This is a genomic window from Comamonas sp. MYb396 (assembly GCF_037479555.1).
Classification (GTDB): domain Bacteria; phylum Pseudomonadota; class Gammaproteobacteria; order Burkholderiales; family Burkholderiaceae_C; genus Comamonas.
This window is the reverse complement of record NZ_JBBGYU010000006.1, coordinates 56,613-112,825: the sequence shown is the minus strand read 5'-3', so window position 1 is coordinate 112,825 and position 56,213 is coordinate 56,613. Positions and strand designations below refer to the sequence as shown.

Annotated in this window: 53 protein-coding genes (2 of these 53 cut by a window edge); 20 read left to right on the top strand and 33 right to left on the bottom strand. The window is 64.3% G+C overall.

The genetic code is table 11. From position 1 onward, the window contains the following. Positions 1-822 carry the 5' portion of a TauD/TfdA dioxygenase family protein gene (locus tag WH265_RS15085; RefSeq protein ID WP_021028516.1) on the bottom strand. Its footprint begins 147 nt before the window's first position, so only the first 822 of its 969 coding nucleotides appear in the window; it begins with the start codon at positions 820-822; its stop codon lies beyond the left edge, outside the window. Positions 823-1,333: 511 nt separating this feature from the next. Further along, positions 1,334-2,407: a class I SAM-dependent methyltransferase gene (locus WH265_RS15080; RefSeq protein ID WP_339558809.1), complete on the bottom strand. Its 1,074-nt coding sequence runs from the start codon at positions 2,405-2,407 to the stop codon at positions 1,334-1,336. A gap of 78 nt (positions 2,408-2,485) precedes the next feature. Here WH265_RS15080 and WH265_RS15075 point away from each other — a divergent pair, with 78 nt between their 5' ends. The 6 genes from WH265_RS15075 to WH265_RS15050 all read left to right on the top strand — a co-directional run bounded on the left by WH265_RS15075 (position 2,486) and on the right by WH265_RS15050 (position 7,483). Next, on the top strand, positions 2,486-3,262 hold the full coding sequence (locus WH265_RS15075; protein WP_339534820.1) for an SDR family oxidoreductase: 777 nt from the start codon (positions 2,486-2,488) through the stop codon (positions 3,260-3,262). 26 nt (positions 3,263-3,288) lie between these two features. Further along, positions 3,289-3,663 (top strand): dihydroneopterin aldolase, encoded by a 375-nt coding sequence (locus WH265_RS15070; RefSeq protein WP_116926667.1) that lies wholly within the window; start codon positions 3,289-3,291, stop codon positions 3,661-3,663. A 4-nt stretch (positions 3,664-3,667) separates the two neighbouring features. Next, positions 3,668-4,663, top strand: a complete 996-nt coding sequence (gene ttcA, locus WH265_RS15065) for a tRNA 2-thiocytidine(32) synthetase TtcA (RefSeq protein ID WP_445228533.1) — start codon at positions 3,668-3,670, stop codon at positions 4,661-4,663. A 132-nt stretch (positions 4,664-4,795) separates the two neighbouring features. After that, complete coding sequence (locus tag WH265_RS15060) at positions 4,796-5,521, top strand: hypothetical protein (RefSeq protein ID WP_339534817.1); 726 nt, start codon at positions 4,796-4,798, stop codon at positions 5,519-5,521. 10 nt (positions 5,522-5,531) lie between these two features. Continuing rightward, positions 5,532-6,170, top strand: coding sequence for a histidine phosphatase family protein (locus tag WH265_RS15055; RefSeq protein WP_021028522.1), 639 nt, complete (start codon positions 5,532-5,534; stop codon positions 6,168-6,170). 356 nt (positions 6,171-6,526) lie between these two features. Further along, a complete protein-coding gene (locus tag WH265_RS15050; RefSeq protein WP_339558808.1) occupies positions 6,527-7,483 on the top strand; it encodes a LysR family transcriptional regulator in 957 nt (318 codons plus the stop codon). Positions 7,484-7,568: 85 nt separating this feature from the next. Here the strand turns inward: WH265_RS15050 and ruvB are convergent, their stop codons facing one another. The 3 genes from ruvB to WH265_RS15035 form a co-directional block, all read right to left on the bottom strand. After that, entirely contained in the window at positions 7,569-8,636 is a 1,068-nt protein-coding gene (gene ruvB, locus WH265_RS15045) for a Holliday junction branch migration DNA helicase RuvB (RefSeq protein WP_116926672.1), read from the bottom strand. A 41-nt stretch (positions 8,637-8,677) separates the two neighbouring features. Next, the gene (locus WH265_RS15040) at positions 8,678-10,576 is read right to left on the bottom strand and encodes a trypsin-like serine protease (protein WP_339558807.1); all 1,899 of its coding nucleotides are present in this window, start codon (positions 10,574-10,576) and stop codon (positions 8,678-8,680) included. Positions 10,577-10,775: 199 nt separating this feature from the next. After that, positions 10,776-12,224 (bottom strand): trypsin-like serine peptidase, encoded by a 1,449-nt coding sequence (locus WH265_RS15035; RefSeq protein ID WP_339558806.1) that lies wholly within the window; start codon positions 12,222-12,224, stop codon positions 10,776-10,778. A 182-nt stretch (positions 12,225-12,406) separates the two neighbouring features. On the opposite strand from WH265_RS15035, the gene WH265_RS15030 reads away from it, so the two are divergent. After that, entirely contained in the window at positions 12,407-12,655 is a 249-nt protein-coding gene (locus WH265_RS15030) for a hypothetical protein (RefSeq protein ID WP_339558805.1), read from the top strand. A gap of 182 nt (positions 12,656-12,837) precedes the next feature. Here the strand turns inward: WH265_RS15030 and WH265_RS15025 are convergent, their stop codons facing one another. Beyond that, positions 12,838-14,310, bottom strand: a complete 1,473-nt coding sequence (locus WH265_RS15025) for a trypsin-like serine peptidase (RefSeq protein WP_339558804.1) — start codon at positions 14,308-14,310, stop codon at positions 12,838-12,840. Positions 14,311-14,386: 76 nt separating this feature from the next. Next, positions 14,387-14,959: a Holliday junction branch migration protein RuvA gene (gene ruvA, locus WH265_RS15020; protein ID WP_312987859.1), complete on the bottom strand. Its 573-nt coding sequence runs from the start codon at positions 14,957-14,959 to the stop codon at positions 14,387-14,389. A gap of 91 nt (positions 14,960-15,050) precedes the next feature. Here ruvA and WH265_RS15015 point away from each other — a divergent pair, with 91 nt between their 5' ends. The 3 genes from WH265_RS15015 to WH265_RS15005 all read left to right on the top strand — a co-directional run bounded on the left by WH265_RS15015 (position 15,051) and on the right by WH265_RS15005 (position 17,425). Continuing rightward, the gene (locus tag WH265_RS15015) at positions 15,051-15,998 is read left to right on the top strand and encodes a PhoH family protein (RefSeq protein WP_339558803.1); all 948 of its coding nucleotides are present in this window, start codon (positions 15,051-15,053) and stop codon (positions 15,996-15,998) included. 47 nt (positions 15,999-16,045) lie between these two features. Further along, positions 16,046-16,504, top strand: coding sequence for an rRNA maturation RNase YbeY (ybeY, locus tag WH265_RS15010; protein ID WP_339516400.1), 459 nt, complete (start codon positions 16,046-16,048; stop codon positions 16,502-16,504). A 168-nt stretch (positions 16,505-16,672) separates the two neighbouring features. Next, a complete protein-coding gene (locus tag WH265_RS15005) occupies positions 16,673-17,425 on the top strand; it encodes a sulfite exporter TauE/SafE family protein (RefSeq protein WP_339558802.1) in 753 nt (250 codons plus the stop codon). A 52-nt stretch (positions 17,426-17,477) separates the two neighbouring features. On the opposite strand, the gene WH265_RS15000 is transcribed toward WH265_RS15005, so the two are convergent. From WH265_RS15000 to WH265_RS14985, 4 genes are all read right to left on the bottom strand, one after another. Then, positions 17,478-18,380, bottom strand: coding sequence for a LysR family transcriptional regulator (locus WH265_RS15000; RefSeq protein ID WP_052330205.1), 903 nt, complete (start codon positions 18,378-18,380; stop codon positions 17,478-17,480). An 80-nt stretch (positions 18,381-18,460) separates the two neighbouring features. Beyond that, complete coding sequence (locus tag WH265_RS14995; RefSeq protein ID WP_027011285.1) at positions 18,461-19,624, bottom strand: acyl-CoA dehydrogenase family protein; 1,164 nt, start codon at positions 19,622-19,624, stop codon at positions 18,461-18,463. 67 nt (positions 19,625-19,691) lie between these two features. After that, a complete protein-coding gene (locus WH265_RS14990; protein ID WP_021028533.1) occupies positions 19,692-20,075 on the bottom strand; it encodes a cupin domain-containing protein in 384 nt (127 codons plus the stop codon). A 51-nt stretch (positions 20,076-20,126) separates the two neighbouring features. Then, positions 20,127-21,107: a Bug family tripartite tricarboxylate transporter substrate binding protein gene (locus WH265_RS14985; protein WP_339558801.1), complete on the bottom strand. Its 981-nt coding sequence runs from the start codon at positions 21,105-21,107 to the stop codon at positions 20,127-20,129. 222 nt (positions 21,108-21,329) lie between these two features. On the opposite strand from WH265_RS14985, the gene WH265_RS14980 reads away from it, so the two are divergent. After that, the gene (locus WH265_RS14980) at positions 21,330-21,917 is read left to right on the top strand and encodes a dihydrofolate reductase family protein (protein WP_339558800.1); all 588 of its coding nucleotides are present in this window, start codon (positions 21,330-21,332) and stop codon (positions 21,915-21,917) included. Here the strand turns inward: WH265_RS14980 and WH265_RS14975 are convergent. From WH265_RS14975 to WH265_RS14940, 8 genes are read right to left on the bottom strand one after another with little or no spacing between them, the layout of a single operon-like run. Beyond that, positions 21,914-23,395 carry an N-acyl-D-amino-acid deacylase family protein gene (locus tag WH265_RS14975; protein ID WP_339558799.1) on the bottom strand — a complete coding sequence of 494 codons (1,482 nt, stop codon included), beginning with the start codon at positions 23,393-23,395 and terminating at the stop codon, positions 21,914-21,916. The two genes, WH265_RS14980 and WH265_RS14975, sit on opposite strands and share 4 nt — an antisense overlap. Before the next feature lie 33 nt (positions 23,396-23,428). Further along, complete coding sequence (locus WH265_RS14970; RefSeq protein ID WP_339558798.1) at positions 23,429-24,391, bottom strand: MurR/RpiR family transcriptional regulator; 963 nt, start codon at positions 24,389-24,391, stop codon at positions 23,429-23,431. 1 nt (position 24,392) lies between these two features. Then, positions 24,393-25,664 carry an amino acid deaminase gene (locus tag WH265_RS14965; RefSeq protein ID WP_339558797.1) on the bottom strand — a complete coding sequence of 424 codons (1,272 nt, stop codon included), beginning with the start codon at positions 25,662-25,664 and terminating at the stop codon, positions 24,393-24,395. An 11-nt stretch (positions 25,665-25,675) separates the two neighbouring features. Next, positions 25,676-26,707, bottom strand: a complete 1,032-nt coding sequence (locus WH265_RS14960) for an ABC transporter ATP-binding protein (protein WP_339558796.1) — start codon at positions 26,705-26,707, stop codon at positions 25,676-25,678. After that, complete coding sequence (locus WH265_RS14955) at positions 26,704-27,807, bottom strand: ABC transporter ATP-binding protein (RefSeq protein WP_339558972.1); 1,104 nt, start codon at positions 27,805-27,807, stop codon at positions 26,704-26,706. Before WH265_RS14955 ends, WH265_RS14960 begins: the two co-directional genes overlap by 4 nt. After that, positions 27,807-28,700, bottom strand: a complete 894-nt coding sequence (locus WH265_RS14950; protein WP_339558795.1) for an ABC transporter permease — start codon at positions 28,698-28,700, stop codon at positions 27,807-27,809. Before WH265_RS14950 ends, WH265_RS14955 begins: the two co-directional genes overlap by 1 nt. Continuing rightward, positions 28,700-29,650, bottom strand: coding sequence for an ABC transporter permease (locus tag WH265_RS14945; protein ID WP_339558794.1), 951 nt, complete (start codon positions 29,648-29,650; stop codon positions 28,700-28,702). The genes WH265_RS14950 and WH265_RS14945 overlap by 1 nt, the downstream gene beginning before the upstream one ends. Before the next feature lie 25 nt (positions 29,651-29,675). After that, complete coding sequence (locus WH265_RS14940) at positions 29,676-31,250, bottom strand: ABC transporter substrate-binding protein (RefSeq protein ID WP_339558793.1); 1,575 nt, start codon at positions 31,248-31,250, stop codon at positions 29,676-29,678. Positions 31,251-31,381: 131 nt separating this feature from the next. On the opposite strand from WH265_RS14940, the gene WH265_RS14935 reads away from it, so the two are divergent. The 3 genes from WH265_RS14935 to WH265_RS14925 all read left to right on the top strand — a co-directional run bounded on the left by WH265_RS14935 (position 31,382) and on the right by WH265_RS14925 (position 33,552). Then, the gene (locus WH265_RS14935) at positions 31,382-31,768 is read left to right on the top strand and encodes a RidA family protein (RefSeq protein ID WP_021024851.1); all 387 of its coding nucleotides are present in this window, start codon (positions 31,382-31,384) and stop codon (positions 31,766-31,768) included. Between the two features lie 121 nt (positions 31,769-31,889). After that, entirely contained in the window at positions 31,890-32,852 is a 963-nt protein-coding gene (locus WH265_RS14930; protein ID WP_339558792.1) for a 2-dehydro-3-deoxygalactonokinase, read from the top strand. A 61-nt stretch (positions 32,853-32,913) separates the two neighbouring features. Next, the gene (locus tag WH265_RS14925) at positions 32,914-33,552 is read left to right on the top strand and encodes a 2-dehydro-3-deoxy-6-phosphogalactonate aldolase (protein ID WP_312987841.1); all 639 of its coding nucleotides are present in this window, start codon (positions 32,914-32,916) and stop codon (positions 33,550-33,552) included. Positions 33,553-33,633: 81 nt separating this feature from the next. Here WH265_RS14925 and WH265_RS14920 read toward each other — a convergent pair whose 3' ends face one another. The 3 genes from WH265_RS14920 to WH265_RS14910 form a co-directional block, all read right to left on the bottom strand. Beyond that, complete coding sequence (locus tag WH265_RS14920; RefSeq protein ID WP_339558791.1) at positions 33,634-35,376, bottom strand: dipeptidase; 1,743 nt, start codon at positions 35,374-35,376, stop codon at positions 33,634-33,636. 439 nt (positions 35,377-35,815) lie between these two features. Then, positions 35,816-36,676, bottom strand: coding sequence for a DMT family transporter (locus WH265_RS14915; protein WP_339558790.1), 861 nt, complete (start codon positions 36,674-36,676; stop codon positions 35,816-35,818). A gap of 137 nt (positions 36,677-36,813) precedes the next feature. Beyond that, entirely contained in the window at positions 36,814-38,220 is a 1,407-nt protein-coding gene (locus tag WH265_RS14910; RefSeq protein ID WP_339558789.1) for an aminotransferase-like domain-containing protein, read from the bottom strand. Positions 38,221-38,371: 151 nt separating this feature from the next. Here WH265_RS14910 and WH265_RS14905 point away from each other — a divergent pair, with 151 nt between their 5' ends. Continuing rightward, the gene (locus tag WH265_RS14905; protein ID WP_339558788.1) at positions 38,372-38,812 is read left to right on the top strand and encodes an acetyltransferase; all 441 of its coding nucleotides are present in this window, start codon (positions 38,372-38,374) and stop codon (positions 38,810-38,812) included. Between the two features lie 33 nt (positions 38,813-38,845). Here the strand turns inward: WH265_RS14905 and WH265_RS14900 are convergent, their stop codons facing one another. Continuing rightward, entirely contained in the window at positions 38,846-39,823 is a 978-nt protein-coding gene (locus WH265_RS14900) for a LysR family transcriptional regulator (protein WP_339558787.1), read from the bottom strand. Positions 39,824-39,972: 149 nt separating this feature from the next. Here WH265_RS14900 and WH265_RS14895 point away from each other — a divergent pair, with 149 nt between their 5' ends. Beyond that, complete coding sequence (locus WH265_RS14895) at positions 39,973-40,215, top strand: hypothetical protein (protein ID WP_339558786.1); 243 nt, start codon at positions 39,973-39,975, stop codon at positions 40,213-40,215. Between the two features lie 451 nt (positions 40,216-40,666). Here the strand turns inward: WH265_RS14895 and WH265_RS14890 are convergent, their stop codons facing one another. Continuing rightward, positions 40,667-41,272 carry a TetR/AcrR family transcriptional regulator gene (locus WH265_RS14890; protein ID WP_339558785.1) on the bottom strand — a complete coding sequence of 202 codons (606 nt, stop codon included), beginning with the start codon at positions 41,270-41,272 and terminating at the stop codon, positions 40,667-40,669. Between the two features lie 106 nt (positions 41,273-41,378). On the opposite strand from WH265_RS14890, the gene WH265_RS14885 reads away from it, so the two are divergent. Together WH265_RS14885 and WH265_RS14880 are read left to right on the top strand one after the other, a co-directional pair. Then, the gene (locus tag WH265_RS14885; RefSeq protein WP_339558784.1) at positions 41,379-42,653 is read left to right on the top strand and encodes a beta-ketoacyl-[acyl-carrier-protein] synthase II; all 1,275 of its coding nucleotides are present in this window, start codon (positions 41,379-41,381) and stop codon (positions 42,651-42,653) included. A 198-nt stretch (positions 42,654-42,851) separates the two neighbouring features. Continuing rightward, positions 42,852-43,361, top strand: coding sequence for a DUF1993 domain-containing protein (locus WH265_RS14880; protein ID WP_339558783.1), 510 nt, complete (start codon positions 42,852-42,854; stop codon positions 43,359-43,361). A 310-nt stretch (positions 43,362-43,671) separates the two neighbouring features. On the opposite strand, the gene WH265_RS14875 is transcribed toward WH265_RS14880, so the two are convergent. From WH265_RS14875 to WH265_RS14860, 4 genes are all read right to left on the bottom strand, one after another. Continuing rightward, positions 43,672-44,181 (bottom strand): DUF2199 domain-containing protein, encoded by a 510-nt coding sequence (locus tag WH265_RS14875; RefSeq protein ID WP_339558782.1) that lies wholly within the window; start codon positions 44,179-44,181, stop codon positions 43,672-43,674. Positions 44,182-44,278: 97 nt separating this feature from the next. Further along, positions 44,279-44,719, bottom strand: coding sequence for a hypothetical protein (locus tag WH265_RS14870; RefSeq protein WP_339516347.1), 441 nt, complete (start codon positions 44,717-44,719; stop codon positions 44,279-44,281). A 347-nt stretch (positions 44,720-45,066) separates the two neighbouring features. Next, positions 45,067-45,474 (bottom strand): hypothetical protein, encoded by a 408-nt coding sequence (locus WH265_RS14865; protein WP_339534764.1) that lies wholly within the window; start codon positions 45,472-45,474, stop codon positions 45,067-45,069. Between the two features lie 87 nt (positions 45,475-45,561). Beyond that, complete coding sequence (locus WH265_RS14860; RefSeq protein WP_339558781.1) at positions 45,562-46,356, bottom strand: class I SAM-dependent methyltransferase; 795 nt, start codon at positions 46,354-46,356, stop codon at positions 45,562-45,564. 215 nt (positions 46,357-46,571) lie between these two features. Between WH265_RS14860 and WH265_RS14855 the strand changes: the two genes are divergently transcribed. Continuing rightward, complete coding sequence (locus WH265_RS14855) at positions 46,572-47,642, top strand: tetratricopeptide repeat protein (protein WP_339558780.1); 1,071 nt, start codon at positions 46,572-46,574, stop codon at positions 47,640-47,642. Positions 47,643-47,753: 111 nt separating this feature from the next. Here WH265_RS14855 and WH265_RS14850 read toward each other — a convergent pair whose 3' ends face one another. Then, the gene (locus WH265_RS14850) at positions 47,754-50,186 is read right to left on the bottom strand and encodes a heavy metal translocating P-type ATPase (RefSeq protein WP_445228532.1); all 2,433 of its coding nucleotides are present in this window, start codon (positions 50,184-50,186) and stop codon (positions 47,754-47,756) included. Between the two features lie 95 nt (positions 50,187-50,281). Between WH265_RS14850 and cadR the strand changes: the two genes are divergently transcribed. Continuing rightward, a complete protein-coding gene (cadR, locus tag WH265_RS14845; RefSeq protein ID WP_339558779.1) occupies positions 50,282-50,716 on the top strand; it encodes a Cd(II)/Pb(II)-responsive transcriptional regulator in 435 nt (144 codons plus the stop codon). A 74-nt stretch (positions 50,717-50,790) separates the two neighbouring features. Here the strand turns inward: cadR and WH265_RS14840 are convergent, their stop codons facing one another. The 4 genes from WH265_RS14840 to WH265_RS14825 form a co-directional block, all read right to left on the bottom strand. Further along, positions 50,791-51,135, bottom strand: coding sequence for a DUF4148 domain-containing protein (locus tag WH265_RS14840; protein WP_312987821.1), 345 nt, complete (start codon positions 51,133-51,135; stop codon positions 50,791-50,793). A 197-nt stretch (positions 51,136-51,332) separates the two neighbouring features. After that, a complete protein-coding gene (locus WH265_RS14835; RefSeq protein ID WP_339558778.1) occupies positions 51,333-54,512 on the bottom strand; it encodes an efflux RND transporter permease subunit in 3,180 nt (1,059 codons plus the stop codon). Between the two features lie 12 nt (positions 54,513-54,524). Beyond that, the gene (locus WH265_RS14830; protein WP_339558777.1) at positions 54,525-55,904 is read right to left on the bottom strand and encodes an efflux RND transporter periplasmic adaptor subunit; all 1,380 of its coding nucleotides are present in this window, start codon (positions 55,902-55,904) and stop codon (positions 54,525-54,527) included. A 4-nt stretch (positions 55,905-55,908) separates the two neighbouring features. Next, positions 55,909-56,213, bottom strand: the final stretch of a protein-coding gene (locus WH265_RS14825; protein ID WP_339558776.1) for a TolC family protein. Its footprint extends 1,054 nt past the window's final position; the window shows 305 of its 1,359 coding nt (coding positions 1,055-1,359); its start codon lies off the right edge, out of view; its stop codon occupies positions 55,909-55,911.

Genomic DNA, 56,213 nt, shown 5'->3' with positions numbered 1-56,213 from the left:
CTGGGTGCTGTGGGCAAACAGCTCGGCCAGCAGCGCGGCCGAGCGGCCCTCGGGCAGGCCCAGGATGCGGGTGGTGAAATGTTCGCTGACAAACAAGGACTTGCGGCCGGTCTGCGGATCGGTGCGCACCACCGGGTGCACGGCGGGCTTGACCTCGGCCACCTGCGCAGCAGTGAGCGCAGGGCGGAAGGCATTGCGCTCGCGCAGTGCCTCATATTTGAGCAAATAGCTGTGTTCGGCCAGCAAACCGACCAGCTGCTGCTTGAGGGTGTAGGGCAGCGCCTCGTAGGCCGCGACCTGGTCGGCAAACAAGGTGTCCCCACCGACCTCGGGCAGCTCTTGCGCATGCAACAGCGAGCCCATCGCAGGCTGGGGCTTGTAGGACAGGTCGGAGTGCCAGTAGGCCCCGGCATCGCCCAGGCCCACGGGCTGGCCGTTTTCAATGATGTTGGAGACGATCAGAATCTCATCATGGCCCGGCAGCTGGTAGTTGCGCAGCACATGGCGCTGCAGCGGCCCAAAGCGGCGGCTGAAGGCAATCTGCTCGGCCGGGCTGATGCGCTGGTTGCGGTAGACCACCACACTGTGGTCCTGGTGCGCCTGCTGCAGCCGGGCAAAGTCGTCCGGGCCCAGCGGGCGGGACAGGTCCAGGCCTACCACCTCCACCCCCAGGCGGGTCTGGGCGCCCGCGGGCTGCTGGATGGGGCGCAGGCTGAAGGCCTGCGTGGTGCCAGCGGCGCTGCCCGCCTGGCTGGCGCTGTCGGGCACCGGGCGGCGGAAGAAAAACGGATGGGCAGTCAGAACATCAAACAGCGCGGACATGGCAGCTTTCCTTGGCGGACCAGTGATAGGCCCACTGTAGAAGGCGCGCTGCAATCAGAAAACGAATGAAAACGCGTATCTTTATGCGCAAACCGATGAAGGGTGCTGCTGCGCTGCTGTTTTGTCTGCTGTCATCAGGCCGTCATGCAGCGCCGCCATGATCGCAGTCTGTCGGTGCAGCACAAGCCAGCCTGCATGCCCCGTGCCGGGCGCGACCAGATCGGACGCACCGGGCGGCGGGCATGTGTCAGGGCTTGGCACCGGCAGCCATCTTTTAGCGACCCGCCTCTGCGGGGCCGACCTCACCCAGTCCCACCCTGCCCCCTCTCTGCCCTGGTGCCAGCGGCTAGGGATGCTCTGCAAAACCCTCGCCAAGCGGGATGGACGCGGATCGGGATGAGGCGCAAGGCGTCTTTTGCAGTCAATAGCTGTAGCTATTGACAAGGAAGACAACGCAGTGGATCGCCAGAGACCGCGTTCAGACCACGGCAGGGATTTTTGCAGAGGGTCCCTAGAGCCGGTGCATGCGGTCGCCCTGCACAAAGCCCGCTGGCTCCCAGACGGCCACACCCTTGCTCAGCATGATGGCCTTGAAGAACTCGCCCATCTCGTGCTCCATCATCAGCTTGGCTGCCTTGCTGCGGGCAATCACTTCGAGCTGGTCCAGCTTGGCAGCCAGACCGCAGTTGATCAGGAAGTGGGCCTGGCTGGTGTAGCCCAGCACATCCATGCCGGCATCCTGGGCGGCCACCGCAATGCCGGTGAAGTTCACATGGGCGGTGATGTCTTTCAGCCCCACCAGCACCAGCGGGTCACTGTCGACCTGGTGCAGATGGTGGCAGACCAGGGTGCCCATGTGGCGCTGCGGGTGGTAGTACTCCGATTCGCCAAAGCCATAGTCGATCAGCAGCACCGCGCCGCGCGTGATGCGGTCGGCCAGCGTCGCGACAAAGGCTTCGCCCTGCGGGTGGATCTCGGTCAGGTACTCGGCCTCCAGCGGCAGCTCCGGCTCCACCGGCGGGCGCAGGTGGGTGGGGCGCTGGCCCCAGCCAAAGCGCAGATCGTCGCCCTCGGCGCTCGCCACGACCACGCCGCGCTCCTGCCACACACCCTGCTGGCGCAGCAAAAGCTTGACTGGCATCGCATCGAGCACCTCGTTGCCGACGACCACGCCCTGCATCTGCGCGGGCAGGCTGTCGGCCCACTGCACCTGGTCGCCAAAGCGGGCCAGGCGCTCTTGCTGGCGCAGGCGCAGGCTGCCCGAGACATCGACAATCGTGTAGCGCGTGCAGGCGGGGCCCAGGGTGGACAGCAGCTGCTCGGCCAGCGCACCGGTGCCGGCGCCAAACTCCCAGACCTCGCTGGTCTGGGTATGGGCAAAGGCATCCTGCACCTGGGCGGCCACCAGCTCGCCAAACACCGGCGAGAGCTCGGGCGCGGTGACAAAGTCGCTGCCCTCCTCGGGCATGACGCCAAACTTGCTGCGGTCATTGGCGTAGTAGCCCAGGCCGGGCTCGTACAGCGCCATGCGCATGAAGTCATCAAACGGGATCCAACCGCCGGCCTGGGCAATAGCCTCAGCCATGCGCTTGGCCAGCACAGTCGTTAAACTAGAGGGTTCTGTATTCACCCCCCTATTGTCGCCGCTTGCTGAGCGCTTGCCATGCCCATGCCTTCTTCGACCCCACGCACCGTACTGGTCACTGGCGCTGCCAAGCGCCTGGGCCGGGTGATTGCGCTCGGGCTGGCCCGCCATGGCTGGCAGGTGGCGGTGCACTACCGGGGATCGGCCGCCGAGGCCGCGCAGACCGCTGCCGAGTGCGCCGCGCTGTCGGGCCTGAGCGGCCATTTTGACGCCGATTTCGACGATGAGGCCGCGGTGCGCGGCCTGCTGCCCCGGGTGGTAGCCCATTTCGGCCAGGTCGATGCGGTGGTCAACAGCGCCTCGCTGTTCGAGCATGATGGCGCCGCCGACTTTGGCTATGCCGGGCTGGAGCGCCATCTGCGCAGCAACACGGCCGCGCCCATCGTGCTGGCCCAGCTGCTGCACCAGCATATCTGCCAGCGGGGCGATGAGGCCCAGGGTGTGGTGGTGAACCTGCTCGACCAGAAGCTCTGGAACATGAACCCCGACTTTGTCAGCTACACCTTGAGCAAGGCGGCGCTGGAAGCGGCCAACACCTTGCTGGCCCAGGCGCTGGCGCCGCGCCTGCGGGTAGTCGGTGTGGCCCCGGGCTTGACCTTGACCAGCGACTACCTGAGCGCCGAGAAGTTCGAGGCCCTGCACCGCATGAGCCCGCTGGGGCGCTCATCCACGGCAGACGATGTGGCCGCCACCGTGCGCTTTGCGCTGGACAACAGCTCCATCACCGGCACCAGCCTGCTGGTGGACGGCGGCCAGCACCTGATGCGGTTTGACCGCGATTTTTCGATGATGTAGCGATTCTTCGCTGCCTTGCTGTTTTTATGACGACATTTGACACCGGGTTGCAAACCCTGAGCTTGACGGGCCTGCGTTTTGATGCCAATTTAGGCATCCTCGCCCACGAGAAGACTGCGCCGCAACCCATCTTGGTGGATGCGGAAATCAACATGGGCCAGCAGCCGCTGGCGCCCAGTGATGACGACATCATGCATGTGCTGGACTACCGCAAGGTGCGCCAGATCATCATCGATGAATGCACGGCCGAGCATGTCAACCTGCTCGAGACCCTGATCGGCAAGGTCGCCCAGCGGCTGATGCAGTTGCCCAATGTGCGTGGCGTTCGCGTGAAGATCGCCAAGCTAGAGATTTTTGACGATTGCGAAGTTGCAATCCGCACCGAAACCGGACAATGGTGAACCTATGAACGCCCCCACCGATACCGCACTCCTCCAGCCCCAACCCACCGCCGCGACCGGTTGGGACTTTGACGACGCCGCCAGCGACGATGCGCAGGCATCGGCTAACAACGAAAAGCGGGTGAAGATCCAGCGCGAGAACCACAAGCTGGAAAAGCGCCTGTGCCGTGAGGTGGCGCGCGCCATTGGCGACTACAACATGATCGAGGACGGCGACAAGGTGATGGTCTGCATGTCCGGCGGCAAGGACAGCTACACCCTGCTCGACATCCTGATGAAGCTGCGCGCCCGCGCTCCCATCAAGTTCGACCTGGTGGCCGTGAACCTGGACCAGAAGCAGCCCGGCTTTCCCGAGCATGTGCTGCCCGAGTACCTCAAAAGCGTGGGGGTCGATTTCCACATCGAGAACCAGGACACCTACAGCGTCGTCAAGCGTGTGGTGCCCGAGGGCAAGACCACCTGCGGTCTGTGCTCGCGCCTGCGCCGCGCCATTTTGTACAAGGTGGCCGACCAGCTGGGCTGCAACAAGGTGGCCCTGGGCCACCACCGCGACGACATCGTGCAGACCTTGATGCTCAATATGTTCCACGGCGGCATCATGAAGGCCATGCCCCCGAAGCTGGTGAGCGACGACGGCAAGCATGTGGTGATCCGCCCGCTGGCCTATGTGCCCGAGAAGGACACCGAACGCTGGGCCCAGTACCGCGACTTCCCCATCATCCCCTGCAACCTCTGCGGCAGCCAGGAAAACCTGCAGCGCCAGATGATTGGCGACATGCTGCGCGAGTGGGACCGCAAGCACCCCGGCCGTGTGAACAACATGTTCCGCGCGCTGCAGCATGTGGTGCCCACCCACCTGGCCGACCCCAAGCTGTTCGATTTCCAGAACGCCAAGCCCACCGGCATCGCCGATGAAAACGGCGACAAGGCCTTCGACCACGACGACCTGCCCAGCAACCCCTCGCTGCCTGCCGGCATGCAGGTGGTGCAATTGGGCTGATCCACGTTTGCTTGAGCCATGCAGCCCTGCTTGTCGCCCCTGACTGACAGCCGCTGCCGCTCCAAGCGTTTATCGTTGAGCGCATGCGCTGTGTCCTTATGGCGCAGCGCTTTTTTTTCGGGAGACGGCACCATGTTCCTATCTTTTGACCGGGCGGCCCTGCCAGGCATGCCCCAGTGGCGTCGTATCGCCGGTATCGCAGCGATGGCCTGCGCCAGCCTCTGGCTGGCCGGTTGCGCCGGCGTGCGCACCATCGACAGCGATGTGCAAAGCTACTCCACGTTGCAGCAAGTGCCCGCGCCGCCGACCTACCGGCTGCAGTTGCTGCCGTCCCAGGTTGCACTGGGGCCACAATTTGATACCGTCGTGCAACAGGCCGAGGCTTCTTTGGCCGGAGTGGGCCTGCGCCGCGACGACCGCCAGGGCAGCGTGATCGCGCAGATCGACGTACAAGCTCGTTACATTCCCGACAGCTGGCTGCTGCCCGGCAGCCCCTATAACCCCTATGGCGGTTTGGGCTGGGGCCCCGGCTGGGGTTGGGGCTGGCGCGGTGGCATCGCCTGGCGCGACACCGGCCCCTCGCTGCACTACCGCGCCGTGCAGCTGACCTTGCGCGATGTCCAGACCCAGCAGGTGGTCTATGAGACCTCGGCCCGCTACGAGGATGTCTGGGTCGATGACCAGGTGATCTACCGCATCTTGTTCGACTCGGCACTCAACGGCTTTCCCAAGCCACCGCAAGGCCCGCGCCGCGTCAGCACCACGGTCGGCGCGCCCGCCGCCGCCCAGCCCGCATCCACTCCAGCTGCAGCCGCTGCACCTGCCACTCCCGCTAAGCCCGCTGCCAAACCCCAATAACAAGGAACGCATGCACAGCACCCAGATCATTGCCATTCGCCACGGGGAGACCGATTGGAACCTTGCCGCTCGCATCCAGGGCCATACGGACATACCGCTGAACGCCACCGGCGAGCGCCAGGCCCGGCAGCTGGCCCAGGCGCTGGCCGAGACCCCGCTGGCCCATATCTACAGCAGTGATCTGCAGCGCGCATTCAGCACCGCCCAGGCGCTGGCGCAGGCCAATGGCGCGCCGCTCGCCACCCACCGCGCCTTGCGCGAGCGCAGCTTTGGCGACTATGAAGGCTCCCGCTTTGCCGACATCGAGGTCTCGGACCCGCCGTCGGCCCTGCGCTGGCGCAAGCGTGACCCGGTCTTTGCCCCGCCCCAGGGCGAATCACTCCAAGCGCTGCAGGCGCGCGTGGCCCAGGTCGTGGCCGAACTGGCCGCCAGCCATCTGGGCCAGCAGATCGCGCTGGTGGCCCATGGCGGCGTGCTCGATTGCCTCTACCGCCTGGCCACGCGCCAGGACATCCAGGCCCCCCGTACCTGGGAGTTGGCCAATACCAGCGTCAACCGCCTGCTGTGGACACCGGACAGCGGCCTGACCCTGGTGGGCTGGGGCGACACCAGCCACCTGCAGACCGTCGGCTTGGACGAAACGCTCTAACAGCGGCTGCAAGCCGCCGCCCTTCGGGCCGGACTCTGCCTCCTCCCTCCACTTTTTGTGACTTTTTTGCATCAGCTCCCCCTGCATGGTGGCCACCATGCGGGCGGCCGTCTGCATGCCGCACCAATGTCGCCCAGGGCCCTGTGCGATGACACAAACAAATGAAACGCAATGCTTCATAGAGCCGATAAAATACCAAGGTATGTCAGCGTTCACTCCAACCTCTGGTGATCAAGTGACATTTAATTACTTTTAGAATTCACTAATTGCTTGATCATTATTAATAGTAGTGCGACCATCTATAGACGAGTTCAATGACTCCTCTGTTAGATTACTAAAAAGGTATTGACCGTTATATGCCAGACGCCGAGCTGACCCGAAAACCCCTGCCGACGCCCTCCCTGCGCCAGCTGAGCTGCTTCAAGGAAGTAGCGACGCACCGCAGCTTCAGCCGTGCCGCGCAGGCGCTGTCCATGAGCCAGCCCGCACTGTCTTCGGCCATCCGTGAGCTGGAGACGCTGCTGGGCACCGCCTTGTTTGACCGCAGCACCCACCATGTCCGCCTGACGTCGGCCGGCGAAGCCGTGCGCCCGCAGGTGGAATGGATGATCAACAACTTTGTGCAAGGCGTGCAGGATCTGCAGCAGTTGCTCAAATACCAGGCCGACACCGTGCGCATCAGCTGCATCCCCTCCACTACCCACCTGCTGGCGCCGTGGCTCGCCATCTGGCAGCAGTCCCACCCGATGGTGGACCTGCAGCTGCACGACATGCGCAATGACGACCTGCTGGCCTCGGTGGCCAATGGCAGCTCGGACATCGGCCTGGGCCTGGAGTTCACCGTGCCCCCGTCGGTGGAGACACAGTTCGTGACCGAGGACGAGGTCATGGCCGTCATCCCCGCCAAGCACCGCCTGGCACAAAAGACCGATCTGCGCTGGTCAGACCTCAGCGATGAGCCGCTGGTCGTGCTCTCGCGCGGCAGCACCTACGAGATGATTGTCTCGGTGCTGGAGCAGCAAGGCGTGGGCACCAGCCACACCGAGACGCTGAGCTATACCGAGTCGCTCTACGCGCTGGTGCAAAGCGGCCTGCGCATCGGCCTGCTCTCGCGCCTGTACACGCAGGGCCACCAAAGCGATGACTGGGTGACCGTGCCGCTCAAAGGCCCCTTGCTGTCGCGCCGCATCTGCCTGATGACGCGCGCAGCCAATGGCAGCCGCCGCGCCATCGTGCAGGAATGCTGGGACTACCTCTGCGAGAACATGGGCAACGAATCGCCGCCCACCAAGCGCGCCGCCAAGGCCGCTTGAATCGGCGCCCAGCGGGGCCACGCGCCCCTGTCTGGCACCAAACGCTAAAGCCCCAGCAAAAGCCCCATCGATGGGGCTTTACGTTTTACACCAATGCCGCCTGTCCAGGCCCGCCGCCCACCAGACCCAGGTGGCGGTAAGCCGCCTGGGTGGCCATCCGGCCGCGCGGTGTGCGTTGCAAAAAGCCCTGCTGGATCAAATACGGCTCGATCACATCCTCGATCGTGCCGGGCTCCTCGCCAATGCTGGCGGCAATATTGTCCAGCCCCACCGGCCCGCCATCAAAGCGGTGCACCACCGCTTCGAGCAGCTTGCGGTCCATGATGTCAAAGCCCAGGGGATCGACATCCAGCATGGCCAGCGCGCGGCTGGCCATCTCCTGCGTGATGCGGCCATTGCCTTTGACATCGGCGTAATCGCGCACCCGGCGCAGCAAGCGGTTGGCAATACGGGGCGTGCCGCGTGAGCGGCGTGCAATCTCCAGCCCGCCTTCGTCATCGATGGGTGTGTTCAGCAAGCCGGCGCTGCGCATCACGATCTTGGTCAGCTCTTCGGTGGTGTAGAACTCCAGGCGCGCGACGATGCCAAAGCGGTCGCGCAGCGGGTTGGTGAGCATGCCCGCGCGCGTGGTGGCCCCCACGAGGGTGAAGGGCTGCAGATCCAGCTTGATGGAGCGCGCAGCCGGCCCTTCGCCGATCATGATGTCGATCTGGTAGTCCTCCAGCGCCGGGTAGAGGATTTCCTCGACCACCGGCGAGAGGCGGTGGATCTCGTCAATGAAGAGCACATCGTTGCGCTCCAGATTGGTCAGCAGCGCCGCCAGGTCCTTGGGCTTTTCCAGCACCGGGCCGCTGGTCTGGCGCAGGTTCACCCCCAACTCCGAGGCGATGATGTGCGAGAGCGTCGTCTTGCCCAGGCCAGGCGGGCCAAACAACAGCACATGGTCCAGTGCCTCGCTGCGCTTTTTGGCCGCGCCAATGAAGATCTCCAGCTGCTCGCGCGCCTTGACCTGGCCCACATACTCCTGGAGCTGCTTGGGGCGCAGCGCGCGCTCGAGCACCTCCTCCTGCGGCGAGGACTGGCTCGCGGAAATCACGCGGTTGTCAGGGCGGGGGACTGGCGCAGCGGCGAAGGAATCGGTATGGATAGTCATGGATCAGTGCAGGCATGGCCAGGGAGGTGTGCAGCGCATCCCTAAGGCGCATCCCACACATAATAAGCCAGTCCGTCATACAAAAGCCCCGCATTGGCCAGCCAGGCATCGCGCGCCTGCACTTGCAGGCTGTAGAGGTGCACCCCCGGCACATACTGGTAGGCGCGGTAGACGGCCTCCACCCCGTCACCGGGCTGCGCGGGCGACCACCAGGCAATGCCGTCGTAGTTCCAGCTGGGGTGGTAGGTCTGCACAAACTGCCGCTCGGCATCGCTGGTGGTGTAGAAATGGGCGACGACCTCGGGGTTGAAATAGCGGTGAACGGGCACCAGGCGGGCATGTGCGCGGCCTGCGGCATAGAACGCAACGCCGTCAAAGACCAGCTCGTTGGGGAAGCTCGTGATCACATAGTCACGCTCAGAGGCAGACAAGGTATAGAACTCCCCGCCCGAGCGCAGCACCAGGAAGCGGTAGACGGGCATGTGCATATCGCTGTTCATCGCCTTGTCGGCCCCCAGCCAAGCCGCAAAGCTGGCGATAGCCTGGTCCAGCCGGCCATAGACGACACGGCCATCCTTGGCAGGGCACCAGTTGTCACCGCCCGTCAGCGTACCGGTCACGCGGCCATTGACAAACAGGGCCGAACCGCTGGAGCCCGCCTCGATACCGCCCTGGCTCCAAAGCACCCGGTAAAAGCCCCCATCGGCTTGGGCCTGCGGAGCGCAGTCCAAGGTGCGGCCCACATAGTCCACCGCGCACACCGCATCGTCCTGCAGCTTGCCCGATGACAGCATCATCAAGTCGCCACGCGGATGGTGCAGCCCGGCCACCGCAACGCCCCAGGGCTGGGTGGACGCATCCCAGCCGGCAAACAAGGCGCCTGCTGGCGGCGCCTCATCCAGCTGCAGCAAGGTCATGTCATTGCCGATGCCTGTGGCCAGCCAGCGCGCCGCGCTGTAGCGCTCGGCATGGCCGGCAAACAGCTGCTGGCTGCCGCAGGACTGCGAGTAGTAGAACCAGGAGGTCTGCAAGGTCGATGCCGTCGCCTGGTCCCGCACACAGTGGGCGGCAGTCAGCACATAGGGTGTCAGGTCCTGACGTGGGTTGTTGAGCAAGGTGCCTGTGCACTGGAAAGTGCGCGCCTGGCTCACATAGACCATGCGGATCACGGCATCACGCTGGTCCAGCAACGCAGTCTGGCAATTCACATCCTGCTGGCAGGCATTGGAGAGGCGCTTTTCAGACAACGTGGCCATGTCAGCCGTCTTCAGGGCCTCAGCCACCTGGGGCGGCACGACGATCTGCGAGAGCTGGGGCATGGCCCATTGCAGGCTGCTGGTCGCCAACGCGGCGGGCAGCAGGATCTCCAGCACGGGCGTGGGCCCCACATCGGGCGTCCACCAGGTGCGCTGGCCCGTCTGCGCATCGGCAGCCAGGCCCTCGAGCAGTGCAGCGCCGGTCACTTCGTAGCTGGCAGCGGCATCGGGCGATGCATAGAGCCGGAACACCGCCATCGGCGGCAAGGCGGCAAACTCCAGACCCAGACGCAGCCCATAGGCATCGTCCGCCCGCCATTGCAAGGCGGCCACCTGCTGGCCTGATGGCAGGGTTCGCCACTGCAACAGACGCGCGACTTTGTCGGCCGTATCCAGGGTATCCAGCGCGCGCGCCACGCCAATCTGGCGGACGCCGCCCTCATCGGGGGCCAGCGCCTTGCTGTCCTGCCAGGGCGGCAGCACGATGGGCACCACAGCCATCGCCGAGAGCGCCACCGCATCCTTGGCCTCCACAGCGCTGGGGCTGGCTGGCATCCTGCGCGCATCGACCTGCCAACTGGCCTGGGCCCAACCACAGCTGCCAGCCACGATGAGCGCAGTGACCCAACGCAGCCCCTCACCAGAAAGCGCCGAACTCCAGCTGGACACAATGCGACAAGACATGATGGACTCCTCGCGGTTGCAACAAGAAAAGCGCCACCGATCAACACAAACTACTGACCGGATACAACCAATCTAGAGCAAGCACTTACATCAAGCAAGCCTATCGACTAGTACAAAAACAAAACATTGGTTAACTGCGCAAAGAAAAGGGCCGGCAAACCGGCCCTGCGAGGGCGGCGGCCGCCCCAGGTGTCAGCGATCAGTTGCCCAGCCACCGCGAGGCCCCGTCCGCAAAAAACTTGTCAAAGCGGCCGTAGTAGCTGAGGCCCCGTGGCGCCTGGCAGCGGCTGGAGCCGCCATACAGGGTGCCAATGACGCGGCCATCACTGAACAGCGCAGATCCACTGCTGCCGCCCTCAGTCCTCCCCTGGCGCCAGCTGACGCTGTAGAAGCCGCCATTCGCATCTCCCCCACTACAGCTGAAGGTGGAGCTGCCGGTGGACTGGCAGCGGGCATGGTCCGCTACGGCGCCCACGCTGTACTTGAGCAGGTCGCCACCGGGATGGTGCAGACCGTAGATGGCCTGGCCCTTGGGGGCCAGATTTGTTGCATCCCAGCCAGCATAGTCCACCCCTGCCGGAGGCATCTCGTTGAGCCGGAGCAATGCAGAATCTGTCGTGGCCGTGGCGTGCAGCAAGGTGGCACCTGCGCTGCGCCGGGCGCTTTGGGCACTCGGCACGCCGGAATTGCAACTGCTGGCGTGGTAGAACCAGCGGGTCTGCAGCGTCGAGGCTACCGATTGGGTAGAGATACAGTGGTTGGCCGTCAGAAAGTAAGGCACAAAATCCGCCTTGGGGTTGTTCAGCAAGGTGCCGGTGCACAGGTAGGACTGGCCGCTTTCCTGGGTGTAGACCATCTGTGCCACGGCATTGCGCTCGGTCTGGTAGTTGCTGGTGCAGGACACATCCATGCGGCAACTCTCCAGCGGATCGGCTTCGGTGGCTCCTGCCGGGTCCATGTCGGCCGCTCCCACGGTGGGCACTTCCACATCGGTGGGCAAGGACAGGTTGTAGAAGATGTGCGAAACCCGGGGGATCGAGATCCGCAATGCCTCCGCGGGCATCCCTGCGGGCAGCACGACTTCGACGGTGGTGTCGCCCGCACCCACATCGGGCGTCCACCAGGTGCTGGCAGGCGCGCCGCTCTCGCCCCCGCCCTGGTTCTGCGCCAGCAGTGCATTGATCTGCGCGCCACTGCGCTCGATGATCGCTGCGGGATGCTCCTGGCTGTAGATGCGCAGCAGCGCGCCATCGGGCAGCTGCTCCACCAGCACACCAGCACGCAGGCCATAGGCACCCATAGCCTGGATATTGATGGCCGCCACTTGCTGCCCACTGGGCAGCGCCGTCCACTGCATGGCCGACTGGGTTTGCGCCACCGATGCGGTGGCATCCACGGCGCGTGCGGCGCCAATCTGCAGCGCCGGGCCGCTCGCCTCCTCGGCAGCCATGGACTCTTGCATTTCCAGCTCGGGCAGCACCACAAAATGCGTTTGCACCCGAGCGCCTAAAGGCACTGGCACCAGGAGAGACGATTCGACGGCGGACTCCGGCAATACCACCGGATCCAGGATATAGGTCGTAGGCTGGGCCACCACCATGCCGGAGGTCCATAACAGACCGAGCACTGCATGTTTTGGGTATCTCATGATGGATTCACTCCAAGTCAAAATGCCATTCAAAAGCCTGCAAATCACCGAATTGCGGTTTGCATTTTTATTTTGAAGATATCCAAGTGAGCAGACACCTACAAAGGTAAAGCAAATATCGACCAGTAACAGCAAGAGGGCGACGAATCTCTCCCATACCCTCTACGCCATAGGCCCACAAAATGAAACTCATCCACCAATATTATTTATTATTCCTTTCATCCGATATTAATAAAATCCAGACCCTATTCGCTTGGCACAGCAAGCCAAAGAATGCCTATATTTACTCGCTTTCTGACAAAGTGAGTGGTGTTATTGAAATCCTTTTATTAAAACCGGAGATTTACAAATGCGCTCTCATGCAGCAGGTTGAGTTTCCTCAGAGGAACATCGCATACCAGGGACAAAAATTTAATCCGCCTTGGTATTGATGAATTCCGCAAGCGGGGCCGCTTCTCGGTACTGATGCAATGGCCCTACATTGCAGCAGGCCGGTGGATATCTGCAGACCGGAAACCACTCCCCCAGACGTAAAAAAACCTGCCGTTTGACGGGCAGGTTTGTCAGCGCTGGAAGGCTTGCGGCACAAGAGCCGCAATCAGCGGTGCAGCGGTCAGCTGGCCAGCCAGCTCCAGATGCGGTCGCTGAACACCTTGTCAAAGCGGCCGTAGTAGTCGGACGCATTGGGCGCCAGGCAGCTGGCGCCGCCACCGTAGAGGTTACCGACCACGCGGCCATTGCGGAACAGCGAAGAGCCGCTGCTGCCGCCCTCGGTCGTGCCCTGGCTCCAGCGCACGCTGTAGAAGCCGCTGTTCGAGTCACCGGTGCTGCAGGTGATGGAGGTGCCACTGCCTGCGGTGCAGTTCATATAGCCCACGACCGCGCCCACGCTGTACTTGAGCAGGTTGCCGCCAGGGTGGTGCAGGCCATAGACGGCATCACCCACTTGGCCAGCGGTGCGTGCATCCCAGCCCGCCAGGGTCACGCCAACAGGAGGCATTTCATTGAGCTTGAGCAGCGCCGAATCGGTGGTGCTGGTGGCGTAGAGCAAGGTCGCGCCGGCACTGCGCAGTGCGGCATTGGCGCCCGGCACGCCGGAGTTGCAGCTGCTCGAGCGGTAGAACCAGGACGTCTGCATCGACGAGGCCGAGGACTGGGTCGAGATGCAGTGGTTGCCGGTGATGAAGTACGGAGCAAAGTCACCCTTGGTATTGTTCAGCAAGGTGCCGGTGCACAGGTAGGACTTGCCGTCCGAGCGGGTGAACACCATGCGGGCCACCGCATTGCGCTCGGTCTGGTAGTTGTTGGTGCAGGTGGCATCCAGGTTGCAGGCGGCCGAGGTGTCGGCCTTGGCCGCGTCTGCCAGCTCGGCCTCGGTGGGCAGCGACAGGTTCTGGTAGATGTGCGAGACCACGGGGATCGAGATGCGCAGTGCATCGGCGCCGGTGCCGGCTGGCAGCACCACTTCGAGCGTGGTATCGCCTGCGCCTACATCGGGCGTCCACCAAGTGTTAGCAGCCGCACCGGTCTCACCCGCCTTGCGGTTTTGCGCCAGCAGCGCATTCACCTCAGCACCGCTGCGCTCGACGATCGCATTGGGGTGTTCCTGGCTGTAGACGCGCAGCTGCGCGCCATCGGGCAGGCTGTCCACCAGCACGCCGGCGCGCAGGCCATAGGCGCCGGTCGATTGGATGTTGATGGCTGCGACCTGCTGGCCATTGGCCAGCGTGCTCCACTGCAGGGCCGACTGGGTCTGGGCCACTGTGCTGGTGGCCGCCACCGCGCGTTGCGTGCCGATCTGCTGGGCCGGGCCGTTATCGCTGGCCACGGTCTTTTCCGCTTCCAGCTCGGGCAGCACCACAAAGCGGGTCTGCACCGCAGCGCCCAAGGATGCAGGCGCCACTGCAGCCGATTTGATGGCCGATGCGGGCAGCACGACCGAGTCCAGCACATAGGCCGTGGGCTGGGTCACATTGCCGTTGTCGTCGTCGGAACCGGAGCCGCCGCCGCAGCCCGCCAAGGCCAGGGCCGCAGCCACGCCGGTAGTCCACAACAGACCGGGCACTGCATACTTGGGATATTTCATGGATTCGTCCACTCCGTGTTGGTTGGTATAGATGGTGATATCCGGCCGGGCTGCTGCCCGGCCGCCTCTGCGCGGGCTATTTTGCCAGTGCTTTCAGCGCCTGCTTGATACCGTCGGTTACGCTGATGTCGGCAGGTAACAGTTTCAGAGCGGCAGCCGCATCCTTGTCGCTGTAACCCAGGGCCACCAGCGCTTGCAAAATGTCGACCTGAGCATCGCTGGTGGCAGCGGCCCTGGCACCCATGTCCGCGCCCAGCTTGCCTTTGAGCTCCAGCAACAGGCGCTCGGCGGTCTTCTTGCCGATGCCCGGCACCTTCACCAGGCGCCCCGCTTCCTGCAAGGACACGGCCTGCGCCAGATCGCTCACGCCCATGCCGCTCAGGATGGACAGCGCCGTGCGCGGGCCCACGCCGGTGATCTTGATCAGCTCGCGGAAAGTCTGGCGCTCCTCGGCCGTGCCAAACCCGTACAGCAGCTGCGCATCCTCACGCACGATAAACTGCGTCAGCAGCGTGATGGTGTCGCCCACGGCTGGCAGGTTGTAGAAGGTGCTCATGGGCACCTGCACCTCATAGCCCACACCATGGCAATCCACCAGTACTTCGGGTGGGTTCTTTTCCACCAGGGTTCCGCTCAATCGGCCTATCATTTGTATCTTTCCTTGTAGCTTGTGTGCGGCCGCCCTGTGTGCGTCGCTTGCCGCCTGCAAGCATACTGAATTTTTCACTGGAATTTACCGCGTGATCCTGCGCCACACCTTTACGCCCCACAACAACAACCGCATTGCCCACCTCTGCGGACCGGCCGATGCGCATCTGCGCCAGATCGAGAACCACATGGGCGTCAAGATTGCCCACCGCCACGAGCAGTTCAAGATCGACGGCCCCAAGGCCGTGGCCAACGACGCGCTGGAGCTGCTCGAGGCGCTGTACGAGATGGCCGATACGCCCATCAGCGAAGACCAGATCCAGCTAATGATGGCCGGCGACAGCGAGCTGATGGCCGCGCCCGAGGGCGCCATCGTGCTGAACACGCGCCGCGCCGACCTGCGCGCGCGCACGCCCAACCAGGCCGGCTACCTGGAGAACATCGCTGCGCACGACATCACCTTTGGCATTGGCCCGGCCGGCACCGGCAAGACCTACCTGGCCGTGGCCTGCGCCGTCGATGCGCTCGAGCGCAGCCAGGTGCAGCGCATTGTGCTGACCCGGCCCGCCGTCGAAGCCGGCGAGCGCCTGGGCTTTCTGCCCGGTGACCTGTCGCAGAAGGTCGACCCCTACCTGCGCCCGCTCTACGACGCGCTCTACGACCTGATGGGCTACGACAAGGTGCAAAAGGCCTTTGAGCGCAATGCCATCGAGATCGCGCCGCTGGCCTTCATGCGCGGCCGCACGCTCAACAACGCCTTCATCATCCTGGACGAGGCCCAGAACACCACGCCCGAGCAGATGAAGATGTTCCTCACCCGCATCGGCTTTGGCGCCAAGGCCGTGGTCACTGGCGACGTGAGCCAGATCGACCTGCCCAAGGGCCAGTTGAGCGGCCTGATCGACGCCGAGCGCGTGCTCAAGCGCGTCAAGGGCATTGCGGTCAACCGCTTTACCAGCGCCGATGTGGTGCGCCACCCGCTGGTCGCGCGCATTGTGGACGCCTACGACAAGCAGCGCCGCCCCGCGCGCGAAGACTGAGCCCCGCCCGCACACCCCACCTGTGCCACCCCGCCGATAAAAACCATATGGCATTGAACCAACTCACCCTCTCGCTGCAATTTGCCCGTTTTGACGGCGTGGCCGAGCACCGCGCCGCCCTGCCCCGCAGCCAGGTGACGCGCTGGATTCGCCACGCGCTGGCCGATGATGCCGAGATCACCGTGCGCATTGTCGATACCGAAGAAGGCCAGGCACTGAACCGCGAGTACCGCCAAAAGGACTACGCCACCAATGTGCTGACCTTTGACTACCAGCAGGAGCCCACCGTGCTGGCCGACCTGGTGCTCTGCGCGCCCGTGGTGGCGCGTGAGGCCCAGGAGCAGAACAAGTCGCTGCAGGAGCACTATGCCCACCTGCTGGTGCATGGCACTTTGCACGCCCAGGGCTGGGACCATGAAACCAGCGAGCAGGATGCCGAAGAGATGGAAGCCTACGAGACGGCCATCATGCAAGAGCTGGGCTTTACCGATCCGTACCAGAAGTAAGGCACGGGGCCCGCTGCCCGGCCATTGGGCGCGCCCGCCTCAAGGCAATGATGACTTTTGAGCGACTAATCCAGCCGCTTCTTCGCGCCATTACTACCTAGAATCCTCCTCATAAAGGCCGCGCTGGCTGCGAAACCCCGCAACCGCAGGCGCATAACAGGAGGAGACATGCTTGACACCGCCATCTTGCTGGCCGCTGCCCTGGTGGCCGGCGCGCTCAATGCCGTCGCCGGAGGCGGCAGTTTTCTGACCCTGCCTACGCTGGTGTTTACCGGTGTGCCGCCGGTCGTTGCCAATGCCACAGGCACGGTCGCGCTGCTGCCGGGCTATGCGGCTGGCGCCTGGGGCTTCAAGGACGATATGCAGGCCCCACCCGGCCTGTCGATGAAGGCGGTGATGCTGCTGGCGCTCGTCGGCGGCGCAGCCGGGGCTGCCTTGCTGCTGGTCACCCCCGAGGCCGCCTTCCGCAAGATTGTGCCCTGGCTGCTGCTGGCAGCGACTGCCATGTTTGCCTTTGGCCCGCAGCTGCGCCGGTGGGCCATGGGCGCGCAGCACGGCGCCACGCCCTCACGCAGCAAGGCCGCGCTGGGCATGCTGGCCGTCTCCATCTATGGCGGCTACTTCAATGGCGGCCTGGGCATCTTGCTGCTCGCGCTGCTGGGCTTGCTGGGCCAGACCAACCTGCATGCAATGAATGGCACCAAGAACCTGGTCTCCGCACTGCTGACCGCCATTGCCGTCGCCATCTATGCCGCTGGCGGCGTCGTGCAGTGGCAGCCCGCCTTGCTGATGATGGTCGCTGCCACCTTGGGCGGCTACCTGGGCGCCCGGGTGGCGCGCAAGATTGCGCCGCAGTGGCTACGTGCCGGCATTGTGCTGACGGGCTTGGTGATGGCGGTGCTGTTTTTCTTGAAAGCCTAACCGGCCGTGCCTAGCCGGGGGCGCCTAGCTGGCCGCACCTAGCCGGCCGCACCTAGCCGGCTGCACCTGCCCTCGGCGCCTTGATCACCTCGATCAGCGCATCCAGCGCCGCCGAGCGGCTTTGCGGGTGCCAGACAAAGGCCCCGGCGGTCAGCGCCGTCTGGCCATGGTTGCTGTGCAGCGGCACATAGCGCACACCGGCCATGCCGGCGCGCTGCATGCAAGAGGGCACCAGCGCCACGCCCTGGCCAATGGCGACCAGCGAAATAACCGCCAGCCACTGGCGCACCGCATGGCTGGTGCGCGGGTGGATGCCGGCGTTGTGCAGGCAGGCGATCACATTGTCGTAATTGGCCGGGCTGACATCGCGCACAAACATCACAAAGCGCTCATGCGCGAGGCTGCGCAGGTCCAGGCTGGCTTGCTGGGCCTGGGGGTGGTTTTCCGGCAGGCAGCAAACGAGGGTATCGGGCGCCAGCGGCCACAGCTCCAGCCCCGGCGCGGGCGTGATGATGTTGACAAAGCCGCCTTGGAGCTGGCCGCGCAAAATCGCCGCCTGCTGCTCGGTGGTGGACATCTCGTGCAAGGTGATGTCGATATCGGGCCGCTGCTGGGCAAAGGCCTGCATCACATGGGGCAGGTCGCGGTAGATCATCGAGCCGGTCACGCCAATATCGAGCTGGCCCTGGCGCCCCTGGGCCACATTGCGCGCCACGTCCGCGGCGCGCTGGATCTGGCTGAGCACCTGGCGCGCCTCGATCAAAAAGGCGGCGCCGGCATCGGTCAGCCGCACCTGCTTGGCATCGCGCTCCAGCAGCCGCACGCCCAGGTCCTCTTCCAGCGATTTGATGGCCACCGACAGCGGCGGCTGGGTGATGGCCAGGCGCTGGGCGGCGCGGCCAAAATGCAGCTCCTCGGCCAGCACCACAAAATAACGCAGCAAATGGGTCTTCATCTGCGTATCATGCCCCAGCCAGTGCGGGCTGGCCGCACGGCGAGGGGCATGGCCCGGCAGCGCACTGCGCATGGCGCCGCCTAGTAGGACTTGGGCAGGCCCAGCACCTTCTCTGCGATAAAGCACAGAATCAGCTGCGGGCTCACCGGCGCCAGGCGCGGAATCCAGCTCTCGCGCATCAGCCGCTCGACATGGAACTCCTTGGCGTAACCCATGCCGCCATGGGTAAAGATGGCGGTCTCGCAGGCCTTGAAACCCGCCTCCGCCCCCAGGAACTTGGCCGCATTGGCCTCGGCCGCGCAAGGCTGGTGGCGGTCATACAGCCAGGCCGCCTTCATCGCCAGCAAAAAGGCCGCTTCCAGCTCCATCCAGCGCTCGGCCAGCGGGTGCTGGATGCCCTGGTTCTGACCAATCGGGCGGTTGAACACCTCGCGCTCGCGGGCGTACTGCGTGGCGCGGCCCAGCGCGGCGCGGCCCAGGCCAATGGCTTCGCAGGCAATCAGAATGCGCTCGGGGTTCATGCCATGCAGGATGTATTCAAAACCCCGGTTTTCCTCGCCAATGCGGTCCTCTACCGGAATGCGCAGCCCATCGATGAACAGCTGGTTGGTGTCCACGCATTTGCGGCCCATCTTGGCGATCTCATGCACCTCGATCTTGCTGCGGTCAAAGTCGGTGTAGAACAGCGACAGGCCTTCGGTGCCCTTGCATTCCTCCACCGGCTTGGTACGGGCCAGCAGCAAGATCTTGCTGGCCTGCTGCGCGGTAGAGATGAAGACCTTCTGCCCATGCACCACATAGTGGTCGCCATCGCGCACCGCGCGGGTCTTGAGCTTGAGCGTGTTGAGCCCCGTGTTGGGCTCGGTCACGCCAAAGCAGGCCTTGTCCTTGCCGGCAATCAGCGGCGGCAGCATGCGCGCCTTTTGTTCTTCGGTGCCATAGACCACCACCGGGTGCAGGCCAAAGATGTTCATGTGCACCGCAGACGCGCCCGACAGGCCCGCGCCGGTGGCCGAGATCGTGTGCATCATCAAGGCCGCCTCGGTGATGCCCAGGCCGGCCCCGCCATAGGCCTCGGGCATCGCAATGCCCAGCCAGCCGGCATCGGCCAGCGCGCGGTAAAAGTCTTCCGGAAAAGCGCCATCGTTGTCACGGGCATGCCAGTAGTCGGCATCAAACGGCGCACAGACTTTCTCGATGGCATCGATGATCTGTTGCTGCTCTTCGGTCAGGGCGAAATCCATGGTGTTGCGGTCCTCAATATCCAATCAGTGGCGCGGTGCCGTGCACGGCGCAGGTTCACATCGCCGCTCAGGCCGGCCGGCGCACCCGCTCTGGGTTCTCGCCATAGGGCGGGCTGTAGATCACCAGCAGCTTGGCCGGCGTGTCGCTGGTGGTCTGGAAGATATGCATCTTGTCGGCCGGGAAAAAACAGGTATCGCCCGGCAGCATCTCAAAGCTCTCGCCCTCCACCTCCACATGGGCCGTGCCCTCCAGCAGGTAGCAGGCCTGCTCCATGCCGGGGTGGGCATGGGGCAGCGCGCCCCCGCCCTTGGCAATCTCGCCCAGCACCACTTCCATGTGCTGGGCGCCCACATTGGCCTGGCTCACCAGGCGGCGGTTAAAGGTACCGGTATGGTTGGCCGGGCTATAGGCCTCTACCTCGGAGGCACGGATCAGGTAGCGCGAAGTCATCGTGTGGCAATCATCGTGAGTGGAAAGGCAGGCGCTCAGGCAACACAGTGCTTACTGGGCAGGGATATCAGCTTGCTTGACCAGGCGCCCCCAGTACGCCAACTGCTCGCTCACATACTGGGCAAACTCCTGCGGTGTCTTGGTAGGCCAGACTTCAAAGCCAATCTGTTCAAGCTGCTTTTGCACCGCCTCGTCGGCCAGCACGGCCTGCAAGGCGCCATTGATCTTGTTGACCACCTCCGGGGGTGTGCCCGCTGGCGCAAAAATGCCGTTCCAGGAGGTGATGTCAAAGCCTGGCAAGGTCTTGCCGATGGGCGGCACATTGGGGAGGATCTTGCTGCCCTTGGCGGCAGTCACGGCCAGGGTGCGCACCCGGTCGGTCTTGAGCATGCTCCAGCCCGAGCCCAGGTCCACCACATACATCTGCACCTGGTTGCCCATCAGGTCGGTCAGCGCCTGCGGGCTGGACTTGTAGGGCACGCCGACGATGTCGGTCTTGGACAGAAAACGCAGCGTCTCGGACGCCACCAGCGAGGTGCTGTTGGGTGTCGCGTACGAAAGCTTGCCCGGATTGGCCTTGGCGTAGTCGATCAGCGCCTGCACCGAATCGGCCGGCACCGAGGGGTGCACCGCCAGCGCAAACGGCAGCTCGCCGACGCGGGCAATCGGCGTGAAATCCTTGATCGGGTCGTACTTCAGGCTTTTGACCAGCCAGGGGTTGGCCGAATGCGAGGTATTGGTCGTCATGAACAAGGTATAGCCATCGGGCTTGGCCTTGGCCACCAGGCCGGCCGCAATCTGCGCATTGGCGCCCGCGCGGTTGTCCACAATCACCGGTTGCTGCAGGCGCTCCCCCAGCTTCTGGCCCACGGCCCGGGCCACCGCATCGGTGCCGCTGCCAGCGGCGAAGGGCACGATCATCGTGATCGGTGCACTGGGGTAGCTGCCCTGCGCCGCGCTGGCGTAAGCTGCCGTGGTTACGGTGGCGATGGCGGTCAGGGCGAGGGTCGCCCACCATTGGCGTCGTTGCATGCTTTTGTCTCCTGTTTTTAGTCGAACCTCTACGGGCCGAGCTTGCATGGTGCAGGCGTCAACGATTCGCGTCCAATGTTTTATGCGGATGGATTGATATACAAATCGAATTCTTAAACACAGGGAATGACCACTGTAAAAAAAACAGGTATTTGACCCATCCGGCCTCTACGCGCTACTTAAAATTTACGACTTCGCTATTGATTGACCCCAGGACATCCCATGCACTGCAGCAGCTTTATCGCCACCAGCCTGGACGGTTTTATCGCCAAGGCCGATGGCAGCCTGGACTGGCTCAATGCCGCCAATGCCACCGTGCCAGAGGGGGAAGACTGCGGCTATGCGCAGTACATGGCCGGTGTCGATGTGATCCTGATGGGGCGCAAAACCTTTGAGACGGTGCTGTCCTTTGGCGCCTGGCCGTATGACAAGCCGGTCTATGTCGTGTCTCGCCAGTGGAGCGCCCTGCCCGCAGAGGCACCACCCACCGCCCAGCTTTGGAAGGGCAGCCTGCCGGCCCTCAGCACCCATCTGGCCGCCAGCGGCGTGCGCGCGGCCTATGTCGATGGCGGACAGCTGATCCAGTCCTTTATCAACGCACAGCTGCTCGACGAGATCACCATCACCCGCGTCCCCGTGCTGCTGGGCAGCGGCCTGCCGCTGTTTGGGCCCTTAGCGGATGGAATCAACTCGGTTACCGCCCAGCATCTGCAGACGCGCAGCTATGACTTTGGCTTTGTGCAGAGTGACTACCGGCTGCTTTATGCGGCAGCCGGTCAGCCACAGGACGAGACCCAAGCGGAAATCTAAGCCACCACCGCCCGCCGCACAAACCGCCCGGCGCGCGCCGGCAAGGCGCCCGCCTCTTCCGTGTAGCTAAGCACGCCATTGACCCAGACGGCTTCCACCCCCACGCTGCGCTGCTTGGGGTTTTCGAAGGTGGCCTGGTCCTGGATGCGGGCGGGGTCGAACACGACCACATCGGCGGCCTTGCCGGCGGCCAGCAGGCCGCGGTCGGCCATGCGAAAGCGCTGGGCCGACATGCCCGTCATCTTGTGCACGGCCTGGGCGAGGCTCAGCACGCCCTTGTCGCGCCAGTACATGGCCAGCACGCGGGGAAAGGCGCCCCACAGCCGAGGGTGTGGGCGCTCGTCGTTGGGCAGGCCGTCCGAGCCGATCATGGCCAGCGGGTGGCGGATGACGCGCTCCACATCGTCTTCGCGCATCTGAAAGTAGCAGGCATTGCCGGGCTTGAGGCGCACGCAGGCGTCGTATTCGCTGATGCCCCAGTCGGCGGCAATATCGCGCAGGTAGCGGCCGCCCACCTCGGGCTGGGGCTCGCTGCGGGTGATCAGGATATCGATGACGCCATCGACCAGGTCCTCGCGCAGCACCGTCGACCCTGCGGTGTAGGGATAGACGTCCATCGACAGCTCTTGCTGCTGCGCCAGTTTGTCGACCAGCGGCAAGGTCTGCAGGGTGCGGCCCCAGTTGGCCGAGCCCGCGCATTTGTGGTGCGACAGCACCAGCGGCAGGCCCGATTGCTGGGCCGTGCCGGCGGCCTCCAGCATGGCCTCCAGAATGCCTTCGAGCTCGTCGCGGATATGGGTGGCATAGACGCCGCCATGCCGGGCCGCCACGGTGGCCACGGCCACCAGCTCCTGCATGTCGGCCGCGTAGGCCTCGCGGTAGAAGATGCCGCTGGACAGGCCCAGGGCTCCTGCCTGCATGGCCTCGTGCATGTCCTGGGCCATGGCCTCGCGCTCGGCGGCATTGGCCGGGCGGCTCAGATCGGCCATGTGCTTGATGCGCAGCGAGGTGTGGCCAAGCAGCGCCGCAATATTGATGGAGGGCTGCGCCGCATCCACGGCCGCTGCGTAGTCCTGCATGCTGCCAAAGCGGAACTGCTGGTCGCCCAGCAGCGACAGCGGAGCTGGCGGATGCGCCGTCACCACCGGCGCCAGCGAGATGCCGCAGTTGCCGGCGATCACCGTGGTCACCCCTTGCGAGAGCTTGGGCAGCATGGCCGGGCTGTTCAGCGCAGCGGCATCGTCATGGGTGTGTACATCGATAAAGCCCGGGGCGATCACCTTGGCCGTGCAATCGATCTGCAGCGGGTCCTGCGCCTTCCAGCGATCCAACGTGGCCTGCTGGGCGGCATCCACCGCGCCATCGCGGGCAAACACGCCAATGATGCGCCCGCCCTGCAGCCAGACATCGCCAACAAACTCCGACAGGCCGGTGCCATCCACCACCGTGCCATTGCTCAACCACACTCTGCGTTCCATTGTTGTCTCTCCAGGCGCTGCTGCCGGCTGCCATCAGCCGGCGGTTTTGCCTTGTTGCTGGCTGGGGGCTGCTGCATCCGGCACGGGGCCCCCTTTGCGCTGCTGCGCGGGCTGCTGAAAGCCCATGTATTCATAGCTGTCAAAGCCATGGGTCTCCAGCAACCGCTTGTACTGCTGCATGCCGGTGACCACGCGTGGCCCCAGAATCTGCGCCAGGCGCACCATCATGATTTCGATCACCACCAGGTGGGCCAGGTAGGCCTCGGTGCCCACGCGCATCACCGCGTCCTGGGGCACATTCACCGCCAGCACATGGTCGGCCATCTCGGCCAGCGGCGTATCGGGCTGGGTCAGTGCCACGACGGTAGCGCCCTGCTGCTTGGCAAATTGCGCCGCCTCCAAGGTGTAGGGCATGCGCCCCACATGCGAGATCACAAAGGCCACGCCGTGCTTGCCCAGGGTCGAGGCCGACACCAGCTGCTGGTGCGCATCAAAGATGGCATTGGACGTGAGGCCCAGGCGGAACAAGCGGCTTTGCAGCTCTTGCGCCATAAAGGACGAGGCCGCCCCGACCGAGTAGCAATCGATGCGTGAGGCCTTGGCCATCTTGCCGGCCACCTCGTCGATCAGCGCCGCATCCAGGCGCTGGCCCAGGTTGGCAATGGCGCCGGCTGCCGCATGCACGATCTTGCTGACCACCTCGGCGGTGGAGTCGTCCTGCTGCACGCTGCGGTGCAGGTGCGAGCCCGAGACCGCCAAGGTCTGCGCCAGCGCCACCATGAACTCGCGCACCGAGGCATAGCCAAAGCGGCGGCACATGCGCACGATCGTCGGCATGGACACATTCGCCTGCAGCGCCAGCTGCTCGACCGTGGCCAGCACAGCGGCACCCGGGTCGCGCAGGATCACATCGATCACCTGGCGCTGGGCCAGCGGCAGCGCGGCCTGCTGCTGTTGCAGCAGCTGCAGGCTCAGCGCTGTTTTCAGGCTGGCCATTTCAGAACCTTGTCTCGATCGCATCGACCAGGTTCCAGGCATCGTCCACCACCGGAATCCAGCGCCACTTGTCAAAGGTGGTGCAAGGGTGGGAGATGCCCAGCGCAATGCGGTCGCCCACGGCCGGCGCGCCCTGCGCCGGGTCAAAACGCAGATAGGCATGCTGGTCGTTCAGGGCCGAGATGGTCCAGCCGGCAGGGGCGGGCTGCGCCTCCTGGCTGCCGCGCGGCGCATGGCGCTGCACGGAGGGCATCTCCAGGTCGTAGGAGATATCGCGGCGGCCGCAGGTGAGCAAGGCCAGGCCGGGCTCCGGCACGGACTGCACCATGGCCCAGACCTCGAGCGCGGCCTGCAACGAGTCGGCCACGCCTTCGCGCTGCTCAACCAGCTTGAGCAGGCGCCGGTAGTTGCCATGGTCATGCGTGATGTAGCAGCCCGAGCGCAGCACACCGGTAAAGGGGCGTGACAGGCCCGCGCCCTGCAGCAGTGGCACGACCAGGTCAAAAATGGCCGAGCCGCCGGCACTCAGAATCGGCGCCTCCTCAGGCAGCAGGCCCTGTGCATCGCAGGCCTTGGCAATCTCGACCACGCGGCGCACCAGCTCGGCCACGGCGGGGATGTCATGCGCGCTGTCGCACTGGGTCAGGCCCCCTTCATAGCATTCGATGCCGCCCAGCTGGGCGCTGCCGCTGGCATGGATGGCCTGGGCCAGCGCCAGCGCCTCCTCCTGGCTGCGCACACCGGTGCGCTGGCCAGGAATGCCGACCTCGATCAGCACATCAAAGCGGCGGGCGCTGTTGCGTGCACGGCTCCAGTCCTCGATGCAGCGCAGCTGGCTGATCGAATCGACCAGGAACCAGACGCGCAGATCGGCGTGCTGGCTCAGCAACGCGTCCAGCCCATCCAGGTCGGCCGGTGCCACCACCTGGTTGGCAATGATGGCGCGGCGCGCACCGGCCTCCACACCGACCGCCAGCTGAAAGATGGTCGCAAAGGTCAGGCCCCAGGCGCCGCCTTTGAGCTGCAAATCAAACAGCTGGGGCGACATGGTGGTCTTGCCGTGCGGCGCAAACTGGATCTGGCGGCGCGCCGCATAGTCCTGCATCCAGCGGGCGTTGTGGGCCAGGGCCGACTGGCGGATGACGGCCAGCGGGTAGGGCAGGTCATCGCGCAGCACATTCCAGCCGCGTGCGGCCAATGCAGAGGCCTGGGTGGGGGCAGCAGCCAGCGGGTAGCTCTTGCTGCGCGCGTCAATCAAAAAATCGGGTTGCATGGTTCACTCTCTCAATCTTGGACTTTCCAGCAGGCCTGCAGATGGCCTTCGGCCACGGGGCGCAGCTGCATATCAGCCTGGGCGCAGCGCGCCTCGGCCTGCGGGCAACGGGTACGAAAGACGCAACCACTGGGCGGGTTCTTGGGGCTGGGCAGGTCTCCCGTCAAGAGCGGGATCGTGCGCCGCTGGGCCGGGTCCGGAATCGGCGCGGCTGCCAGCAAGGCCTGGGTGTAGGGGTGGCGCGGCCGGGCATACAAGGCCTCGGTCGGTGCCACCTCCACCACACGGCCCAGATACAGGACCACCACGCGATCGCAGAGGTATTCCACCACATCCAAATCGTGCGAGATGAACAGCAAGGTCAAACCAAGGCGGTCTTTGAGGTCGCCCAGCAAATTGACCACCTGCGCCTGGATGGACACGTCGAGCGCCGACAGCGGCTCATCGGCCACGATAAAGCGCGGCTGCACTGCCAAGGCCCGGGCAATGCCGATGCGCTGGCGCTGGCCGCCGGAGAACTCATGCGGAAAGCGCTCGGCATGTTCTGGCCTGAGGCCCACCTGGTCCAGCAGCTGGGCAATGCGCGGCTGGCGGGCTGCGCCCGGCGCCATGCCGTGGGTGGACAGCGCCTCGCCCAGCACATCGCGGATGCGCATGCGCGGGTTCAGGCTGGCATAGGGGTCCTGAAAGATGATCTGGATATCGGCGCGCAGCGGCCGCATCGCGCTCGCGCCCAGGTGCGCCAGGTCCACGGTCTCGCCGCCCTGCTTGCGAAAATGCAGCTGGCCGTCCGTCGGCTCGATCAAGCGCGTCAGCAGCCGGCCGATGGTGCTTTTGCCGGAGCCGGACTCGCCCACCAGGCCCAGGGTCTCGCCCGGGAAGATGTCAAACGAGACATCCTGCACCGCACGCACCGGGTGGGCGCCGCTGCCAAACTGCTTGCTCAAATGCTGGATGCGCACCAGCGGCTGGGCCGCTGCGGTGGTGCCAGTCGCTGCCGTGGCCCGCTCGGCCGGGCGCTCCAGGGTGTCGGTCGTGCTCATGCGGCTTCTCCTGCGCGAATGCAGCGCACCTGGCGCTCGCTGGGCTCGGCATCGTTGCCGCTGCGCCATGTCTCCAGGCCAGGCATGGCCTGCTCGCAGGCGTTCAGCCGCTTGCTGCAGCGCGGCGCAAAGGCGCAGCCGGGCGGCGGGCTCAAGGGGCTGGAGACCTGGCCGGGGATGGCATCCAGGCGGCGCCGCCCCACAAAGGCAGGTTTGCCACCGGCGCGCAGCGCGGCGGCCTCGGCCAGCTCGCGCTGGCGCGCCATGCCGGGCAGGCAACCCAGCAGGCCCTGGGTATAGGGGTGCTGGGGCGCGGCAAACAGCGCATGCACGCTGGCGGTCTCCACAATGCGGCCGGCATACATCACGGCAATCGCATCGGCATACTGCGCCACCACGCCCAGGTTGTGGGTCACAAACAGAATGCTCATGCCCGTCTCCTTTTGCAGCCGGCCCATCAAGGCCAGGATCTGCGCCTGGATGGTCACATCCAGTGCGGTGGTGGGTTCGTCGGCAATCAGCAGGCTCGGGTCGCAGGCCATGGCCAGCGCAATCATCACCCGCTGGCGCATGCCGCCAGACAGCTGGTGCGGGTACTCATGCACGCGCTGGGCGGCAGCCGGTATCTCGACGAGTTCCAGCATGCGCTGGGCATGGGCCAGGGCTGCGGCCTTGCCCAGGCCCTTGTGCAGGCGCACCGATTCGGCAATCTGCTCGCCCACGGTCAGCACCGGGTTCAGGCTGGTCATCGGCTCCTGGAACACCATCGCCAGCTCATTGCCGCGCAGCGCACGGAGGGACTTGGCATCGAGCGAGAGCAGATCGACGGTGCGGCCATCGCGCTGCACAAACCGGGCCTGGCCCTGCACCTGGGCTTGCGAGGTCTTGGCATGCAGGCCCATCAGCGACAGGCTGGTGACCGACTTGCCCGAACCCGACTCGCCCACCAGGGCCAGGGTCTGGCCCGGCAGGATCTGAAAACTCACATCGGAGACGCTCTGGATACGCCCGCCTTCGGTGGCGAACGAGGTCGACAGCGAGCGCACATCCAGGCGGGGCGCGGCCATGTCGGCGGCCGCTGCAGGGGTGGCGGTGTTCATCATGATTTGTTCTTCAGCTTGGGGTCGAGCAGATCGCGCACACCGTCGCCCAAGAGCTGCAGCGACAGCGCCGTCAGCACAATGGCCACGCCCGGGGTCAGAATGGTCCAGAACGCCTTGTCGGCATACTCCAGGCTGCCGGCAATCATCGTGCCCCAGGTGGGGATATCGGGCGGCACGCCCACGCCCAGAAACGACAGACCCGCCTCGGCCAGGATCGCATAGGCAAAGATGAAGGTGACCTGCACCAGCACCGGCGACAGCAGGTTGGGCAGGATGTGGCGCCACAGAATCAAAGGCGTGCGCACGCCCAGCGCCTTGGCGGCATCGACAAACAGCAGCTCGCGCAGCACCAGGGTCGAGGCGCGCACCACGCGGGCCACGCGCGGCGTGTAGACGATGGTCAGCGCCAGGATCACATTCCACAGCGATGCCCCCAGGATCGACACCAGCGCAATGCCCAGAAGGATGTCGGGGAAGGCCATCATCGCGTCGACCAGGCGCATCAGCGGCGCATCGAGCCGGCGAAAGTAACCGGCCAGCATGCCCAGCAAGGTGCCCAGCACCACGGCGCCCAGCGCGGTGAAAAAGCCGATCATCAGCGAGTAGCGCGCGCCATAGATGATGCGCGCCATCACATCGCGCCCCAGCTCATCGTTGCCGGCCCAGTGCGCCCAGGACGGCGCATGCAGGCGCATGCTGATGTTCATGTCATTGGGGTCGGAGTCGGTCAGCAGCGGGTAGAGCAAGGCGGTGGCTGCAATCAGCAGCAGCACCACGGCGCTCGCCAGCACCACCTTGCGCGCAAACAGCCGGCGCAGGGTTTTGAACCAGGGGGACTGGGCCCAGCTGCCGCGCGCGGGCAGCGGCAATGCTGTTGGGGCGGCGTTCATCATTGGCCCTCCAGACGAATGCGGGGATCGACCACCGTGTAGAGCAGGTCGATCGCGAGGTTGATGAAAACGTAGATGGCGGCAATGACGAGCAAGGTGCCCTGGATGACCGGGTAATCACGCCGCAGCACGGCCCGCACCACCAGGTTGCCCACGCCGGGCAGGTTGAACACGGTCTCGGTCACCACGGTGCCGCCAATCATCAAGGCCAGGGTCAGGCCCAGCACGGTGACGACGGGCACCAGCGCATTGCGCAGCACATGCTTGACGAGCACCACCGACTCGCCCAGGCCCTTGGCCCGGGCCGTGCGCACATAGTCCTCACCCAGAATGTCGAGCACCGAGGCACGCGTGAAGCGGATGATCAGCGCCGAGTTGAGCACGCCCAGCACCAGGGCGGGCAGCAGCAGATGCTGCAGACGGTCGCCAAAGCTCGCGTCCGGATCGCCATAGCCCGAAGCCGGAAACCAGCCCAGGTGCACGGCAAAGATCTGGATCAGGATCAGGCCGAACCAGAAGCTGGGAATGCTGGCGCCCAGCATCGCAATGGTGCTGAGCACCTGGTCGATCCAGCTGCCGCGCCACACGGCTGCTGCCATGCCGCAGGGCACACCGATCAAGGCGGCAATCGACACGGCGAACAGCGCCAGAAACATCGTGGGCTCGGCGCGCTCCAGCAGCGCATGGGTCACAGGCATTTGCAAGAACAGCGACTGGCCCAGGTTGCCTTGCAGCACCTGGCCAATCCAGAGCACAAACTGGGTGGTCAGGGGCTTGTCCAGCCCGTACTGCACGCGCGCGGCAGCAATATCGGCGGCGGTGGCCTGGTCACCCAGCAGCAGCGCTACCGGATCGCCCGATGCCAGGCGCGTGAGCAGGAACACCAGCACGGCGACCAGGGCGAGCACCACCACCGCGCCGCCCAGGCGCTTGACTAAAAAATGCAGCATGGCTGAACTCGAGAAACGCTGGGGCTTACTGGCTCAGCGAGGTGTTCCAGAAGAAGGGCCAGGGCATGGGCTGGTAGCCCTGCAGCTTGGACGAGCGCGCCGACAGCGCATTGAACTTGCCCACTTCGACAAAAGGCACCTCGTCATAAACGAGCGCCTGCACCTGGCCCCAGAGCGGGCCGCGCTTGGCCACATCGGGCTCGCCATTGAAGGCGGCGAGCGCGGCCTTCTTGGTCTCGGTCTCCCACCAGCCGGGGGCGCCGCTGCCCATCTGCGGAGGCGACAGCATCGGCTCAGGGAACAGGCCCGAGTGGGTCATGTAGACATCCCAGAGCTTGGCATCGTTGCGGCGCTGCACCAGGGTGGCCCAGTCCACCACCTGCAGCTCGGTCTTGAAGCCGGCGCGCTTCAAGTGCTCGGCCATCACCAGTGCCATGTTGTAGTGGAACTCATACTGGCGGCTGGCCATGATGCGGATGGGCTCGGACTTGTAGCCGGCCTTGGCCGCCTGGTCCTTGGCCAGCTGCGGGTTCTTCTGGTTGTAGAGCTTGGCGCCCGCGTCCGAATAGTACGGTGTGCCCTTGGCAAAGAAGTTGGGCTCGGCCGCAAAGAAGCGCTTGTCGCCAAAACCGGCCTGCAGCATCTCGGCCGGGCCCATGGCCGTCTGCACCGCCTGGCGCAGCTCCTTCTTGGCCAGTACGCCTTCCTTGGTGTTGAAGACGATGTAAGGGAAGCCAAAGTTCTGCGTGACGATCGGCACCACATTGGGCGCGGCCTTTTCCAGGCGGCCAACCGATTCGACCTGCAGCAGATCGGCGTACTGGAACTGGCCCGAGAGCACGCCCTCGACCCGCGTCGTCGCATTGGGCACCGGCACAAAGCGCAGCTCATCGAGCTGGGCCTCGCGCTTGCCGGCGTAGCCACTGGCGGGCTCGCTACGTGCGGCGTACTGGTCAAAACGCGCCAGCACGGTGAACTGGTCGGGCTTGCGCTCCTTGAGTTGGTAGGGGCCGGTTCCGATGAACTCCTTGAGCACCGGTGCCACCACCTCCTTGGGCATGATGCCGGCCATGCCGCTGGGCATGGCCAGGTGGGCCAGCAGCGGTGCATACACCGCCTTGAGCTTGATCTCCACCGTCTGCGGATTCTTGGCGCTCATGCTGGCGATCTCCTGGCCCACCGCCTTGCCGCGCGCCGACACGTCCATCCAGCGCTGCAGCGAGGCGACCACGTCATCGGCCACCATCTCCTTGCCGTTGTGGAACTTGACGCCCTTGCGCAGGGTGATGGTGTAGGTCAGGCCATCGGCAGAGATGACCGGCATGGCCTGGGCCAGCATCGGCTGGATGCGCCACTGCGCATCAAAGGTGAAGAGCGGCTCGTAGACGTGTTGCATGATGGTGCCCACCAGGTCGGTGGAGCTGACCATCGGGTCCAGGCTCTGGGGCTCGCCAATCATGGCCAGGTTGGCCGCCCCGCCCTTGTGGGCCGCCTGGGCCCAGGCGCTGCCCGCTGGCAGGCCTACGCAACCGGCAGCCAACAGGGCTGCGGCAAGCAGTTGGCGACGGGATGTGCGGACACGCAAGGCAAGGGCGTTCATGGGGCAGGCTTTCATCGAAGGGGTGAAGAAATTTTTTTACACCACAACCGCTAAAAACTGCCTTCAAATCGTCTTATTGACAGATTTATGGGTTGTTGATGTAATATCTTTACATACAGGAGCCCACCCCCATGACAGTAATTACCCTAGGCCAACCCCCTCTTGCATCGGACCGTCTGGCCCGTCCGCTCTCGCCCGCGGTGCGCGCTGGCGACTTTGTTTTTGTCTCCGGCACCGTGCCCACCGATGACCAGGGCCAGGTGGTGCCCGGCGGCATCGAGGCGCAGACGCGCGCCGTGTTCAAGCGCCTGGAAGAGGCCCTGGCCCTGGGCGGCTGCACCCTGGCCGATGTTGCCAAGGTCAATGTCTGGCTCGATGACCCGCGTGATTTCGGCAGCTTCAACCGCGTCTACATGGAGTGCTTTGGTGACCACCGCCCGGCCCGCTCGACCGTGGAATCGCGCCTGATGATCGACGCCAAGGTCGAGATCGATGTGACGGCCTACAAGCCGCTGTAAAACCACTAGCGCGCAGGCGCAACAGGCGCGCGCAGCAGGCGCGACAGCTGCCCGCTGCAGGCGCTTCTACAATGGCCCGCGCAGACTTGGTCTGCGCTTTTTTTTGCCCTCTCTCACCGCCATGCCCAAGCCTCCGACCTTTTCCGCCCGCGCGCCGTCAGACCCGCGCCCCCGCATGCTCGCCATCGACTGGGGCACCACCTCGCTGAGGGGCGTGCGTATCGATGCGCAGGGCCAGATCAGCGAGCGGCGCGCCCTGCCCCAAGGCATCCTGCAAGTGGCGCCCGGCGGCTTCGCCGATGCGTTTGCACAGCACTTTGGCGACTGGCTGGCCGAAGGGCCCCAGCTGTGCCTGCTGTCGGGCATGGTGGGCAGCCGCCAGGGCTGGCAGGAAGCGCCGTACTGCCCCTGCCCGGCCGATTTTTCTGCGCTGTGCCAGCAGCTGCTCTGGCTCGATCTTCCCCAGGGCGTGCCCACGGCCATCGTGCCGGGCATGAGCAGCCTGGCGCAGAGCCAGGTCGATGCCGTGCATGGCGTGCCCGATGTAATGCGCGGCGAAGAAATCCAGGTGATTGGTGCGCTGCGGCTGATGGGCAGCCGCGACGGCCTGCTGCTGCTGCCGGGCACGCACAGCAAATGGGTGCAGGCGCAAAACAGCACCATCACCGGCTTCAAGACCTTCATGACCGGCGAGCTGTTTGCGCTGCTGGCCCAGCACTCGATCCTGGGCAAGACGCTGGACAGCAGCGCCGCGCTGGACGAGGCCGCCTTTGTCCAGGGGCTGGAGCGGGCGCAGAGCCCCGACAGCCTGAGCCACCTGCTGTTTGGCACGCGTGCGCTGTCGCTGTTTGGCGCGCTGGACCCGGCCCAGTCGGCCAGCTACCTCTCGGGCCTGCTGATTGGCCAGGAGCTGCGCACCATGCCGACGGCAGCGGGCAGCCGCGTTGCCGTCATCGGCTCCAGCACCCTGGTGCAGCGCTACAGCCTGGCACTGCGCCATGGAGGCTGCGAGCCCATTGCCTTTGGTGACGAAGCCACCTGGGCCGGCCACCAGGCCATTTACGAGCACCTGACCCAAGGCTGAACACGCCACCCAACCCACGCCCCCTGCCCTCTTCGTACCGCCCTCCATCCAGGACACCGCCATGAACCTGCTCCAACAATTCCAGGCCCTGCAGGCCAAGCTGCCGCTGATCGCCATCCTGCGCGGCCTCACCCCCAGCGAGGCCGTGCCCGTGGGTGCCGCCTTGCAATCGGCCGGTTTTGGCCTGTGGGAAGTACCGCTGAACTCGCCCGAGCCGCTGGAGAGCATTGCCGCGATGCGCGAGGCCTACCCGCATGTGCTGGTGGGCGCGGGCACGGTGCTGACGCCCCAGCAGGTGCGCGATGTGCATGCCGCAGGCGGCCAGCTGATCATCTCGCCCAACTGCAACCCGGCCGTGATCGATGAGGCCGTCAAGCTGGGCCTCATCAGCCTGCCCGGCGTCTTCACCCCGACCGAGGCATTCATGGCGCTGGAGCATGGCGCCCATGGCCTCAAGATCTTCCCCGCCGAGCTGGCATCGCCCGCCGTCGTCAAGGCCCTGCTGGCCGTGCTGCCCAAGGGCAGCAACATCTACCCCGTGGGCGGCATTGCGCCAGACAATATGGCCCCCTGGCTGCAAGCGGGCGCGGCAGGCTTTGGCATTGGCTCGGCACTGTTCAAGCCCGGCAAGACGGCAGCGCAGGTGCGTGTGGATGCGCTGGCGTTTGCGGAGAACTTTCAGGCGGCAAAAGCGGGCTGACCAGATCAGCGCCACGCCGTAAAAAAAAGGCCTGCTCCCGTCTTGGGAGCAGGCCTTTTGCTTGGGGCCAAAGCCTGGTGTTTATTGCATCTGCTGCAGATTGCCGATGCGCACCAGCATCTCGGTAAACATCTGCATATCGGCCTGCAGGTCCGGCACTTCCTTGTACTCCAGCGCGTTGTGCGCGGTGTACTTCTTGCCGGGCATCGCGGGGCCAAAGTTGATGGCATTGGGCATCAGCTTGGCGGTGGTGCTGCCGGCGGTGGGCACGGGCTTGGCATCGAGGCCGGTGGTGTCGCCAAAGATGTTCAGCAGGGTCGAGAGCCAGGCGCCCTTGGGGTCGCGGGCCATCCAGTTGCCTTGGCTGTAGTCGATCTTGACGGGAACCTTGGCGGCAGCGCTCCAGTTGGCAATGCCCTTTTCCACCTCGGCCTTGAGCTGCTCGGGCGATTTGCCGCGTGGCATGCGCGCATTGGCGGTCACTTCCAGCTGGCCATTGCCAGGCTTGATCAGGTTGGGCGAAATCGTCAGCGGGCCCATGAAGTCGTCAGCGTAGGCAACATTCAGGCCCTTGCCAAAGTAGTCCATGCCAAACACGCCATTGATGTAGCGCAACGCTTCGCTGTACTGGTTCTGCTGCACCAGCGGCTGACCCTGGGCGGGCATCAGCGCCGATTGCAGCAGCAGGGCCAGGCGCGGCACGGGGTTCACGCCTTCTTCAGGGCGCGAGCCGTGGGCGGAGGTGCCGGTCACCTTGATGTCGATCTTGTTGGCGCTGCTCACCAGGTCCACACTGAATTGGCCAAACTGCTGGTTGCTGGCCACAAAGCCATCCTTGGCGGCCTGCAGCTTTTGGGCCACGGCGGCCAGCGCAGCGGCATTGCCTGCCTCGATGGTGGCAGTCGCGGTCTGGGCAATGGCGTTGGCCGATGCGGCGCCCGCCATCGCGGTGATGGCCGGTTGCTGCGGGTCGGTCTTCATATCGGCAAAGCTGGCCTTGATGGCGCCCGTGCCTTTTTCGGCCACCACGGCCGGGTACTTGCTGTCGAGCACGATGTTGTAGTCGGGCAGCTTGGTCTTGTCGCGGTAGTACTTCATCGCATCACCACCGGTCTCTTCGGTGGTCTCGATCATCAGGCGGATGCCGCGCTGCAATGGCAGCTGCGATTGCTTGACGGCCTTCATCGCATACAGCACCGTGGCGATCGAGCCCTTGTCGTCGATGGTGCCGCGCCCGTAGAGCTTGTCGCCCACACGGGTGACCTTGAAGGGGTCGAGCTGCTGACCATCCACCACCCATTCGGCGGGCACCACCGGCACCACATCCGCATGGGTCAGAATGCCGAACTCTTCTGCGCTCGTGCCCGGCAAGGTCACTTCAAAGATGCGGTTGTCCACATTGCGGTACTGCAGGCCAAAGTCCTGGGCCATCTTTTCCACCATGCGGCCAAAGTCGATGATGGCCGGGCTCTCATGCGGTAGCACCTTGGGGTCGCGCACCGTTGGCAGCGCCACCATCTGGGTGATGCTGCTGAGCACCTGGTGCTCTTGCGTCAGGCGGGTGTAGAGGCCGAGCAGGCGGGCCACATTGGCCAGGTCATCGCCTTGCAGCGGCGCGCCTTGCGTGTAGCGCTGCACGGCAGCGGCCAAGCGGGCATCCTGCTTGGCGGCGTTCTGCAAAAACTGCGCAAAGGTCGCAGGCGTCTTCACGGCTTCGGCGGCAATGGCATCGAGCGCCGGCTTTTGCAGCAGCTGGGCCTGGGCGCTTGCAGCGGCCAGGGCAATACCCAGGGCGATGGCGGTGTGGCGGAATACGGTCTTCATAGGGAACCTCGTCTCTTAGAACGTGTTTACGATCTCCTCGCGCCGCGACAGCGGTTTTGCGGGATGGGATGCTAGGCGCAACACCGCAGCAATAGCCCAGCTATTGCGAGGATTTGCAACGACGCAGACCGCCCGCAAAACCCCTGTCCCTACGGGTTGGAGTGAAATCGGGCGATTTCTGCGCGCTGGCCCTTGCTTGCACCCCGGTGCAAGCTACGCTCCATCCCTTCGAACTCATCCCGATTGCACTCCAACGCGGCTGCGTAGAGATCGCAAACACGTTCTTGTTTTGGAAAGACAAAAGAATAGCCGTTTTCCGCCTCGTCCAGCGCCAGATAACTTCGCCAGCGCCACACAGAACATGCCGAAACTGCCCGCTAGGTGCCGAATGCGGACAGCACCATAAACCGCCGGCGCTGCGCCAGCTGCAGAACATGCATCAGGCATATTTTTTGGCCCCCGCCACACAGACCACCGCCACCAGGGTCACCACCAGCATCGACCCGCTGACCTGCTCATGCAGCAGCACGGCAGCCAGCGCCAAACCCATAAAAGGCTGCAGCAGCTGCAACTGGCCGACCGCCGCAATGCCGCCTTGTGCCAGCCCCCGGTACCAGAATACAAAGCCGATCAGCTGGCTGAACACGGCCACATAGACAAAGCTGAGCCAGGTGGCGCTGCTGACATGGGCCAAGCTGGCAGGGGCCAGCCACAGCGCCAACGGCAGCATCAGCGGCAGCGCCAAAACCAACGCCCAGCTGATGACCTGCCAGCCGCCCAGCTTGCGCGACAGGCGCGCGCCCTCGGCGTAACCCATGCCGCAGACCAGCACGGCGGCCAGCATCAGCAGATCGCCGCTGAGCGATCCCTGCCCGCCGCCCAGGGCGGCATAGCCCGCCACGGCGGCGGCCCCCGCCAACGAGAACACCCAGAACAGCCCCTGGGGCCGCTCACCGCCGCGCAACACCGCAAACAAGGCGGTGGACAGCGGCAGCAAGCCGATAAAGACGATGGAATAGGCCGAGGTCATGCGCTGCAGCGCCAAGGCCGTCAGCAGCGGAAAACCCACCACCACGCCCAAAGCTGCCACCGCGAGCGACGGCACATCGGCCGCGGCAGGCCGGCGCGCACGCTGGGCCAGCAAAAAGGCACCCCCCAACAGCGCCGCCACCACGGCGCGGGCACAGGTCAAAAAACTGGGGTTCAAATCTGCCACCGCCACCCGCGTGGCCGGCAGCGAACCGGCAAAAATCGCCACCCCCACCAGGCCATTGAGCCACCCGCCCGTACTTTTCTCCATGCCAGACTCCTTGATCGAGCCCGCAGTACAGCATGCCGCCTGCCCTCTGCACCAGACACAGTACAGTACAGTTCAAAGAAACTGTTATCAATAAAAGGCCATACAGTTGGCAGCCAAGCGGGCCGCAGATCCTGCAGTTAGCGGCCTTGCGCCCCGGCAGTAGCTTGTCTCAAGGCCCGGTCCAGCACCGCAAACACCCGCTCATCGGCGCACTGCGACACGTTGAAGCGCACATAGTCGCCCGCCGACTGCGACTGGCTGAATGAGTTGCCAGGCGCCAGCACTACTCCTTCCTGCAGACAAGCCCGCGCCACCGCGGCCGCATCGGCGCCTTGCGGCAGACGGCACCACAAAAACATGCCGGCCTGCGGCACCAAGGCGGGCTCCACCCGCAGCTTGCGCAGCCGCTGGGCCACTTTGTCCATGTTCTTGGCCAGGCGCTGGCGCACCAGGTCCATATGCTTGCGGTAGCCGCTGTCGGTCAGGGTTTTCAGGATGATGTCCTGCGCCAGCCGCCCGGCGCCAAAGGTGGTGGCCAGCTTCAGGTCCACCAGGCCCTCGATCCAGTCGGGCCGGGCCGCCAGGTAGCCGCAGCGCACCGAGGCCGAGACGGTTTTGGAAAAGCTGCCGATCTGGATCACGCGCGCCAGCCCATTAAACGCGGCCAGCCGGGGCGCATGCTGGTTCTCGAAATCGGCAAAGATATCGTCTTCCACAATCACCAAGTCCGTGCCCTCCACCAGCTTGAGCAGCCGGTGCGCCACCAGCGGCGACAGCGCGGCGCCCGTGGGGTTGTGGATGCCGGCATTGGTGATGTAGAGCCGGGGCTGGTGTTCCTGCAGGGCCTTGTCAAACTGCTGCACATCGGGGCCCTGCGGCGTGTAGCGCACGCCCACCGCCTGCACCTGGTGCGCCTTGAGCAGCGCATGGAAGTTGAAGTAGCAGGGGTCATCGACCAGCACCGTGTCGCCGGGCTTGAGCAAGAAGCGGCACACCAGGTCGATGGCCTGCGTGCCCGACTCGGTCAGCATCAGCTGCTCGGGCGATACCTCAATGCCGGTGGCCGCCATGCGCCTGGCCAGCAGCTGGCGCAGCCCCGGGCTGCCTAGCGGCGTAGCGTATTCCGTCAACCCATCCAGCGGCCCGCGCGCCTGCGCGCGCAACGCCCGCCGCACGCCCTCCTCAAACATCCACTCCGGCGGCAGCCAGCCACAGCCCGGGCGCAGCGTGGCATGGTCGCTCTCCAGCGATTGGCGCGACACCCAGAGCGGATCGACGACCCGGTCCAGCTTGGGCCCCAGCTTCAGCAGCGCCAGCGGTGCCACCGGCCCGTTGACATAAAAGCCCGCCCCCGGCCGCGCCACCACCAGGCCCTCGGCCGCCAGCCTTTCATAGGCCTCCACCACCGTCGAGACCGACATGCCCAGCAACCCCGCCTGCTGCCGCACCGATGGCAGCCGCGTGCCCGGCAAATAGCTGCGCGATGCCATGCCGGCACGCACATGGGCCATCACCTGTTGGATAAGGGTTCCGTTGCGCGCCATGGTCCGCTCCACTGTTCTGGCAAAAATCAATAACGGTTGAGCTTAATTGTTATTGAATGCGGATGCCAGCCATGGGCTATCTGAAGCCCCTCCGCACCCACACCCTGCGCGCCTGGCTGCCCAGCACGGCAGGCCTGTGCATAATTCCGCGATGATCACCATTCGCCCTTCCCGCCCCGATGATGGCCCACGCGCCGTCGAGATCTGGCGCCAGGCCGTGGACGCCACCCACCACTTTCTGCAGCCGGACGACCGCGCAGCCCTCGATGCGCTGGTCAGCCGCTTACTGCCCCAGGCGCCGCTTTGGCTGGCCGTTGATGCGCAGGACCACCCACTCGCCTTCATGCTCATCGACAACGGCCAGATGGAAGCCTTGTTTGTCGACCCCGCCGCCCGGGGACAAGGCCTGGGCACCGCGCTGGTTCGCCATGGGCTGTCACTGCATGCGCAGATGCGCACCGATGTCAATGAGCAGAACACCCAGGCCGTGGGCTTTTACGAAAAGATGGGCTTTCGGCGCACCGGGCGTTCGGCCGTGGATGGGCAGGGGCGATCTTATCCGCTGATTCATTTGGAGTACGGCGGTGCTTGATAACGCAGGCAAGCCCCAGTCCAGCGCGCATTGCTAGCGCCCAGGTGCTTCGCTGGCTGCCGCCTGCGTCAACGCTGGATGCCCCGGCAGCACCTCCAGCAAATAGTCCACAAAGCTGCGCACCTTGGCCGGCACATACTGCCGGTCGCGGAAGCAGGCAAAAAAGTCCAGCGTCACATCCTCCAGCTGCAGCGGGCCCGGTGTTGCTTTGCGGCCCTTGCGCGGGGGCTGCAGCACCAAGGGCAGCAGCCGCCCTTCCTGCACATGGCGCTGGGTGATAAAGCTGCCGGCCCAGACAATGCCACCACCGGCAACGGCCAGCTCCACCAGCGCATCGATATCGGTGCCAATGGCGGCAATGCGCAGGCCAGGATCTGCCCGGCGGCCATCGCGCACAAAGGGCCAGCGCATAAAGCGCCCGTCCCGCTCGCGGCGGTACAGCAAGCAGGCATGCTGCAGCAGATCCTCGGCCACCTGCGGGCGGCCATGCTTTTCCAGATACGCGGGCGAGGCATACAGAAAGCGCGGCATGGCGGCGAATGGCCGCACGGACATGCCGGGCTCCAGCACATCGCGGTAGCGGATGCTGACGTCCACATCCTCCTTGAGCACATCGACATCGCGGTCGGTCACCAGCAATTCCAGCTCCAGCTGCGGGTGGCGCGCCTGGAAGGCCGGCAGCAAGGGCGCCAGCACATGGCGGCCAAACGCAGCCATGCAGGCCACGCGCAGCCGCCCTTGCACGGCGCCATGCACCAGCGACACATCGGCCTGCGCCCGCGCCAGTTCATCCAGCACCGGTGCCACCCGGGCCAGGTAGCGCTCGCCCGCTTCGGTCAGCGCCATCGAACGCGTGGTGCGCGTGATCAGCCGTGTGCCCAGCTCCCGCTCCAGCCGCGCAATGTTCTGGCTGGCCGCCGCCGGAGAAATACCCAGCTGGCGGGCAGCCGAGGCGATGGAGCCCCCTTCCAGGGCTTTGACAAAGATATCAATGGCGCGCAGATTCGTCATGAATTCGAATGTATACGCAAACCCATTCGTAAATCCAGATTACGAGTTCTGCAAGCCTGCGCCCACTACCGGATAGGCTGCTGCCTGCGTACAGTCTCCCATCAGGTGCTGGGCCACCGTGCCCGGCCGTTATGGATTTGGAGCCAGCGATGCAGAATGTGATTGAAGCAGTGACGCCCCAGGGCGATGTGGTTTTTCGGGCAGCGGATGGGAGCTATATCGTCGCCCAGCAGATCGATGCCAAGCCCTTGAAGCAGGCGCAGATCCTGGAGGGCGCGCTGGAGACGATTGGCATCGAGACTGCGACGGATGTGAATACGGGGCTGAGCTACGAGTTCTTTATCGCCGGCTATGGGCTGTCGCGCGAAGGGGCCTTTGGGGCGCCGGAGTGAGTGGCGCCAGCACAGGATTTACAGCAGCTTGAACCAGTGCGCCAATGCCTTTGTGGAATGGCTGGAGCTGTATTTGAAGCGGGAAAGATCGCCCTGGCCATCACGCTGTAGCATTCATATCCAATCAAGCTCAAACGCCCCGCCTTATACCAAGTGAGCAATGACAATCTCTCAAATTGGAACTCTTGCACTCATTGCCGGCTGCGCCTTGGTCCTACTGCTTAATTGGGCTTCACTTATCCAGGCCCAGCTCCACAAAAAAGGATTCAGCTTCGCCCCCCCGTGGATATGCGGACTATCTGCCAGCGTTGCAATGTATTGCTATCCAGGAGGATCAATGCAAGCTTACGCGTGGGTGCCCTTGCTACTCGATCCCAGTATCAGTCTGGTTCTCGCGATGCTGGCTTGGCAGAGAATTTTCCACAAGACCAAGAAGAAGCGCTGACCATCCTCACATCGGCCCATCTCGCTCCATCGCCGGCGCCAACTGCTCCCGCAAAGTAGCCAAGATCTCCTCCGACAGCCCCGGATTGCCCGCCGCCGTGGCGCGGGCCAGCACCAGGGCGCCGACCATGCTGCTCAGCGCCACGATGGTCTGGCTGCGCCTGTCCGCACGGTCATCGGGTAACACGGCCATAAAGCGCTGGATATTGCGCTCCACCCCCAGCGCAAATACCTCGGACATTTCCGGCCCGGCGCGGGCTGCATCGGTGGCCAAGGCGGCTGCGGGGCAGCCGTCGCCGGGACGGTCGCGGTGGCTGGCCGACAGGTAGCCATGCACCAAGGCGCGCAGCCGGACAGCGGGGTCGTGATCGGCATCAGCACTGTCCAGGCCCTCCAGCGGCGTGATGGTCCAGTCAAAGGCGCGCAGGCAGGCCTCTCTGGCCAGGGCATCCTTGGACGCAAAGTGCCGGTAGAGCCCGCCATGCGTCAGGCCCGCGTCGCGCGTGATCTCGGCCACGCCCACGCCCTCCAGGCCTTTTTCCCGGTAGAGGCGTGCAGCGGCATCGACGATGCCTTCGCGGTGCTCGGCCGCTTGTGCTTTGCTGACTTTCATGCGTTAGATGATACCCATCATCAAAACTCATTTATGATGACGACCATCATCAATAAGGCTGGGCGCCCGTTTTTCCGCGATGGCGTCCAACCGCGAAAGCTGCCATATGGATCGTCGCGTCGTCATCACCGGGCTGGGCCTGGTGTCACCCCTGGGTTGCAATGTGGAGCTGGCCTGGCAGCGCTTGCTGGCGGGCCAATCGGGCGTGCGCGCACTGGCCACGGAGGTGGGTGAAGGCACCGGCGTCACGGTCGCTGGCCGCGTACCCAGTTTGGAAGAAGACCCGCAAGCCGGCTGGAGCGCCGAGGCCCTCATTGCCGCCAAGGAGCTGCGCCGCATGGACCGCTTTATCGCCTTTGCGCTGGGCGCCGCAGACCAGGCGCTGGCGCATGCGCAGTGGACCCAAGCCAGCGCCGAGCAGCAAGAGCGTGCAGCCACCATCATCGGCTCAGGCGTGGGGGGCTTCAGCACCATTACCGACGCAGTACGCACCACCGATGGCAAGGGGCCGCAGCGCCTCTCGCCCTTCACCGTGCCGGCCTTTCTGGCCAATCTGGCTGCCGGCCAGGTCTCCATCCGCCACCAGCTCAAGGGCCCGCTGGGCGCACCCGTAACGGCCTGCGCCGCCAGCATCCAGGCGATTGGCGATGCGGCACGCTTGATTCGTAACAACGAGGCGGACATGGCGCTGTGCGGCGGCAGCGAGGCCACCATTGACCGGGTGGCGCTGGGCAGCTTTGCAGCAGCCAAGGCCGTCGCCACCGGAGGCGAGGACCATCCCGGCCAGGTGTCCCGGCCTTTTGACATGGCGCGCGAAGGCTTTGTGATGGCCGAAGGCGCAGGCCTGCTGGTGCTGGAGGCCTTGGACCACGCCTTGGCGCGTGGCGCCATACCGCTGGCCGAAGTCATCGGTTATGGCACCTCGGCCGATGCCTACCATGTCACCTCCGGCCCCGAGGACGGATCGGGCGCCGCCCGCTCCATGCGCGCCGCCTTGCGCCAGGCGCAGCTGCAGCCCGGCGATATCCAGCACCTCAATGCCCATGCCACCTCCACCCCGGTGGGCGACCGCGGCGAACTCGCCGCCATCCGCCAGGTGTTTGGTGCCAGCACGGGCCCATCCATCACCGCCACCAAGTCGGCCCTGGGCCATATGCTGGGCGCTGCTGGCGGGGCTGCTGCGGTGTTTAGCGTGTTGGCCCTGCGCGACCAGATCGCGCCACCAATCCTCAACCTGGACAACCCCGACCCCCTGGCCGAAGGGCTGGATCTGGTTCGCGGCAGTGCACGGGCGCATGCAATCGAACATGCCATGCTCAATGGGTTTGGCTTTGGCGGGGTAAATGCTTCGTTGGTGCTGAAGCGATTTGGGGGTTCATAAGCGCTTCAGCCATGCCAAGGAGAGTCAGACAACTCGGCATTCACCATCACATTTTTCACACATGCAACGCGCGACCCGCAAGCCTGTAACGGCACCACGCATGATGCTTTGTTCTTTTGCTGTTAGCCTTCCATGGCCAGCAGGATCCCTGCCAGCCCCACCTCGGCCATCGCGCCCCTTCTAAAAAGTGAACCCCCTATGACCAGCCCGCTGTACACCGCCTCCATTCCCGTCATGCAGCAGATGTTGCGTGCCCTGTCCGATGTGCTCAGGAAGGCCGAAGACCATGCGGCGCAACGCAATATCGACCCCAATGCGCTGCTGCAGGCGCGGCTGTTTCCCGACATGTTTCCGCTCGTCCGTCAGGTGCAGATCGCCTCTGACTTCTCCAAGGGCATTGCTTCGCGCCTGGCGGGTGCTGAAGTGCCCTCCTGGCCCGACACGGAGACCAGCTTCGCTGACCTTCAAGCCTTGATCGCCAAGGCGCTGGCGCATCTCGCATCCTTCCCTGCCGCGCAATTTGATCTCAGCGAAAGCCGCGACATCGTATTGCGCCCCGGCACGCCCAAGGAAAAGAAGCTGACCGCCAGCGCCTACCTTCTGCACTATGGTCTGCCGCAGTTTTTCTTCCATGTGACCACCGCCTATGCCATCCTGCGCCACAACGGTGTGGAGGTGGGCAAGCGCGACTATATGGGTGCGTATTAACCTGCGCGGCGCCGCTCGGTTACGGTTGCTCGATGGCACTAGGGCATCGTTGCGCCGATCGCGCACATGCCCTGGATACCCAACAGGCAATGGCCATGGCCTGAGGCGGGCGGCACTCTGGTTGCCAGCGCGGGCGGTTGCAATCCTTTCTGCACTGACCAAGGCCCATCATGCGCAGCCTTGCGCGACCTGGCGGATTCAGGCGGCTTAGGCTACGGGCAAGAAGGTCAATGGGACCTGTTATGGGTGCCTTGGGATGCGCAGAAGATGGCATGTACGAGTGGCCATCGCGGCCGTCAGCCCTGTCAGGTCATGACGACGGATCGTGCATCACCATTGCATACAGTTCTGCGACACGGTCCACCGAAATGCCTTGCCGCTGTTCGATGGCAAGCGGGTGTTCGGTGGGCTCCAGCTCAATAAAAGGCCGAATCCCGTCATCGCGAAGATGCACCCGCGTCTTGAGGTTCAATGTGTCTGGATAGGGCATCAAGTCTGTGTTGAGCCATCCAAAGAATGGTCCAATATGCGAGCGTTTATCAATGAACTCAAATTCAAGCCATTGGTTGTAGCTCTCGGCACTGAGCGATACCCAAACCCCCCAGGAAAAAGGCTCGGGCTCCCCTTGAACAGGAATCTCAAGGCACGCACGGACAAAAAAGAATCTGCCATCAACAGTGCAGGTATCTGTTGAGAGTGTGCAGCGCGTCGCGCGCTCATTGGGCGGTATATCGTCATAACTGAACGGGGTGAGTACGCCAAAGGAAGGCATCCCCTGGTGCACCTCACCGCATGAGGCGCATAAAAATTCAAAGGACATCATCCGTCTCCATGCTTCAAAAGCCAAGGGGTGGAAAAAGCAACTGATGAGGCTCGTCCATCGACTACAACAAACGACAGCCATACAAAATGGGCAGCTAAGTATCCATGCGCAAGCGCAGCATACGAATGGTCCGCCGAACATCTGCGGGCACCTGGTGGTAGATGCGCTGTGTCAGCCGATCAGGGGCATATCTTGCAAACTGGGAATGAATTCTTTCAAGTGCTGCCAGAAGCTGTTTTTGAATCTCCCCGCTGTCCATGCCTGACCCCATGACTTCCTGTGCAACACGGGTCAAACCAGCGGCCGCATCGGTATCACCTCTAGAGTCCTCCGAGGCCAGATACTGCAGGTAGGCCGCCAAATAAAAAACACGTGCTTGCGGCCCCATATCGGCGAGCGCTTCAGCGCATGGCATGGAATGCGCCCGAAACATCTCGACGGCCTCGGCAATGCTCTTCCCCAAGAACATCTGGGCGGCAAAACGCTCATCCAGCGAATCATGGATGTTGATTTCTTCAAAAGTCGGAAGGCGCATGGCTGCCAAGTCTATCGACCTCGCGCGCTTATGGCTTGGAGCCCCACCTCGCAATAACCGCTATCCATACACCCCCACCGGATCAGACCCCTGCCATATGCTAGGTGCCTCTGACGGGACCGCTGCGATCTTTATCGTGTCAGCCTTGCGCAACCAGATGGCCCCGCAGCTCCTCAACCTGGACAACCCTGACCCCGTGGGCTGAAGGGCTCGTTTTCATTCGCGGCAGTCTATCGGTACATGCGATTGAAGGCACGATGCCCAATGGGTTTGGTGGGGTGATTGTTTCGTTGGTGTTCAAGCAGCTCTCGGCTTAGACCACTGGTCTTCTATGACAGGTGGGCGTCTCACATCTGGTCAGAAATCATGCGCCATATCCGGCGCATGTTCCTAGAAACTTCAAACTCCGCCTCCGGCCCAATGTCTTCAAGGCAGGCCCAGTATGAAATGGTTGAAGCGTGAATTTCAGGTCTGGCTAACAAGGACAGTTCAATACGCTGCCAAGCGGAATCAAACAAAGACAAAGGCATTTCCTCGACACACTGAATCAGGATCTCCATCAGGGAATATCGCTCCGCATCCGTGACGCCCTCTGCTCGATAGGCCTCAAAAAACTCATCGAAGCGCTTCACATCTGCAACCTCCCATTCCCAATCCTGCATGCTGTAGTGAAATGGCAACCCAAACCGAGTTGCGAGGGCTTCACGAGCCATCTGGCTTGGGTAAAAGACGGGCTTCCCGGAGTTTGCTGACATCATGTCGCTCCTCAAAGTGGCTTCTGCTGACCAAGCTACACGTCAATAGGCATCGGCCTGTGATGCAGGTGGCAAGCGAATGATTGATCATCCGAGCTTCAACGCCCTGGTAGCAATAAAAGTCGGAATCACATTCTCCACCACAAAGCGCGGATGGGGCTGCCAGTCTTCGTGAAAGCCGGTGAGCACCAAGCCCGCCTCCAGCTGGCCGCCAATCTGGTCTGCCAGCGTATGGCCAAACACCAGGGCCTCGCCGCGCTCGCGCTTGGCGGCCAGGTCTTCAGCAGACAAGTGCGCTAAGTCGGAAAAGGGCAGCCGGCGGTTGGGGCGCACAAGCCCCTGGGCCGTCAAGGCCGGGTCGCGGTCGGCGACAAAGACCACCGGGTTCCAAAAGCTAGACAGCAGCTCGCCACGCGGCGCCAGCACGCGCGCGCATTCGCGCCAGACCGGGCGTACATCGGGGATATAGAGGTTGGAGATGGGGTGGAAGATGACGTCAAAGCTGGCATCGGCAAAGACGGAGAGGTCACGCATATCGCCCTGCACACAGCGCAGCTCCAGCCCCTCTCTGGCGGCGACTTGGCGGTCCTGGCCTAGCTGCCCTTCGGAGAAATCGAACACGGTCACATCGGCGCCCGCTGCTGCCAGTATGGGGGCCTGCTGCCCGCCTCCCGCTGCCAGGCACAGAATGCGCCGGCCACGCACCTTATCCAACCATCCGGTGGGCAAGGGCCCGGGCGTGAGGCGGGCGGCACTCCAGTCGCCCGCGCGGGCGGTTGCAATCGCTTCAGCGCTGACCGGGGCCGACCATGCGCAGCCTTGCGCGGCTTGGCGGTTCCAGGCGGCTTGGTTGTGGGTGAGTAGGTCGATGGGATCTGTCATGGGGCTCTTCAGCATCTCGGCAGAATGCATGGTCCAAATACGGGATGGTCCGCGTGCCATGGGCCCGCCCAGCCAGCGGTAGACTATCCAGCGCCCGGGGTCCAATGCGCTGCTTCTCTACCTATAAGCAAAACTAACCGAAGTTTGCACCCACTCCGGCATTGGGCGGGAAATGATTGAATGTCCGCCGCGACGAAGATCGGAGCATAAGCCATTTGGAGGAATTCCAGATTCCTCGCTGCTGCCTCGAACACTTGAAGATATCGAAAGAGTTTATGCCATTTGTGCCTGCCCTATGCCCTTCCTGCTCGGGAAAGCTCCAAGTACCCGATGACCACGACATCGTCAAATGCATGTACTGTGGTGTCGATGTCGTCGTGAGACAAGCCATTCGATTGATTTCTGGCAGCGCATCCACTTTTATGGAGCTGGCGCATGTCGCTTTGGCGGCGAGAAATTTTTCAGAAGCCTACGGCTATTACACCAAGGTATTGGAGATAGAGCCTCGCAATGCGGATGCCTGGTATGGCAAGGGGAAGGCCGCTGGCGCGATGGGCAACGGGAGCTTTCAACACCTGAAAGAAATGCAGGTTGCCATTGCACAGGCCATTAAATTATCGCCCCCCGATAAGGTCGCCGATATGAAAGCAGCAGCTGCAAGGGACATGGCAAGTGTTGGCGCTACCAATTACCAAATGGCAAGCAGCATCATTGCAAGGCTTGTCGCAGCCAACGGCGCATGGGCCAGTCATTTGACGCTGTGCCGAGAGATTATTTCGCTGCTCGAAACCGCGCACAGCTACAACCCCAAGGACACCCAAATCCTCAAAAATATTGTCCAGATATGCAGTGACAATATTTCAGGCATCAAATTCAAAGATCCTGCCAATGGCAATGCCACGACCGTCAAACATCTCAACGATGATTACGAGAAAGAGCTGCGCGTTATTTTCAATTTATATGCAGAGAAGCTCGTAGCGCTGGAGCCAGGCTACCAACTTCCCTATCCAAAAAGAAAATCCTCGTATTGCTTTGTGATCACTGCAACCATGGGCAGTGCACAGCACCCAAATGTCACATTCCTCCGGTCTTTCCGGGACACCATGCTGGTCCGCACTGCGTTTGGCAAGGCATTCATTCGCTGGTATTACCGCCATGGCCCTGCTATCGCTCGGCTCATTGAAGGCTCTCGCCTGGCGCGGTCCACCTCTTATGTGTTCATCGTGCTGCCGGCTGTGGCTATCGCCAAGCTGATTACCTGGGCGGCGGCAGGACGTTCGCGCTGACCACACCGGGGGCATCGGCGCTTGTTGCGCTGCGGTGCCTCTTTCAGTTCGCACCCTGCGATGGCGCAACCACCGGGGCCTGGGCTTGCTCAAGCGCCCCTGTGCGACAGCCTATTTTTTAGGCACCCGCAGCAACCGCAGCCCATTGAACACCACCAGCAGACTCGCCCCCATATCGGCAAACACCGCCATCCACATCGAGGCATTGCCAAACACCGCCAGCGCAAAGAACACCGCCTTGATGCCCAGCGCGAAGATGATGTTCTGCCACAGGATGGCGTAGGTTCGCTTGGACAGCAGCACCGTCTCGGGCACGCGGCGCAGGTCGTCGTTCATGATGAGGATGTCGGCGGCCTCCTTGGCGATGTCGGTGCCGGCGCCGCCCATCGAGAAGCCGATCGAGGCGGCGGCCAGGCTGGGCGAGTCGTTGACGCCGTCACCCACCATGCCGGTCGGCTGCTGGGCCACCAGGCCGTTGATGACCTGGAGCTTGTCCTCGGGCAGCAGGTTGGCCTTGACCTCGTCAATGCCCACTTGCGCGGCAATGGCGCGGGCGGTGGCTTCGTTGTCGCCGGTCAGCATCACCGTGCGGATGCCCAGGGCCTTCAATTCAGCAATCGCCTGCTTGCTCGATTCCTTGGTGGTGTCGGCCACCGCAAACAGCCCCAGCACGCCTTGCGCGCTGGCCAGCACCGAGACGGTCTGGCCCTGCTCCTCCATCGCCAGCATCAGCGCCTCCACCTCGGCAGAGCACTGGCCGCGCTCATGGATCCAGCGGTGGTTGCCCAGCACATAGCTGTGGCCACCGATATCGCCTTTGACGCCACGGCCCAGCTCGGCGGCAAAGTTGCCCACCTCCAGCGCCTCACCATCGATACCGGCGGCGACCGCCTTCGATACCGGGTGGTCCGAGCGCGCGGCCAGGCTCTTGGCAATGCGCTCGATCTGAGGGGCATCAGGGCTGGTCGACAGCATGCGGGTCTGCACCAGCTGAGGGGTGCCGGCGGTGATGGTGCCGGTCTTGTCCAGGGCGACGACGCGCAGCTTGCGCGCCTCTTCCAGATAGGCGCCGCCCTTGACCAGAATGCCCCGGCGGGCGGCAGCAGACAGGCCGCTGACAACGGTCACTGGCGTGGAGATCACCAGCGCGCAAGGGCAGGCGATGACCAGCAGCACCAAGGCCTTGTAAATGGCGGTCAGCCAGGGCCAGTCCAGCATCAGAGGCGGCAGCACGGCGACTGCCACGGCCAGCACAAACACAGCGGGGGTGTAGATGCGGGCAAAGCTGTCCACAAAACGCTGCGTGGGCGCGCGCTGGCCCTGGGCCTGCTCCACCGCGTGGATGATGCGGGCCAGCACGGTGTCGGTCGACAGCTTGCTGACCTCGAACTCCAGCGAGCCGCTTTGGTTGATGGTGCCGGCAAACACCGGGTCGCCCGGGGCTTTGTCGACCGGAATGCTCTCGCCGGTGACGGAGGACTGGTCCACCGCGCTTTGGCCGCTGGTCACCACGCCATCCAAAGCAAAACGCTCGCCGGGCTTGACCCGCGCCAGCGTGCCGACCGCCACCGTCTTGGCATCCTGGATCTGCCAGCTGCCATCGGCCTGCCTGGTCTCGATCTGCGGGGGCGACAGCGCCAGCAACTGGGCAATCGCATTGCGCGCGCGGTCCACCGAGCGCGCCTCAATCAACTCGGCCAGCGAGTACAGCGCCATCACCATGGCCGCCTCGGGCCACTGGCCAATCACAAAGGCGCCGATCACCGCCACGCTCATCAGCGCATTGATACCCAGCTGGCCGCGCAGCAAGGCCGACAGGCCTTTTTTGAACACGCCCAGGCCCGACAACGCAATGGCCAGTGCGGCGACCGCCATGCCGACCATGCGCCAGACCGAGGTCTCGGGTGTCAGCAGGTGCAGCAGCTCGGCGGTGGCTGCCACCACCAGCGCGGCAATCAGGCGGTAGAGCTCCCGGCGTTGCGCCTTCTGCACATCGGCGGCAGCCGGCGGGGCCGACAGCGTTTCGGTGCTAAAGCCTGCGGCCTGGATCTTCTCCGTCACTGCCGCCCATTGCTGCGGGTCGGCTTCGACCCGCAGGGTGCGGGCAGGCAGGTCAAACTGCAGCAGCCTGACGCCCGCCGCGCCTTCGAGGATCTGGCGAATCTGCCCCTCTTCCACGGGGCAGTCCATCGCGGGAATGCGCAGCAGCAAGGCGCCGTCATCGGCCTTCAAGGCCGAGCTGGCCTGGGCGGCAGCGCCCAGGTCGGGGCTGCAGCAGTCGCTATGCGCATGCGCTGCAGCTGTTGCTGCTGGGGCATGGGCATGCGAATGCGCATGGTCATGACCATGGCTGTGATCGTGACCCTTGTCGTGGCTATGGCCGTGGTCGTGCGCATGGTCGTACGTATGGCCGTGCCCCTTGGCGGCCACGGCGGCGGCCTGCTGGTCTTTGCCGGCGCAGCAGGATGCCGCTGCATGGCCATGGGAATGGCGCTGCGCGGTGTCGGAATGGGCAGTGACGGGGTTGGAATTCGTTTGGGTCATAGAGCGTGCTCCCTGTTGCTTCGATTAAAAACCCTGTAGTAACTACAATGTCAAGCCTAAATCGCTAGACTCCGTATGGACATGAGGGCAATGACATGAAAATCGGTGAACTGGCCACGGCCTCGGCGACGCCCGTGGAAACCATCCGCTACTACGAGCGCGAAGGCCTGCTGCCGCAGCCCACGCGCACCGCCAGCAACTACCGCATCTATGAAGAGCAGCACCTGGAGCGCCTGCAGTTCATCCGCAACTGCCGGGGGCTGCAGATGTCGCTGGACGAAGTGCGCGAGCTGCTGCGCTACAAGGACGAGCCGGCCCAGGACTGCGCCGAAACCGTCGACAAGCTGCTTGAAGCGCATATCGGCCACGTCGCCCTGCGCATCCAGGAGCTGCGCGGGCTGGAAGCCCAGCTGATCGCCCTGCGCGACCGCTGCCGGGGCACCCAGGATGTGGAGCACTGCGGCATCCTCGCCGGCCTGGCCGAGACGCCGGCAACCCCGGCGGTCAAACAGCATCTGCATGTGCGCTAAAGGCCTGCTCGCGGGAGATCAGAGGGCGCAAAAAAAGGTGGCGCACTGCGCCACCTTCTAGAGCCCGGCTGCAGTTAGCCACGGAACATTTGCAAGCGCGCCTTTCTCTCCGCCGGCGTCTCGCTGGTGTAGGCATCGATCACCTGCTGGCGCGTCTTGCCTGGGCCGGAAGCGACAGGCGCGGGCGGGTAGTTGCTGCTGCGCAAGGCGTTGGGGCCGCGCTTTTGCAGCGCCTCGATGGTCTCCGCCTGCACCTGCGCGCGGCTCTTGCCTGGCTGGGCATGTTCGGGGTAGAGCTCATAGCCCTTTTCCGTCGGGGCCGAGTGCAAGGTGGCGCTGGCCGATGCGTTGCCCAGCATGCCCAGCGACAGGGCTGCGAAAGCCAGGGACAACAGGGTGGAGGTGCGTGTCTTTTGCATGGTTGCAATGCCTTTCATGAGGGTGAAAATACTCTCGCTGCGACTGCATTCGAGATGGCTCCATTGTTGAAAAAACACGCTGACCAAAGCCACACAGCAAGATGACATTGCTGCAATGCGCAGGCCGCTTAAATAGCAGATACAACAAAGCCATGGCGGGCTGGGCCATGGCTTTGCTGTCACTGCGTTTGGAAGGCTCAGGCCGGGTGCGCAGCGGGCTTGTCAGCGCCCTCTTTGTCGTCCAACTCATCCTCCGACGGATCGTGCCGGTGCACCAGGCGGTAGAGCAGCGGCAGCACCAGCAAGGTGAGCACCGTCGACGACAAGATGCCGCCAATCACCACGGTGGCCAAGGGGCGCTGCACCTCGGCACCCGTTCCCGTCGCAATGGCCATCGGCACAAAGCCCAGCGAGGCGACCAGGGCCGTCATCAGCACGGGCCGCAGGCGCGACAGCGCTCCGGTGTGCACGGCATCGGGAACGGCCAGCCCACCCTCGCGCAGCGCGCGGATCGACGAGATCATCACCAGGCCGTTCAGCACGGCCACGCCGGACAGGGCGATGAAGCCAATCGCCGCCGAGATGGACAGCGGAATACCACGCAGCCACAGCGCCAGAATGCCGCCGGTGAGCGCAAACGGAATGCCGGTAAAGACGATCAGACCGTCGCGCACGTTGTTGAACATCGCAAACAGCAAGGTGAACACCAGCAGCAGCGCGACAGGCACCACAATCTGCAGCCGCTGCTGGGCCGATTGCATGTTCTCGAAGGTGCCGCCCCAGCGCGTCCAGTAGCCGCTGGGCAGTGCCATCGCGCCCAGGTCCTGCTGCGCCTGCTCGACAAAGGAGCCAATATCGCGGCCGCGCACATTGGCGCTCACCACAATGCGGCGCTTGCCATCCTCACGGCTGACCTGGTTGGGCCCGGGCGACAGCGCAAAGCTGGCCACCGCTGACAAGGGCACAAAGCCCAGGCGGCTGCCCTCCTGCTGCGGCAGCGCAATGGGCAGGCGCTCCAGCGCAGCCAGATCGCTGCGCAGCGCCTCGGGCAGGCGCACCTGGATGTCAAAGCGCCGGTCGCCTTCAAACACCGTGCCGGCCTCCTGGCCGCCCACGGCCGTGGCAATGGTCTGCTGCACATCGCCCATGTTCAGGCCATAGCGCGATGCCTTTTCCCGGTCCACCTGCACGGTGAGCATCGGCAGGCCCGTGGTCTGCTCCACCTTCACCTCGGAGGCGCCGGGCACCTTCTGCAGCATGGCGGCAATCGATTGGGCAGTGCGTTCGAGCACCTGCATGTCATCGCCAAACACCTTGACCGCCACATCGCTGCGCACGCCCGAGATCAGCTCGTTAAAGCGCAGCTGGATCGGCTGCGAGAACTCGTAGTTGCTGCCCGGTATCGCCTCGACGACCTCCTGCACCTGGGCCAGCAGGTCCTCGCGGCTGCGCTGCGGATCCGGCCAATGCGCACGCGGCTTGAGCATGATGTAGCCATCCGAGATATTGGGCGGCATCGGGTCCGAGGCAATCTCGGCCGTGCCGGTGCGGGCAAACACGCGCTCGATCTCGGGCACCTGGTCCTTGAGCGCGCGCTCGATCTGCATCTGCATCTCCAGCGATTGCGTGAGGCTCGTGCCCGGCACCCGCAGCGCCTGGATCGCAAAGTCGCCCTCGTTGAGGTTGGGCGCAAACTCGCTGCCCAGGCGCGAGGCCAGCAGCAGGCTCAGGGCCACCGAAACGACAGCCGCCGTCAGCACCACCACCGGCATGCGCATCACCCGCGCCAGCAAGGGCTCGTAGGCCTGGCGCGCCCAGGTCATCAGGCGGTTTTCCTTCTCGCCCACCTTGCTGCCGATGAACAGGGCAATGGCCGCCGGGATAAAGGTGATGGACAGAACCATCGCGCCCACCAAGGCCAGCACCACGGTCAAGGCCATGGGGTGGAACATCTTGCCCTCCACCCCCGTCAGCGCAAAGATCGGCAGATAGACCACCATGATGATCAGCTGGCCAAACAGCAGCGGACGGCGAGATTCCTTGGCGGCGGCAAACACCTCATGGAAGCGCTCGCTGCGCGACAGCGGGCTGCCCTTGCGCTCCTGCGCATGCGCCAGGCGCCGCACGCAGTTCTCCACAATCACCACCGCCCCGTCGATGATGATGCCAAAATCCAGCGCGCCCAGGCTCATCAGGTTGGCGCTGATGCCCCACTTCACCATGCCCGTAAAGGTGAACAGCATCGATAGCGGAATGATCAGCGCCGTGATCAGCGCAGCGCGGATATTGCCCAGAAAAAGAAACAGCACCACCACCACCAGCGCCGCGCCTTCGACCAGGTTTTTCTTTACCGTCGCAATGGCTTTTTCCACCAAGGTGGTGCGGTCGTAGACGGTCACGATTTTCACGCCTTCGGGCAAGGTCTTGCGGATCGACTCCATGCGCGCATCCACCGCCTTGGAGACGATGCGGCTGTTCTCCCCGATCAGCATGAACACGGTGCCCAGCACCACCTCGCGGCCGTTGTCGGTGGCAGCGCCCGTGCGCAGCTCGCGGCCCAGGCTCACCTCGGCCAGGTCGCGCACGCGCACGGGCTGGCCTTGGGTGCTGCCCACAATCACTTCCTGGATGTCCGCAATGCCCTTGACCTGGCCGGGCGCGCGGATCAGGTACTGCTCGCCTTCGCGCTCGATATAGCCCGCCCCCACATTGGTGTTGTTGCTCTGCAGTGCTGCGACCAGCTTGTCCATCGAGATGCCATAGGACGCGAGCTTGTCCGGCCGGGGCGCCACCAGGTACTCCTTGGCAAAGCCGCCAATGGAGTTGATCTCGGTCACGCCGGGCACATTGCGCAGCTGGGGCTTGATGACCCAGTCCTGGATCTCGCGCAGGTCCATGGGGGTGTAGGGCGTGCCATCCGGCTTTTTGGCGCTATCTTCCGCCTCCACCGTCCACAGGTAGATTTCGCCCAGGCCGGTGGAAATGGGGCCGATGCTCGGCGCAATACCGGGCGGCAGCTTCTCACGCGCTTCCTGGATGCGCTCATTGACCAGCTGGCGGGCAAAGTAGATGTCGGTGCCGTCCTTGAAGATGACCGTCACCTGCGACAGCCCGTAGCGTGACAGCGAACGGGTCTGCTCCAGATGCGGCAGGCCGGCCATCACGGTCTCGATGGGGTAGGTGATGCGCTGCTCGGTCTCCAGCGGCGAGTAGCCCGGCGCCTGGGTGTTGATCTGGACCTGCACATTGGTGATGTCGGGCACGGCATCGATGGACAGGCGCTGGTAGCTGAATACGCCCAGCGCAGCCATGGCGAACACCGCCAGGATGACCAGCCAGCGCTGTTCGATGGAAAAACGGATGATGCGTTCAAACATGCAGACTCCCGATCAATGCGCGTGCTCGGCAGAGGCCTTGCCCAGCTCGGCCCGCAACAGGAAGGAGCCCTCCCGGACATAGGCCTGCCCCGCCTGCAGGCCCGCCAGCACCTGGGTGGTCTTGCCGTCGCTGGCGCCCAACTGCACCAGCTGGGCCTTGTAGCCGCCCTCGGCCGGCACAAACACCACGCTCTCCTTGCCATCGGGCCGCTGGATGGCTTTGGCGTCCACCGCAATGGGGACGGGCGATTCAGATGCGAGCACTTCCACATCCACAAACAGGCCAGGCCGCCACACGCCTTGCGGGTTGGCCAGCGCCACGCGCGCCGGTGCCGTGCGGGTTTGCGCGCCAATCAGCGCTCCCACATAGGCAATCCGGCCCTCGGCCTCGGAGTCAAACGCCGTGGCACGCACGACGACCGGCGCGCCCATGCGCACATCGGGCAATTGCGGCGCGGCCACGCTGATCTCCGCCCAGACCGAGCGCAGGTCCGACACGGTGAACGAGGCCGTGCTGTCGGTCACCGATTCGCCGACGGTCAGGTGCTTCTCCACCACCATGCCGGCCAGCGGCGCGCGCAGCTCATAGCGGCTGGATACGCCCGCGCCCGCGCCAATGGCGGACAGCTTTTGCGCAGCATTGGCCACGGCGATTTCTGCCTCCTGCAGCGCTTGCCGAGCCCCCTGGTAGTCCTGCTCAGCAGATATCCGCTCCTGCCACAGCTGCTTCTCGCGCGCGTAGTTGCTCTGGGCAAAAGACAGCCGCCTTTGCGCCGTTTGCAGCTCGCTGCGCTGGTCCGACACTGCCGGGCTTTGGATGACGGCCAGCAACTGCCCCTTGGCCACCTGCTCGCCCAGCTGGGCGTGGACGGAGGCCACGACACCCGCTACGCGCGGCACCACGTGCGCGGTGCGGTCTTCGTCAAAGCGGATCTCGCCGGGCAGCAATACCTGCTTTTGGATGGACGCCGGCCCCGCCTGCTCCACCACCACGCCGGCCGCCTTGGCCTGCGCTGCGCTCAGCTTGACGAGGCCCTCGCCCGCTTCGTCGCCTTCGGCATGGCCGCCAGCGGCAGCGCCGTGCGCATCCTTGCTGCTGGCCTCGGTTTTGTCGGCATGGTGTTCACCATCGCCATGCTGGTCGGCTTCCTGGTGCGCATCGGCGCCCGCTTTGGCACCGGTCTTGGCAGCAGCTGCGCCATGGTGCTCGCCATCCTGGTGGGATGGCGCATCGCCATGGCCTGCTGCCGCTGCAGCGGGCGCTGCAGCCGCCGCGCCGGGGCCGCGCAACAAATAGGCGCCGCCGGCCACACCGGCAGCGGCCATCACCGCCGCGGCGATCCACTGTTTGGAGGAGCGGAGCGAGGTATCGAATGGGGTTTTCTCGGACATGGGTTCAGGTTCCTGTAGCGGCCGCCAGCGCTGGCGTGCCAAAGATGCGTTCAATCTCCGCACGGGCGCGGTGCGAGGCCATCAGCTGGTCCAGCAGTTGGCGCTGGCTGTCAAACAGGCTGCGCTGGGCGTCGAGCACATCCAGAAAGCTGAACTTGCCCAGCGAGAAGCCACGCACCGCCAGGTCATAGGCCGACTGCGCCGTGGGGATCACCTGGCTTTGCAGCAGCGCCACCTGCTGGTTGCTGCTGAGCCACTGCTGGCGGGCGGCGAACACCTGGGCCTGCAGCTGCAGGCGCTGGTCCTGCA

Excerpts from the sequence above, each read along its gene's own strand:
- WH265_RS14990 (WP_021028533.1), bottom strand. The coding sequence starts at position 20,075 with ATGACTTCGCGCTACCTGATCCGTGCCTCCGAGGTAGAGGCCTATAGC.
- WH265_RS14955 (WP_339558972.1), bottom strand. The coding sequence starts at position 27,807 with ATGAACACCGCCACCCCTGCAGCGGCCGCCGACATGGCCGCGCCCCGC.
- WH265_RS14850 (WP_445228532.1), bottom strand. The coding sequence starts at position 50,186 with ATGACCCAAACGAATTCCAACCCCGTCACTGCCCATTCCGACACCGCG.
- WH265_RS14975 (WP_339558799.1), bottom strand. The coding sequence starts at position 23,395 with ATGGAACGCAGAGTGTGGTTGAGCAATGGCACGGTGGTGGATGGCACC.
- WH265_RS15075 (WP_339534820.1), top strand. The coding sequence starts at position 2,486 with ATGCCCATGCCTTCTTCGACCCCACGCACCGTACTGGTCACTGGCGCT.
- WH265_RS14940 (WP_339558793.1), bottom strand. The coding sequence starts at position 31,250 with ATGAACGCCCTTGCCTTGCGTGTCCGCACATCCCGTCGCCAACTGCTT.
- WH265_RS15070 (WP_116926667.1), top strand. The coding sequence starts at position 3,289 with ATGACGACATTTGACACCGGGTTGCAAACCCTGAGCTTGACGGGCCTG.
- ruvA (WP_312987859.1), bottom strand. The coding sequence starts at position 14,959 with ATGATAGGCCGATTGAGCGGAACCCTGGTGGAAAAGAACCCACCCGAA.
- cadR (WP_339558779.1), top strand. The coding sequence starts at position 50,282 with ATGAAAATCGGTGAACTGGCCACGGCCTCGGCGACGCCCGTGGAAACC.
- WH265_RS14900 (WP_339558787.1), bottom strand. The coding sequence starts at position 39,823 with ATGACGAATCTGCGCGCCATTGATATCTTTGTCAAAGCCCTGGAAGGG.
- WH265_RS14925 (WP_312987841.1), top strand. The coding sequence starts at position 32,914 with ATGAACCTGCTCCAACAATTCCAGGCCCTGCAGGCCAAGCTGCCGCTG.
- WH265_RS14980 (WP_339558800.1), top strand. The coding sequence starts at position 21,330 with ATGCACTGCAGCAGCTTTATCGCCACCAGCCTGGACGGTTTTATCGCC.
- WH265_RS14950 (WP_339558795.1), bottom strand. The coding sequence starts at position 28,700 with ATGAACGCCGCCCCAACAGCATTGCCGCTGCCCGCGCGCGGCAGCTGG.
- WH265_RS15080 (WP_339558809.1), bottom strand. The coding sequence starts at position 2,407 with ATGGCTGAGGCTATTGCCCAGGCCGGCGGTTGGATCCCGTTTGATGAC.
- WH265_RS14965 (WP_339558797.1), bottom strand. The coding sequence starts at position 25,664 with ATGCAACCCGATTTTTTGATTGACGCGCGCAGCAAGAGCTACCCGCTG.
- WH265_RS14905 (WP_339558788.1), top strand. The coding sequence starts at position 38,372 with ATGATCACCATTCGCCCTTCCCGCCCCGATGATGGCCCACGCGCCGTC.
- WH265_RS15050 (WP_339558808.1), top strand. The coding sequence starts at position 6,527 with ATGCCAGACGCCGAGCTGACCCGAAAACCCCTGCCGACGCCCTCCCTG.
- WH265_RS15040 (WP_339558807.1), bottom strand. The coding sequence starts at position 10,576 with ATGTCTTGTCGCATTGTGTCCAGCTGGAGTTCGGCGCTTTCTGGTGAG.
- ybeY (WP_339516400.1), top strand. The coding sequence starts at position 16,046 with ATGGCATTGAACCAACTCACCCTCTCGCTGCAATTTGCCCGTTTTGAC.
- WH265_RS14865 (WP_339534764.1), bottom strand. The coding sequence starts at position 45,474 with ATGTCAGCAAACTCCGGGAAGCCCGTCTTTTACCCAAGCCAGATGGCT.
- WH265_RS14960 (WP_339558796.1), bottom strand. The coding sequence starts at position 26,707 with ATGAGCACGACCGACACCCTGGAGCGCCCGGCCGAGCGGGCCACGGCA.
- WH265_RS14935 (WP_021024851.1), top strand. The coding sequence starts at position 31,382 with ATGACAGTAATTACCCTAGGCCAACCCCCTCTTGCATCGGACCGTCTG.
- WH265_RS15000 (WP_052330205.1), bottom strand. The coding sequence starts at position 18,380 with ATGAAGACCCATTTGCTGCGTTATTTTGTGGTGCTGGCCGAGGAGCTG.
- WH265_RS14895 (WP_339558786.1), top strand. The coding sequence starts at position 39,973 with ATGCAGAATGTGATTGAAGCAGTGACGCCCCAGGGCGATGTGGTTTTT.
- WH265_RS15025 (WP_339558804.1), bottom strand. The coding sequence starts at position 14,310 with ATGAAATATCCCAAGTATGCAGTGCCCGGTCTGTTGTGGACTACCGGC.
- WH265_RS14875 (WP_339558782.1), bottom strand. The coding sequence starts at position 44,181 with ATGTCCTTTGAATTTTTATGCGCCTCATGCGGTGAGGTGCACCAGGGG.
- WH265_RS14945 (WP_339558794.1), bottom strand. The coding sequence starts at position 29,650 with ATGCTGCATTTTTTAGTCAAGCGCCTGGGCGGCGCGGTGGTGGTGCTC.
- WH265_RS15035 (WP_339558806.1), bottom strand. The coding sequence starts at position 12,224 with ATGAGATACCCAAAACATGCAGTGCTCGGTCTGTTATGGACCTCCGGC.
- WH265_RS14885 (WP_339558784.1), top strand. The coding sequence starts at position 41,379 with ATGGATCGTCGCGTCGTCATCACCGGGCTGGGCCTGGTGTCACCCCTG.
- WH265_RS14860 (WP_339558781.1), bottom strand. The coding sequence starts at position 46,356 with ATGACAGATCCCATCGACCTACTCACCCACAACCAAGCCGCCTGGAAC.
- WH265_RS14835 (WP_339558778.1), bottom strand. The coding sequence starts at position 54,512 with ATGTTTGAACGCATCATCCGTTTTTCCATCGAACAGCGCTGGCTGGTC.
- WH265_RS15060 (WP_339534817.1), top strand. The coding sequence starts at position 4,796 with ATGTTCCTATCTTTTGACCGGGCGGCCCTGCCAGGCATGCCCCAGTGG.
- WH265_RS14930 (WP_339558792.1), top strand. The coding sequence starts at position 31,890 with ATGCCCAAGCCTCCGACCTTTTCCGCCCGCGCGCCGTCAGACCCGCGC.
- WH265_RS14985 (WP_339558801.1), bottom strand. The coding sequence starts at position 21,107 with ATGCAACGACGCCAATGGTGGGCGACCCTCGCCCTGACCGCCATCGCC.
- WH265_RS14920 (WP_339558791.1), bottom strand. The coding sequence starts at position 35,376 with ATGAAGACCGTATTCCGCCACACCGCCATCGCCCTGGGTATTGCCCTG.
- WH265_RS14970 (WP_339558798.1), bottom strand. The coding sequence starts at position 24,391 with ATGGCCAGCCTGAAAACAGCGCTGAGCCTGCAGCTGCTGCAACAGCAG.
- WH265_RS15055 (WP_021028522.1), top strand. The coding sequence starts at position 5,532 with ATGCACAGCACCCAGATCATTGCCATTCGCCACGGGGAGACCGATTGG.
- WH265_RS14995 (WP_027011285.1), bottom strand. The coding sequence starts at position 19,624 with ATGGATTTCGCCCTGACCGAAGAGCAGCAACAGATCATCGATGCCATC.
- WH265_RS15005 (WP_339558802.1), top strand. The coding sequence starts at position 16,673 with ATGCTTGACACCGCCATCTTGCTGGCCGCTGCCCTGGTGGCCGGCGCG.
- ruvB (WP_116926672.1), bottom strand. The coding sequence starts at position 8,636 with ATGACTATCCATACCGATTCCTTCGCCGCTGCGCCAGTCCCCCGCCCT.
- WH265_RS15030 (WP_339558805.1), top strand. The coding sequence starts at position 12,407 with ATGAAACTCATCCACCAATATTATTTATTATTCCTTTCATCCGATATT.
- WH265_RS14910 (WP_339558789.1), bottom strand. The coding sequence starts at position 38,220 with ATGGCGCGCAACGGAACCCTTATCCAACAGGTGATGGCCCATGTGCGT.
- WH265_RS14890 (WP_339558785.1), bottom strand. The coding sequence starts at position 41,272 with ATGAAAGTCAGCAAAGCACAAGCGGCCGAGCACCGCGAAGGCATCGTC.
- WH265_RS14915 (WP_339558790.1), bottom strand. The coding sequence starts at position 36,676 with ATGGAGAAAAGTACGGGCGGGTGGCTCAATGGCCTGGTGGGGGTGGCG.
- WH265_RS14840 (WP_312987821.1), bottom strand. The coding sequence starts at position 51,135 with ATGCAAAAGACACGCACCTCCACCCTGTTGTCCCTGGCTTTCGCAGCC.
- WH265_RS14880 (WP_339558783.1), top strand. The coding sequence starts at position 42,852 with ATGACCAGCCCGCTGTACACCGCCTCCATTCCCGTCATGCAGCAGATG.
- WH265_RS14870 (WP_339516347.1), bottom strand. The coding sequence starts at position 44,719 with ATGCGCCTTCCGACTTTTGAAGAAATCAACATCCATGATTCGCTGGAT.
- WH265_RS14830 (WP_339558777.1), bottom strand. The coding sequence starts at position 55,904 with ATGTCCGAGAAAACCCCATTCGATACCTCGCTCCGCTCCTCCAAACAG.
- ttcA (WP_445228533.1), top strand. The coding sequence starts at position 3,668 with ATGAACGCCCCCACCGATACCGCACTCCTCCAGCCCCAACCCACCGCC.